The sequence below is a fragment of the Acinetobacter haemolyticus CIP 64.3 = MTCC 9819 genome, from assembly GCF_000369065.1.
GTDB classification, from domain to species: Bacteria; Pseudomonadota; Gammaproteobacteria; order Pseudomonadales; family Moraxellaceae; genus Acinetobacter; species Acinetobacter haemolyticus.
In genome coordinates this window covers 245,522-303,192 of sequence record NZ_KB849799.1, presented here as the reverse complement: position 1 = coordinate 303,192, position 57,671 = coordinate 245,522, and the positions used below count along the sequence as shown (strand labels likewise).

Sequence of the window (57,671 nt, the reverse complement as noted above, 5' to 3'; positions counted from 1 at the left end):
TAAGTTACTTCCTTTACATCCATGGCAAGCGCGTTATTTACAGGGCAAAGCTTGGTTTGAACGATTAAAGCAAACAGGGCAACTGATTGATTTGGGCTTGCGTGGTTGGCAATTCTCTCCAACCACTTCCATACGCACATTAGCGAGCTTCAATGCACCTTGGATGGTGAAGCCGTCACTTTCAGTGATGATTACCAATTCTATTCGAGTGAATTTGGCCAAAGAATGTCATCGTGGTGAATTGACACATCGTCTGTGGCATAGTGAGTTTGGGCAAAATATTCTTAAACAGTGTCCAAGTCTAAAAGCAGTCAATGATCCAGCTTGGATCGCTTTAAAAATCGATGATGAAGTGATCAATGAAAGTATTTGTATTTTCCGAGATCAACCATTCCATCCACAACAACAAGTCACTTGTATCGCATCTTTGTGCCAAGATCATCCGATTAAGCCTTTAAATCGTTTTAATGCCTTATTTGCAAAAATTGCGAAAGCCCATCCTGATGCTGAAGTTTCAGAGATTGCTTCAGATTGGTTTAATCGGTTCCTCGAAGTCAGTTTGCAGCCTTTGATGTATCTATACCATCGTTATGGTATGGCATTTGAGTCACATCAACAAAATGTATTATTAGAACTCGAAAACCATTTTCCTAAAACTTTATGGTTACGTGATAACCAAGGTTTTTATTATATTGAAGAATTTGCCACTGAAATTCTGCAAGCACTTCCTGAACTGAAAGAAAAAGCCTTTGCGGTAGGTCCGAAAGCTTTTGTTGATGAACGTTTTAGTTATTATTTCTTTGGCAATACTTTGTTCGGGATTATTAATGCCATCGGTGCAACAGGCTATATTACTGAAGATGAATTGTTAGCGCATCTAACTGGATTTGTAGAAGAGCAATTACAGCAATATCCTGAGAGTACCTTAATACAAGGACTACTGTTCAATTCAACGCTGCCTTATAAAGGCAACTTGCTGACACGTTTGCATGAATTAGACGAGTTGATCGCACCTGTAGAAAATCAATCTGTTTACGTGCAACTGCCAAATCCGCTGCGTATTTCACAGAAGGATGTCAGTTATGCTTGATTTTATTGGAGTTGGTCTAGGGCCTTTTAATTTAAGTCTTGCTAGTTTGCTACAAAACAAAAGCTCACTCAATTACGTGTTTTTTGAGCAAAAGGCGCAATTTGATTGGCATGCAGGTATGCAACTACCTAATACGGTATTACAAGTGCCATTTATGGCAGATTTGGTCTCGATGGTTGATCCAACCAGTCCATTTAGTTTTTTGAATTATCTGCGTCATCAGCAACGTTTGTATAAGTTTTACTTTTTAGAGCAGCCACATATTCCACGTTGTGAATACAACCATTATTGCCAATGGGTTGCAGAACAACTTGATTGTATCGAATACCAGTCGCAGGTTCTAAAGATTGAACCTCAAACGATAGGTTTTAAAGTAGTCGTTGAATCAAACGGTGTTCAGCAAAGTTATTTATGCCGTCATTTGGTGGTTGGTAGTGGCAATGTGCCTTATTTGCCTGAATGTTTGGCAAAAATTCAGAAAATCCGTCCACAACAATGTCTTCATTCAGCACAGTATATGACGCATGCCGATACAGATTTACATGGCGATGTGGTCGTACTTGGTTCTGGACAATCTGCAGCTGAAGTGTTTATCGACTTATTTGATGAACAGCAAGATACTGTCAATCATCAGTTTGATTTGCATTGGTTTACGCGTTCTCAGGGTTTCTTCCCGATGGAGTATGCGCCATTAGGTTTGGAACATTTTAGTCCAGATTATGCTCAGCATTTTTATGATTTGACTGTGCAGCAAAAGGAACATCAGTTAAAGCAACAAGCCTTGTTATACAAGGGAATTAGCGCAAAAACCATTCGTGAAATTTATCAGAAATTTTATCACCGCAGTATTGCAGGTCAAAGCTTACAGACACATTTACATAGTCAATGTGATTTGAAAGATGCAGAAGCATTGGATACACAAAAAATCCGACTGCATTTCCAGCATCGTGCTACAGCTCAGTCTTTTCATCTCGACTGTGATTTTCTTGTAGCCGCGACGGGTTATTTCACGCCTGATTTTGGTTTTATGCAGTTGCTCAAGCCATACATAGAGTTTGATCATAAACAGCGTTGGCAGATTACAGACGACTATCGTGTTGTACATCGGCTGAATGGTCATATTTTTGTTCAAAATCAGGAAATGCATAGTCATGGTGTCGGCACACCTGATTTAGGTCTTGGTGCTTATCGTGCAGCAACGATCATTAATCAATTGCTTGCTGAGCCTCTTTATGAATTAGGCAATCAAGCGCAGACATTCCAACACTTTAATCTCTCTCAAAATCCAAAAATTTGTATGGCAGATGACAAAGCACAATCAAACGAGTGCCTTTGCGAAAATTCTCCCAATAAAAACCATTCAATTTTCAAGAAAACAGAACAGAACGTGATGACGGCGCATCCTAATCGTCGTGGTGCAAACACTCGTACACAAACTGCTTCTGTACATTCAACATATGAGAAACTGATATGAACTTTGCAACTTTAAAAATTAATCAGCAGCAATGGCGTGCCGCAGGACAACGTCTTATTGAAATGGCGATTGCAGAGTTTCTATACGAAGAAATTATTGAAGTTAAAGCATTGTCAGCAGGGCGTTATCGTTTAGATTTAGGCAATCGTCAGTATGAGTTTCAAGGAAATCAATATCTACTCGGACACTGGAATATTCAGGAAGCTTCGGTACGCGATGTGACTCATAGTCAGGAAAATGATCAACCTGCTTGGAACTTACATGAGTTCATTGTCGCAATGTCTGACAGTTCTAATGTTAAGCCATTTACCAAAGCGTATTTGATCAAAGAAATGAATAATACTTGGCTTGCAGAAGCACATTTGTTCAATGAAACACGTTTGCCAAGTATAGCGGTTTTGACAGAGCCACATTACAAAGTTGAAGGCATGCTACGTGGTCATCCCTGGCTCATCATGAGTAAAGGGCGTATGGGTTTTGGTTATGATGATTATTTAAGCGCTGCACCAGAGCTTTCACCTGAAGTTAAAGTATTGTGGTTAGCCGTACATCGTGATTTGGCAGAGTATCGAAGTACTGAAGATTGGAGTGCCTGCGGTTTATATCAACATGAATTTGATGCCAATGAACTACAGCAATTCATCAATATTCTCCAAGAAAAAAATCTAGACCCGCAAAATTACTTTTTAATTCCAGTACACGCATGGCAATGGCATCAATGGCTCGTTCCGACTTATGCCAATGAGATTGTCGATCAGAAAATCATTGAGCTGAATATCAGCCAAGATAGCTATGTGCCGATGCAATCAATCCGCACATTATGCAATACGTCAAACCTACAACGCCATTACATTAAGTTGCCTGTCAGTATTTTTAATACCGCTGTTTATCGTGGATTACCCTCAAAGCGTAATCTAGCAGCTCCAGCAGTGACCGCATGGTTAAAAAGAATTCATCAACAAGATCAAGACTTACAAAATACAGGTGTGATTTTCTTAGGTGAAGTTGCGACTTTAACTATCCATCAGCCTTGTTTCGATCGCATTGATGGCGCACCGTATCAATTTAAAGAGCTGTTCGGTTGTTTATGGCGTGAAAGTGTTGATCGTTATGTTGATTCATCTCATCAAGTGTTATCTCAAGCAGCATTGTTACACCGTGATATTTCAGGTCAATCGATCTTGAGCGTGTTGATCCAGGCATCAGGTTTAAGCCCTTTGGCTTGGTTAGCACAATTTGCTCAAGTAAGTATGAGTCCATTATTACTTTGCTTATACCGCTATGGTTTGGCATTTTCACCACACGGTGAGAACACGATGTTGGTACATGAAAATGGAGTACCAAAAGCTATGGTATTAAAAGATTTCATTGATGACATTAATTTGGTGGATGAGGATTTCCCTGAGTTAGCTCAGTTACCACCTGAAGCGGCTTTGTTATTACGACATGAGGCGACCGATCTAAGTCATTTTATCTTCACTGGTCTGTTCATGGTTCATTACCGCTATATCTGTAATGTGTTCTTGCAAGACTATCCTGAATATTCTGAGCTTGATTTCTGGCAGACCATTTCCAACACAATTGTTGAATTTAACCACAAACATCCAGAACTGGCTGAACGTGCTGATAAATTCGCCATGCTGCGTCCTAACTACACCAAAATTTGCCTAAACCGTGTACGTCTATTTACCACAAGTTATAACGATGAAGCAGAGCGTCCTGTGCCTGTCTTTCTTGATCCCATTGCAAATCCAGTTAGCCCAGAAACATTGAAAACGTGGGCACAGCAACCTCGCCAAGCGAAAGTGGGCTAATTTTATTCGTCATTTTATAGGTTCGATATGAAAACAATCTCTCAGCAATTACCAGATTATTTTGAATACTTTGAAGATGGAACTCAGTACTACTTACGACAAGTGAAATATCCGCAGGATATTCCTTTATTGCACAAATGGATGCATGAACCACATGTGATTCCACAGTGGCAGCTAAATAAATCGGAACTGGAGTTACAAGTTTACTTCGACAAAATGCTTGCAGATGACCATCACCGTTTATTGATCGTCGGAATTGATGGCAAAGATGTGGGCTATACCGAAATTTATGAGGGTAAACGAGATCGTTTAGGCCGTTATTACGATGGTGATGACAATGATCTCGGTTGGCATTTGCTATTTGGTGACAAATCAGTGTTCGGTAAAGGTTTTTTACGCCCAACTATTCGTTTACTCAGCTTCTATATTTTTGAGCACTCTAAAGCGAAAAAAATTGTGGGTGAGCCAGATCATACCGTCAAACCTTATGCAGCAGTGGTGGCAGAGCTTTGTTATGAAAGCCAACGTTTAATACCGATGCCTGAAAAAACAGCGATGTTGTACTACTGCTTTAGAGAAACTTTTTATCACAAGTTTGGGGAATATTACCAAACATCACAACAACAGCTAGCAGATCGGCCAGCCAAAATCCTGAGTGTTACATGAGCTTATATATCAATGAAATGCATATCCTAGACATGCGCTTTGCAGCGCATGTCTCGGTAGCAGAATTTGAACAATGGTTAGCACGAATTCAGCACTATTTCGAACATCAGCGAAATTTTGTGTTGATCATGCAAACTGATGAAAATACAGAATTTCCGGAGGAATATAGAGCAATCCAAGGCAAGTGGTATAAACAATATAAACAAGATTTTTACCAATATTGCTTAGGTTTTGCGCGTATTGCTCAGGATGACGAAGATCGTATTCGATTGGATACACCAGCACTACACAAAGCTTGGCACGTCCCATATTTTGTCAGCGTAGATAAAACTGAAGCCATGCAATGGGCGATGCAGAGGTATTTATGAATCAAAATTCATTAAATATTCAGAAAGTTTCAGCCTTAAGCCTAAGTGTCGTGGTGGTTTTATACCTCGCGCATGCTTTACCACTGTATTTTTACAACGTGGCATTACCAGCGATTCTGCGCCATCAAGGTGTAGATTTACGTTGGATTGGCATGTTGTCGTTGCTTTATATTCCTTGGGCATTCAAATTCTTTTGGGCGCCTTTAATTGATCGTTTCTACTTAAAAAAACTAGGAAAGCGTAAGACTTGGTTGCTATTTACACAAATTGCACTGGTGCTAGGTGTTGTTGCTTTGGCATTAACACAGTTTGATTATGGCCTCGGTGTATTTGTCATTGTTGGTTTATGGATTTCAACTTTTGCAGCAACTCAAGATATTGCCATTGATGGCTATACCGTCGAAACCTTTTCAGAGTCTGAATATCGCTTAGGAAGCATGGCACAAAGCATCGGCGTTGCGCTCGGTAGTATGGTGGGTGGAGCAGCAACTTTATGGCTTTACCAGCTTTATGGCTGGCAAACTGCATTGATTTCCTTAGCCGCAATGACGGCACTGACTATGTTTGCGATTTTCCAAATCAAAGAAAAATCAATTTCTGAGAAAATCGCTAAACATCCACCAAGTCTGATTCGTGCGTTTAAACGTCCAGAAATGTTATGGGCTTTAGCTTTGATCGTGTGTTATCGCTTCGTTGAAGCACCTGCAATGGCAATGCTGAATCCGATGCTAATTGATCAAAAGTGGTCTTTGGCAGAGATTGGAGTGTTGATGTCTGTGATCGGTGCGGGTATTGGATTATTAGCTGCTGTATCTGCTGCATTTCTCTTGAAAAAAATAGCAGCTACACAATTACTGATCTGGGCAGGCTGGGCACGTACTTTGATTTATGCCTTGTTGGGTGCAGCTGTTCTACTCAGTTGGTTTGATCAATGGCACAGATTACTTGGTGTATTTGTAGTTGTCATTCTTGCAATTCGTTATATCGCGATGACGGCGTTATATGCACATTTCATGCAGACCAGCTCTAAAGATCAAGCAGGAACGGATTTTACGATTTTGGTCTGTTTTGAATTATTGGTTTATTTCATTGGTGGTGCGATGTCAGGTTTCTTAGCTAAAGCGTTTGGCTATGGAAATTTTTATTTAATTCTCGCCGCTGCATCCATTTTAAGCGTTTTACTCAGTCAAGTTTTGATTTCTAAAGCAAAACAATCGAAACAACTTATCTAGGGGCTACTTATGAAAGTTCATACACTTTCGACAACACTAACACTTCTAAGCTTGGCAGTAAGTGCCCAGCTTTATGCTCAAACAACTGAGATCGATACCACGATTCAAAATAATGTTGCAGCAGAAGTCCAAAAACCAACACAACTTGCGCCAATTGTTATGACAGCAACTCGTTCAGCACAAAGTATCGCTGAAATTGCAGGGACAGTTCAATCAATCGAACAGAAACAAATTGGACAACAAGCGGCGGCTGGACGAAAGTTGGCAGATATTCTAGCTCAACTGGTTCCATCACTCAGCCCGAGTAGCGGAACAACCACTAATTACGGTCAAACTATGCGTGGCCGTCAGGTGCTTGTCCTTATTGATGGGGTTGCCCAAACAGGTTCACGTGATGCCGCACGCCAACTAAATAGTATTAGCCCTGATTCAATTGAAAAAATTGAGGTGGTTTCAGGTGCAAGTAGTATCTACGGTTCCGGTGCAACAGGCGGTATTATTAATATCATCACAAAGAAAGGGACTGGTGATGGTGTAAATTTTGAATCAAAACTTGGTGTTACATCTGGCGATAATTTTAAAAATGATGCACTAGCTTATGAAGCTTATCAATCAGTTGGGTTTAATCAAGGTGATTGGAGTGGTTTCTTAGGGGCAGGCTATACCAAACGTGGTGAAATCCAAGACAGTCATGGTAATCGCATTGGACCAGAGATTGCACAAACGGATCGCCAAGATACAGAAACGGTTGATGTGAATGGTCGTTTAAGCTGGCAATTTACTGATACCCAAAAAATAAGTTTGGGGGCTCAGTATTATAATGACAAACAAGATTCAGAGTATGGTCCAGATTATGGTCCAGACTTCGCAGTTTTAAAAGGCAATCCACCGAGTTTAAAAGCACTCAAAGGTTTTGAAATCGATGATCAGCCATTCACCAAACGTTATGATGTAAATACGCAATATCAAAACACGGATTTACTTGGGCAAGAGCTGAATATAGAAGCATATTATCGCAATGAAAAAGCGCGCTTTTACCCGACGGTTTTAGCTAACTTTATTCCTGCTGGATATTATTTGGCTTACCAATCTGAGTCTGATATTGATGTTGCCGGTATTCGTGCTGCAATGACATCAAAGTTGAATGTTGCTGATCGTGATCTAAAACTGACTTATGGTATTGATTATGACCGTGAGAAAGATAAGCAAACAGCTGATTTATATAGTTTTACCCACAATGGTCTGAAATATCAAAATACAGGGCGGAGTTATGACTTTGGCCCAGATGCAACCATTAAAAACTTAGGTGCATTTGTTCAAGGAAATTATGATTTAACGGATGCATTGAATGTTCAAGCGGGCATTCGTTATCAACGTATTGAAAGCGACACCAGTGCATTTCAACCCACTGTTGCAGCTATTCAAGGTGATATCACCGGACAGCCGGTTGGAATGGTCGCTGCAGGTTCTGTTAAACACGACAAAACATTATTTAATTTAGGCGCTGTGTACAAATTAAATGACCAGCAACAAGTATTTGCAAACTTCTCTCAAGGTTTTAGCTTACCAGATATTCAACGTGTATTACGCGATGTTTCTGCTGGTTATGTAGTTCGATCAGGCAATGTTGATCCAATTACTGTCAATAGTTACGAATTGGGTTGGAGATTGCAAAATGACCTTGGTGCAAATCTTGGATTAACAACGTTCTACAATACTTCTGATAAAGTCATCCAGTTTAAAGCTGATCGTTCTGTAACTGTTGCAGATACAGACCAACGTATTTATGGTCTTGAAGCGAATGCAAGCATGCCAGTATTGGATCAATTTAGTGTCGGTGGGACATTATCTTATACTCGAGGTCAATTTAAAGACGCGAGTGGTTCTTGGCGAGAGCTGAACGCTTTTCAAATTTCCCCAATCAAAGGAACATTATTCGGTGAGTGGAATGATGGCAAGGGCAATAGTCTAAGAGTTCAGATGCTTGCCGTGAAAGGTACTGATAAAGCATATGAAGATTCCCTCGTTGCCAAATATGATGAAAATGTTCGCCCAAATGCGGCAACTAAAATCAAGGGGTATGCAGTCATGGATGTGATTGCCAATGCCAAAGCAGGTCCTGGAACTGTAGGTTTTGGTGTCTATAATGTTTGGAATGCAGACTATAAAACGGTATATGGCCAAGCGGCTGAAGCAGTTTATGGTCCAATTTCTAGTCTACCAGCTCAAGGTCGTACCTACGGTCTAAGCTATACACTTAAATACTAATCCAATCATAAAGGCATCTGATTAAGATGCCTTTTCTTTTGATGAATACTACCTATGCAACAAAATTTTAAATTATTGGCTTGGGCAACTCTAGCCAACGGTACTTGTTTTTCAATGATTTTACCTTTACTTGCCCCATTAATTCGTGAGCTTGGCTTAACAGAAGTACAGGGCGGAGTAATTGTTTCAGCGGGTGCAATTTGTATGGCGATTGCATCTATTCTGATTGCCCGAGGGGAAAAAATACAGACTCCTTATCAATTAATGAATTATGGTTTCTGGGGCATGACCATTACTTGGGCTATATTTACAGCGATTCTTTATTGGGGAATACAACAAACATTACCCGTAATGATAGTTTTTGCTTTGTTGGTGATTAGTCGAGCGAGTACTGGTGGTTTTATGGCTATGCCACAAATTGGTCTACAAAGTTATGTCATGCAACATGTCACAGAGGAACAACAACGCAGTCAAAAAATGGCAATGTATGGTGCGATGAATAGCTTAGGTATGATCGTCGGTCCATTTCTGACGTCCGTGTTATTGTTTGGTGGCATTCTATTGCCAATGTGGATTGCTGTTATTTTGTTAGTGATTTTTAGTTTGATTATCACAATGTATTTTAAACATGATGAGGGTAAACAAAACACAATATTGGATCAAAAACAGCCTGTAAAAATAGAGCATTCATTTTCATTAAAACCAGCTATGCCTTGGCTTATTTTAGGATTTACTACCTATATGGCTATCGTGACGCTCAATATGACTGCAGGATTCTATATTCAAGACCATTTTCATTTAAGCTCACAACAAAGTGCGATTTATTTTTCCCAATGTATGCTCATTGTTGGTTTTAGCTTAGTGATTACTCAGATCCTGATTGTAAAAGTACTTCATTTAAAACTAAAAGCTTTGGTATTGCTGGGTACGTTTAGCATGGTTAGTGGACTTATCCTATCTTTAAGTGCAATCCATATTTGGATGTTTCAAATAAGTTATTTATTTTATGGGGTCGGGGTGGCAAGCCTTTTGCCTGCATTTACCACAGGGGCGGCTCAATCTGTTCCGCAAACTGCTCAAGTCAAAATGGCAAGTATTTGTACAGCTACTCAAGCGATTGGTCTCATTGTGGCGCCTTTACTGAGCACTTTTCTATATCAGTTCGGCATTCAATTACCTTTTTATTTACTCTTAATATTGATGATTGCTGTGGCGATCTACTTGTTGATCATATCCTATTCAAATCAGAATACGATGATAAGCAATAAGGTTAACTCCTAAATCAAATATGCTTGAAAGACAGAGAATATTAAATTTTTATGATTGCAGTCTCGTAATCAATTCTTAGATGATTATTTTTAGTTGGACGTTTGATCTAGGCGTATGGATATTCATTCTGCAGTTTATTCACATTTTCTATCCAAGGGGACTTACTAAGACAGAAAAACATAAAAACCCATATATAAAAAATGTCAATCACAATACCTTTCATAATGCAAATTTTTTGACCAATACTATAGGTATTCGCTTTGTACACGACAAAAAAAGATAACTCATTGAAATAATGGCATAATACTTGTTTTCTGACGACGAATATGATGACACATTTCAATGAGTTACATCTCATCTTAAACAAATATCTAAAGTGGAACAAGTCACATGCAAAATGTTTTACACTGATTATGCTTGCATTAATTGTAAAACAGACATGTAATCTTTCTTCTGCATCTAAAGCCTTACCCATCAAGTGCTTACCACAATCATTTTATCGACGTATACAACGCTTCTTTGCAGATCAGTATTTCGATTATCGTCAAATTTCTCAGTTAATTTTCAATATATTTTCATTCGATAAAGTCCAATTAACTTTGGATAGAACTAATTGGAAATGGGGAAAACGAGATATTAATATCTTGATGTTAGCCATCGTCTATCGTGGAATAGCGATACCTATTGTTTGGACATTGCTCAATAAACGTGGAAATTCAGATACAAAAGAGCGTATTGCTTTGATTCAACGCTTTATCTCCATTTTTGGTAAAGATCGTATTGTGAATGTGTTTGCAGACAGAGAATTTATCGGTGAGAAATGGTTTACATGGTTAATTGAAAATGACATTAACTTCTGTATACGTGTTAAAAAAACTTTATTGTGACCAATCACTTAGCCAAGAATCATAAAATTAGTGATTTATTTCGTCATCTTCAAGTTGGTCAAACTGAATGTCGTAAACGACGTATTTGGGTTGGTCGAGTGAAACTGTATATTAGTGCGCTACGATTAGAAGATGGAGAGCTTTTACTTGTTGTTTCTCCTATGTTTAATGCTTCTGCTATTCGTGATTATGCATTACGCTGGGAAATCGAAACGTTATTTAGTTGTCTCAAAGGACGTGGATTCAATCTTGAAAATACTCGTTTAACAGACCCTAGACGAGTCAAGAAATTGATAGCAGTGCTAGCTATCGGTTTCTGTTGGTGCTATTTAACAGGTGAATGGCAACATGATCGGAAAAAAGCGATAAAAATAAAGAAGCATGGACGACTTTCAGTAAGTTTATTTCGCTACGGTTTGGACTATGTTCAAATGGCTATTCTACGTTTGATTGGTTTTGGAAAAAAAGAAGAATTTAAGAAAGTGCTAGCAATTTTAAGAAAGAAAAAGCCTGATAGGACAAGGATCCTATGAAATTTGTCGTGTACAGAGAGGTATTCGATAAATATTTTAAATGCATGGTTAAAATTTAATCATTTTTATTTCATTTATTTACAACTTGGATTATCACAAATTTTATTCGGTATGCTAAAAGATCGTGATAACAATCAAGGAGTAATAATGCTGATTTTTCATGATTATCCTGTCCATGGGGCGATCTTTGATATGGATGGCACAATGTTTGATACTGAGCGATTACGCTTTCAAACATTAAAACAAGCCTCTCAAGAACTCATTGGACAGGAATTCTCTGATGATTATTTGATGCAATGTCTAGGATTAAGTGCAAAAACAGCAGAACAACTCGCACAAAAAATTTATGGAACAGAAGTTCCTTATCAGACAATTCGTAAACGTGCAGACGAATTAGAGCTTGAGTTTGTACGAAATCAGGGGGTACCGATTAAAAAGGGATTGGTACAAGTGCTAGAACGACTGAGAAAGTCTGGACTTAGAATGGCTGTGGCAACATCAAGTCGCAGAGCGATCGCTGAAGAGTATTTGATTAATGCAAATGTATACAAGTTCTTTGATTTGCTTGTATGTGGCGATGAGGTAGAAAAAGGAAAGCCTCATCCTGAGATTTTTTTACAGGCAGCAGAAAAAATTAATTTAAAGCCTGAACAATGTTTAATGTTTGAAGACTCTGAAAATGGTATTCGTTCTGCATTTGATGCAGGAGGCATTACTGTTTTATTCAAAGATATTAAAGAACCGAATGATGCCATGCTGGCAAAAGCAAATTTCTATTATCCTGATATGTATGAATATTTGATTGCATTGGATCAACATATTCCTGAAATGCTTATGCCGCAGTTGCAAGAAGCATTTCCACAAAGTTTAAATCAGCTTACAGTCGGGATTCATGGTTTTGGTGCAATTGGCGGTGGTTACATTGCCCAAATATTATCGCATTGGGATGGTTTTACCCGTCCAAGACGTATTTTAGCATCGACTCGAAATCGTCTATATCGCGAAGCGGTAAATAGTTTTGGTAGTTATAGTATCCGCTATCCACAGTGTTCTTATGATGAACGAATTGAAAATCTAACAGTGATTGATGCTGATAATGAGCAGCAGATGTTAGAAATGTATATGCAGTCAAGTCTAATCGCATTGTGTTTACCTGAACAAGCAATTGAGTCTGAATCGAAGATTATTGCTAAAGGTTTGTTAGCACGTTTTATGTCACAAGACGTTCAGAATAATGAACCAATTACATTCCTCATTATTTTAAATAAAGTCTGTGCAAAATATCTGGTGCTTAAATATATTCGTGATGCGTTATTAGAAATCACCGATGAGGACATTGCCGAACATATCCTGAGCGAGCATTACTTCTGTGATACCGTTGTAAACAGGATGGTTTCAAAGTTGACCGATCAGGATTTATATCGTCAATTAAAAATCAAGCATCGTTTATACCAACAATACCAATCTGATTTGAATGATGAAACGATTGAGCTTTCGGACGAAACGGCGCTGAGTGAAAAACAAGAGCAGCAATTGACACAATGTTTAGAAGACATGCGGGAGCAATTTCAAGCAGGTCAGTTCTTGCAAAATATGGATTTGATTTTATTTCATGGAGAAGCTGATATGCCGATCTATGTCGAAAATCGAAGCCCATTACTTGTCAAAATGCGTCAAATGGTTTTAGTGGATCAAATTTCTGATATCCAGATCATTAAGAATCGCTTATGGAATGGTTGCCATGCCATCCTCGCTTGGAATGCAAGTTTAAATGGGCATGAAACGATTGGGATCGCGATGGCTGACCCACAGATGCAGGTTTTTGTTGAAGGGTTAGTGGATGAGGTTAAATTAGGTTTAACCAACTTAGTGCCAAATCAAGCGAAACAATTAGATCGTATGGCAAATAGTTTTCTCAACTCATGTCGTTATGCCTACAAAGATCCATGTGAGCGTGTAGCAAGAGATCCATTACGGAAATTAAGCTTTAATGAGCGTGTCTTTGGAAGTATTGAAACGCATATACAGCAACAGATTCCATATCAGAAGCTTGTTGAAGGTGCTGTGTTTGGCTATATCTATGCGATAAAATTTTTAGATTTAGATGAAATGAAGATTGTGCAGCATCTACAAAAGCACGTTAAACAGTTGGATATATCAGAAAGCCAATATAAAGATTTATTGGCTGATATTTACGATGGAATTACCGCATATTTAAAGAAGGATCAGGATGTACTAAATCTTAAGCATTTTTCTGAGATTCAAACAGAAACTGTTTAAAGTTTAGAGCAATCTATGCTTGAATAACACAACTTTAACTTTGTTCAAAATGTTGTGTTATTACAAGCATCAACGAAACTGATGGCAACTGCAAACCACGATTATCCTGAATGGCATCGTGGTCGCTGTAATTATGGCGTGTGGTATATCCAAATTAATCCCCCTGAGTTGATCCAATACTTAGACCAATTACAACAACATTTTGCGGATTTATTGATAACGCCTAATCTACGTCAATACCATATCACTTTGTTTGTTACTGGTTTTTTGACCGAGGAACCAGCACAGTACAATGATGATTTTGAAATTATTCAGCTCAATCAACAAATCAACATATTAGAAGCATTAGAATTAGATGATTTTGAGCTGGAACTGTCACATATTGATAGTTTTAGTAGCGCTTTATTTGTACAGATTCTGGACTCTCAAAATACATTAGATAAGATACGAAAGAGTTTGTATCAAGTTAAGGACGAAATTGCTGCGCCGATCTATTGCCCACATATCACCTTGGGGCTTTATCGCGAGGCTTGGTCAAGCGAATTAGTTCTAGAGCGTATTCAAGCCCTAACAATCCAAAAAATTAAAGTTCAGGTCAATCAGTTGACTTTCGGTTATTATAACGCTCAGATTTTACAAGGATTACTGTATCCTTATCATCAAGTCAAATTGGGTTGAATATGTTGCAATTAATTCTAGGTGGTGCGCGTTCAGGTAAAAGCCGTTTAGCTGAGAAAATTGCGACAGAAAGTGGTCTAGTGGTGGCCTATGTTGCAACGGCACAGCCTTTAGATGAGGAAATGCAACAGCGTATTCAGCATCATCAACAGCAACGACCGCAGCATTGGAAATTAAGTGAAGAGCCAATATTTCTGGCAGATCAGCTTTTACAAATAGATCAGGAGAATCAAATTATTTTGGTTGATTGTCTCACTTTGTGGTTAACTAATCTCTTGCTCGCTGAAGATTCGAACTTATATTTACAACAAATAGATCAGTTATTAAATGTGCTGCCCAAACTTAAATCACAAATTATTTTAGTGAGCAATGAAACAGGGCTTGGTGTAGTTCCAATGGGGGAAATCAGTCGTCGATTTGTCGATGAAGCAGGGCGCTTACATCAAGCTTTGGGGCAATTAGCAAACAAAGTGATGTTTTGTGTGGCTGGATTTCCTATGATTTTAAAAGATGAGCAATAAAATGTCAGAACAAGCTTGGTGGTTAGAAACAATTAAACATCCAGATTTAGCAACAAAATCACAAGCTGAGTATCGTCAGTCGCAATTGACTAAGCCAACAGGTGCATTAGGTCAGTTGGAGCAAATTGCGATTCAACTTGCGAGTTTACAAGGAACTATTCAACCTCGGATTCAGAAGCCGTGGATTACGATCTTTGCTGGTGATCATGGTGTAGTTGAAGAAAATATTTCTGCTTATCCTCAAGCTGTGACACGGCAAATGCTTCAAAACTTTGCTTCTGGTGGCGCTGCGATTAGCGTAATCGCCCAATATCATCAGGCACACTTGCAAGTGATTGATTGCGGTACGGTGGGCGATGTTTATGATTATGTTGGTGTTGAACGACATTGTATTCGAGCTGGTACGGCGAACTTCACTAAACACGCTGCAATGACTGAGCAAGAATGCATTGCCGCAATGGAATTGGGTAAACAAAGTATTGATTTGGCACAATCTCAAGCAGCAGATATCTTTATTGCTGGTGAGATGGGTATTGGAAATACCTGTTCCGCATCTGCAATGGCAAGTTTATTAATAAATGAAAGTGCTGAGCAATTAACCGGTGTCGGTACAGGAATTAACAATCAACAACTTCAGCACAAAATTGCAGTCATTCATCAAGCTATAAAACTTCATACACCAAATATTGGCAATAATGCTTTAAAAATACTTGCAGCGGTTGGTGGTCTAGAAATTGCCGCAATGACTGGCGCCTATCTTCGTTGTGCTCAGATCGGTATGCCAATTGTGGTTGATGGCTTTATTAGTTCTGTGGCGGCTTTATGTTCAGTGCGTATTCAACCTAGTGTGAGAGATTGGATGTTGTTTGGTCATCAATCTGCTGAGTATGGACATCAACGAATCCTAAAAGAACTCAATGCTCAACCCATTTTAAATATGAATTTACGATTAGGTGAAGGCAGTGGTGCCGGTGTAGCGTTGTCAATGATTCAACTTGCTTGTGTGCTACATAATCAGATGGCAACCTTTGCAGAAGCAGCCGTCTCAGGTGATAAAGTTGCAGATTGATCTATTGCGTCATGGTGAAACAACGCAAAGTCATACTTTACGTGGACACCTTGATGATGAATTGACCGAGCAGGGTTGGTTGCAGATGCAAACAACCGTTCAAGGTTATCTTGACGCTCAGCAGTATTGGGATGTCATCATTAGTTCCCCTCTGCAACGGTGCCGTCTTTTTGCTGAAAATTTAGCAAATCAATTACAACGCCCGCTATTGATCAATGAAAATATCAAAGAAATGTATTTTGGTGATTGGGAAGGTGTTTCAACTCAAAGGATTTATGAAACGACTCCTGAGTTACTGGCAAATTTTTGGCAATTCCCGACTCAATATCAAGCACCAAATGGTGAGCCTTTAGCGCGATTCCAACAACGACTTTTGATTGGTTTTAAACAAATTCATCAGCAAATGCAGGAGAGCAGTTGGGAAACAGCGCTGATTGTTACACACGGAGGGGTAATAAAGTTACTAACCTGTTTAGCAAGACAACATAACTTAGATGAGTTATTAAAAATGCCAGCAGAACTGGGAAAACTGTATCAGTTAGAGTTGCTTGACACTGATAGTGGGATTGGTTTTATGGAAAAGACACTTGCTCCTTAGCGTCTAAATACAACTGTATTTAAAATTTTTACTGAATGGTTTAATAGAACTGTCATTGCTCCTGTCTATGATACATGGCACTTCTTTATCTATAAGCAAATAATTCATGAATATATTATTTAAAAGCAGTGTGTTATGCGCAAGTGTATTATTGGCCGCATGTAATAATGATGATCATCAACAATCACAAACAACGCCTGAAAATAATACGCCATCAAAATATTATCAAACTAAAACACCTTATCAGCCTTTACAAGATCTAAAAAAATATGAGCCAACTCCACAAGGATTTGAACCAGTTTTTACTGAATTAGTTGCACGTCATGGTTCCCGAGGCTTGTCCAGTATCAAATATGATTTAGCACTTTATAATCTATGGAAACAGGCAAAGGCTGAAAATGCGCTGACTCCGTTAGGTGAAAAACTCGGTGCAGATCTAGAAAGCATGATGAAAGCAAATATTCTGTTAGGCTATGGTGTAGAAGGTATTCGCCAGTTTGGTTATGGCAATGAAAGTTTGACAGGGATATTAGAGCATAGGGGAATTGCTGATCGATTATTACAACGTCTACCGAGTTTATTTAAAGCAGCAGAAAACCAACAGTCATCTATTTTGGTGCAGAGCTCAGGTGTTGACCGTGCCGTGGATAGTGCTAAGTTTTTTACTGATGAACTTATTCAACAAAACCATAAACTTAAAGATAAAATTACACCAATTTCTTATACTAGCCTAGCCAGTGAAAGTGTGCCAACAGTTGAAGATGGTGGCGTAGATCGCTTCAAGCTTTATTTCCATAAGTTAACGGCAGATCAAGATTTGGCTCAATCTTTATCTGAGCAAGAAAAAGCCGTTTATGATGCGAGCCGGGCTTACCAGAAATTTGCCGAAGAAGATCATGATTTAGCTCAAAAATTGAAAGCGCTGGCAGGTGATATACGGGCTGAAACGGTTGCAATGCAAGTGCTTAAACCAATTTTCAAAACTGAGTTTATTCAAAAACTAGGGACGAATGAAACTTATACCTTTAGCAATAATGGTTCATATAGCGTAGTCGCACCGAAAGGTGAAACCATTACTGAAAAAGGTAAGGGTAAAAATAGCATTACTAGTGCTGTGGATGCAGCCGCTTATTTATATGAGCTTTATTCAATCATGGGAGGTATGCAGAGTGAACTCAAAGGTGTCGATTTTGATAAATATATGCCTGAAGATGCAGCAAAGTTCTATGCAGAATTTAATGATGCGAATGATTTCTATGAAAAAGGGCCAAGTTTTAGCGAGTCGAATCAAGTCACCAGTGCAATTGCACAGGGATTGACACAAGATCTGTTTAAGCAGGTCGACGCGGTTGTCGATAAACAACAATCACATCGTGCAGTTTTACGTTTTGCGCATGCTGAAATCATTATTCCTTTAGCAACGAGCTTGGAGTTGTTTAATAAGATGCAACCCTTAGCATTGCATCAAACTTATAATTATAACAATAGCCCATGGAGAGGTGAGATAGTTTCTCCAATGGCTGCGAATGTACAATGGGATATCTATCAAAATGCGCAAGGCAGCACTTTGGTAAAAATGTTTTACAATGAAAAAGAAACCTTATTTAAACCCGCTTGTGATTATGCAAGATACCGTACAAATAGCTTTTATTATGACTATTTGAAGCTTAAACAATGCTATCAAATTCAATAATCTAATTTAATAATTTTTTAGGATGGGAATAGAGTTGCTATTCCCATTTTTATTTCTTCATAATGGGTGAATAAAAGATATAGCTTGGCTGAGATTTCTAGCATGACACCTTTTTGGATTGCCTTGCAATTTTTAACTGTTTTACCGATTCAATTAAAAAATATGCCAACCGCAAAGCAAAATGCACAAGCCATTTTGTTTTATCCTTTCATTGGACTATTGATCGGTTTAGTTTTATTTGCATGTTCAATATTGCTATTCAAACTGCCAGCCTTATTGCTGGCAAGTATTATCCTCGTATTATGGATTTGGCTGACTGGCGGATTACATTTAGATGGATTAGCAGATACTGCAGATGCATGGGTCGGTGGTTTCGGTGATCCTGAACGTACACTTAAAATTATGAAAGATCCAGCATGCGGGCCTATCGGTGTTTTAAGTTTGATCATGCTTTGCTTGCTTAAATTTGTCGCTATTTATGTGTTATTAGAACAACAATTATCAGTATTTCTGATTGTAGTACCTGCAATTGGCAGAAGTTCAGCTTTATTTCTTTTTCTCACTACAAGCTATGTGCGAAAACAAGGTTTAGGGCATTCTATTGCTGATTTGATACCCAAAATAACGACATGGATAGTCTTTGTCATTACATTATCATTTCTTTGTGTGTTTGAGGGAGCTGGTATTTTCTGTTTAGCAATATTTTTACTACTGCTGTTTTATCTACGTGCGAAGTTCATTGAAAGAATTGGTGGGATTACTGGTGATACGATTGGTGCTTCGATTGAGTTATCAGAGGTATGTGTATTGATGAGTTTCTTGATAGCATTTTATTATCTGCCTTAGACTCAAGAAATTGAATCTCGATAGATATTGATCCTCTCATTGTTTGTGAGAGGATCAAAAAACATTATCTTTTTTTACGATAGGTACAGAAGCCTAGTATCACCAAAACAGCAATCAATGCAGCGATCAGGCCCAATAAAATATCACGAACAATTTTATCGATAGGCAGCCAATTCCACTTATGTAAATAAGCAAAGCTCTTACCTTCAAGCGCATCCTGTGCAGTAACTTTTGCAGCAATAACAGCACTACTTGGTTCTATATAGAGTCGCAATTGGTCCTTTAAATGAGTGTCAACTCTAACTACAGGTAGGCGTTTATTAATAAAGCCATATTCTCCGCCAAAACTTGTGACCCAAGTACTTTGTCCGATTTTCTCGATCGGTAGATTGAGATAATCAGCAACAAAAAATCTACTTTGCTCAAGCACGTCAATGGGTTTGGCTTTTTCAGCATCAATCCATTGGATCGCAGGCGTCTGATTTTTACTGTGTCCATGATGATCATGTTCTTTAACTGCAGTCATACTGCCTTGAAGGTCCTTTTTACCGATGAGTTGAATCATCCACGCAGCTCGTGTTTGCTCGCGACTATATGAAATAGGTACGAGGTGTAATCGTTGTATCGACTGAGCTGTTGCTAGTTGCCACGACGTTTGATCTAAATCTTGTGTCTTGAAAATAGGCTGAATATTTTTGATCTCAGGCTTCTTTTGCCAAAGATGGTAAAAACCACTGACCACCCAAAGTAAAATAAAGACACTCAGACTGATGCCCAAATAGCGATGTAGGAATCGAGTTGGTTTTTCACGTAAACGATGGTTTTTTCGATTATGAATTTTGAAAAATAATCCAATTCCCATACATGTGATGACGAGTATGCCAATCAGAGCAAACTGCATCAAAAGTGTTTGACCAAACCATTGTTGATTGTTCCATGTCCATGTGTGACCCAAACGGAAAATCCGTGCCATCCACATCTTTTGATCATTTGAAATCGTAGCAAGCCGTGAATGGCTAGGATCTACATAAGCACGTAAACCTTGATCAAAATCGACACGCCAAATTGGCAATAAGCGATTTACACTCGGATAATCATCACTAAACTCTGTAACCAGTTGCGCGAAAACAATACGTTCCTCTGTAAGACCTGTATACCAAACAGCCAAGCGTTTAGCATATTGTAGCTCTGCATTTTCAATACGATGACCCGAATGCACATCGTAGTATTCAGCCATATTTTGGTTTATGCCTAATACACGGTATGCCGTCTGATTGGCATTCACTTGAATCACTTGAAGAGCAGAAAATTGCTCAATCTGATTTTGCTCTAAGACCATTTTTGCTGGTAAAGCATTGTTTAAATCTAGTTGTTGTGGTGGAGGCATTCGTTTCAAAGGCTGCGGTTGTGTTGCACTCATAATTGGATGCAACACACCAGTTAAAGCCCAAAATAAAACCAAAATGCCCAACACCATCCCAAAGCTACGATGAAACTTGAGTAACTTTTTGAGTTGATTGGCATTCATGGCTTATTTTCCAAAATGATAGCGTAAACCTAACAAATAGGTACGCGGTGCCGCAGGCGTAAAGCTCGCTTGATTATTACTAAATGAGGTACTTTCAGCATAATGTACATCTGCAGCATTGATGATATGACCATAGATTTCATAAGCATTACGGCGATAGGTTGCACGTAGATTTAATACTGTATGCCCATCATATTTTTCGGTATTGGCATCATTGATCCAGTATGAGCCGACATAAACTCCTTCTGCTGATAACAACAACTCAGGAATGGGTTTAATTTGATATTCAACCGTACCGAAAGCTTTTGGAGAGCTCGGCATACGATTGCCATTATAATTTAAGCTCGCTGATGGCTGAAATTGCTTAAATTCATGTTTCGCCCAACTTCCAGATAGTTTCAAGCGTTGATCGTATTGATCAGAAATATTCCAAGTACCACCAATCTCGATCCCTTGATGTCTTGTTTTACCTGCATTACGGGGTTCGCGGGTGTTATCAGGTTTAGTATAATTAATGACTTCATCTTCTCCATCTAAGCGATAAAGCGTAATTTCACCATCTAAACGCTCATCGAAAAGTTTAAAGCGTATGCCAAGATCAATATTGTTAAATGTTGCTTCTGACAAATTTGGTGTAACCAGATTTGCACCGTATAAACTGCTTACTTCTGGTGGTACAAAACCTTGTGACCAGTTGCTATAGATGTCCAATAGGGGATGTGCATTCCAAATAAAGCCAAGTTGTGGGCTGGCTTTATGGAAGCGGCGTGTTTCGTTAGGTGCACCCGTAATATTTGATGGAGTTAAATTATTCTGATAGTCATATTTAATCCAGTCGTAGCGAGCGCCAGCAACTAGATTTAAGTTATCGAATGTTTGCCAATTTAGTTGGGTGTAAATGGCTTGATTGTCAACGTCTACATTGAAGTCACGTAGCAATTTTCTTGGTTGAAAACCAGTATAAATACGTGTTTCAGGATCACGAAATACTTCAATATCATTAGTTTTGGCTTTATTTGGCGTATGTTCTGCCATCGTACCAATTATCCATTTCAACTGATCGAAGCTTGTAGCATGCTGCAAATTTAAACCATACGATTTGAACTGATTATAAGTGGTTTGACCCGTGTAAGTCCCTGTAGGCACACCATTTCGCATATCAGTACGAATGCTATAACTTGGGTTCTGTTCAGTGGTGTTATCACGATAATACAGTGTAGCTTGAGTTTGATTGAGCTCATTCCACGCATGGCTAATCTGTGAAGACAGGCGAGTAGAGTCTACTTCACGATAGGTAAATGTCTGATAACTGTAGCCAGGACGCTCACTAAAATCCTTGCCGTTTAGACTTCCTGTCATGTCTGCTTTTAGGTGGTTATAGCTCGCGATATTTTTGATTTGTGTGGCATCAGAAATACCCCAGTCATGTCGAAGCGTGAGACTTTGCTTATTGCTTTCAGCATGATCTTGCCAACTATCGCCACGATCACTTGCGTATCCAGATAAACGTAGACCATGTTCACCAAATTCAGTCGCAAAGGTGTTTGATGCACCTAGATCCAGACGGTGATAACCTTCCGTACTTGAAAGTATACCGATCTCAGCAGTCGGCGTTAGACTTGGCGCTTTAGTTAAAAAGTTTATCGTACCGCCGATGGCATTACTTCCATATAAGCTACTCGCTGGACCACGTAAGATCTCAATTCGATCAATCCCTGCAAGATTAAGTTCATAAAGCGCATTGTGGTTAAATACACCGACGGGACGAACTGAAATACCATCTTCAAGATATTGATAAACTGCTGCAGTCGTGATTGGTTGTCGGATCGACATCATATGCTGTTCATTACCCAAGTCATTCATCAAAACGCCAGGGGTTTGGTTGACTAATTGCCCAATAAAAGTGGCATTTTTATCGGCTAATGTTTGGCTGTTAATTTGGCTAATTGCAGCAGGGGTATTGCTGATAGATTCCCCCTCACGACTTGCTGTAACAACGATAGTCGCTAAGGTTTTGGTGTCTTGTGTCGGGGCTTCGGCAATCGCCAATGAACTGTAAGTAGCAGATAGACACGCAGCCGTTAAGACTGACAAACGAAAAGAAGTTGTCATTTTGAAAACTCTATAAAAGCATTAAACGAGCCGCATCGCAGCAATGAACTGGATACGAATGTAAAAGTTTGCGATTTATAGAGCGAAAGGTGGTGCTTGTTTAATCGGGAATATATAGAAAATACGTGGGATGTGCAGATCTTTTGTCCACGCATGGCATAGGCAGCGTACACGACTAAACCAAGCCAATAAGAAAATAAGTATCAAGCCAAGCAATGGAATAATTGCGGCTGCATCTAAGCCATAGGTGCACAGTGGACAATGTTTCATGATCTGGCTAGCCAGTGCATAAACTTGTTGTGCATATTCACTGAGTTGCGAACCATGTTGAGCATGCTCAAGGTGATGTTTATGTTGCTCCATCGTATGGTGATGATGTTCACTATGATGGTTGCTGTGCACTTGTGCTGATAGCAGCGTGGCTTTTTGAATCTCTGTGACTTGGCAATGCGATGGCATTGCATAAAGTGCGGGTACGACGCCAGTATGTACCATGGTTGGTAATAAGATATGCCAGAGTAAACAAAGCAATGTTACCGCGCCGATCAAGGCACGCCACTTTTGCAAATGTTGACGAAAACTGGAGTTCATATCAACGAGACGTCGTAGGGGGAAATGTGGCAGCAGTATAAATAAAAAAATGTTACAGTTCAAAACATACTTGATTTATCAATAAAAAAAACAGGCCCATGAGAGCCTGTTTTACATCTATTTAAAGATTAACGATTTGGTAAAACATCTTTTAATGCTTCATGCATTTCTAATAATGCTTTTTCAGTGGTTTCCCAATCAATACAACCATCGGTTACAGATTTGCCGTATTCTAGGTCGCATAAATTTTCAGGAATATCCTGACGACCACCTTTTAAGTGACTTTCAACCATGATACCCACGATTGATTTGTTGCCATCAAGAATTTGCTCTGTGATGTTTTTCAAAACTAATGGTTGTAGGTATGGGTCTTTGTTTGAGTTGGCATGACTGGTGTCGATCATGATTTTGGTGCTGACTTTAGCTTTGGCTAAAGCTGCTTCCGCTTCTGCAACTGAGGTTGCATCATAGTTTGGTTTGCCATTACCGCCACGTAAAACTACATGTGCGTATGGATTACCTTTGGTATTGATGATCGCTACCTGACCACTTTCGTTTAAACCCAAGAAGCTGTGTCCATGCTTTACGGATTGCATTGCATTGGTTGCAACTGTTAAGCCACCATCTGTACCGTTTTTAAAACCGACAGGTGAAGATAAACCTGAAGACATTTCACGATGTGTTTGGCTTTCTGTAGTACGTGCACCAATCGCTGACCAAGAAATCAAGTCTTGATAGTATTGCGGTGAGTTAGGATCAAGTGCTTCAGTTGCACATGGTAAGCCTTTTTCATTCAATTCGAGCAGCAATCCACGACCAATATGTAGACCTTTTTCGATATTGAAAGAGTCATTCATATCAGGATCGTTAATTAAACCTTTCCAACCAACAGTCGTACGTGGTTTCTCAAAATACACACGCATGATGATGTAAAGTGTATCTTTTACTTTTTCGCTTAATACTTTTAAACGGTCAGCATACTCATGAGCAGCTTTAGGATCATGAATCGAACATGGTCCAATCACAACAAACAGGCGCTTGTCATTACCATCCAAAATATTACGAACGGTATTACGTCCTTTAAGTACAGTTTGAGAGGCGATTTCTGATAAAGGAAGATCGCGTTTGAGTTCTGCAGGCGTAATCAAAGTCTGAATGCTTTTAATGTTAACGTCGTCGATATCTGGCTGAGAAACTGGATTTGACTGTAGAGTATTCATTGCTGTCACAAATTCAATCGAAAGAAGAGGTTAATTTGTCTACGAATATAGCACGAAAAAGCGATTGATTAACTAGCGATTCAAACAAATTGTGTATAAACAATCGGCTATTTGGGGCTTAAACTATTGTCGTAGAATGAGTTGTGTGTTGATTCATGACCACTTGAGCTGTTTCAACAGGTTTCGGTTTTGCTTTCACAGGATTCACAATAAAGTTTAAACCGAGTGCGAAGAGAGTAATACCTAATATTTTTCTGATAAATCTTTCAGGCAATCGTGAGCTAATCAGTGTACCCACAACAATAGCAGGAATTGAGCCAACCAATAGCCACATCAGTAAGCTGAAATCAACATTGCCAGAAGACATGTGGCCTAGACCCGCAACAGCAGTTAATAAAACAGCATGCACGACATCCGAGCCGATAATGCGAATCATAGGTAAATTGGGGAACATGAGTACCAATGCCATGATACCAAAAGCACCTGCACCAACAGAGGAGAGGGTTACTAATACACCTAAAACAACCCCCATAATCAAAATATAGCGGCGTTTGTGTTGGAGAGCATGTTGTTCACTTTCCATGTCGGCTTGTTCACGATTTCTAAAGCGATCAAAAAATTTCTCAATCTGAGCACGAAAGATAATTGAAATACCTGTCAAAGTCAGCATCACACCTAATACCATCGTGAGTACCGATTTATAGTGGGTAGATTGACTCAGATGATGCTCAAGTACCCATGTTGTAGCGAAGGAAGCAGGGATACTACCCAATGCAAGCCATATGACAATCGGCCAGACAATATTAAGTTTTTTTGCATGAACCAAAGAACCGCAAAATTTAGAGATCGAGGCATACAGCAGATCAGTACCAATCGCAATATGAGGTTCAATTTTGAATAAGCTAATCAAGATTGGAGTCATCAAAGAACCACCGCCGACACCTGTGATTCCTACGCAGAAACCAACCAATACGCCAGCTAAAATAAATTCAATGGGACCAAACATTGCTGATATGCCTAACTTATACAGAAAACAGCATATCTTATGCTTGTTTTGTATAAGGTGTTGTGATGAAAAATGATTTGCTTATACAAAAAAAAGATAAAGAAGCTATCCTAGACTCAGCCTTTTAATGGTGGTTTGCTGACATCGTTGACCCATAAAATTAACAAGAAGGTAATAGGCGTGGCGAAGATCCACCAACTAATAAAACCTATAGAGCGGCCATATTTCCAACATAACAAAGCACCAGCGATGAACAAACTGAAGAAAGCAATAAGTCTCAAGATCAATCTAAATTGTTTGATGCGATGCTGATATGGGGATTTATTGATTCGTTTATCACTACATTCATAGAGGATGAACATACCGATCAAGATGAGAAATAAACCCATAACAATCATGTTGCCACCTTTGATTTAGCTAATTTTGTTTTGATCTTTTGTGTTGCTTTCATTTGAATAGGTTGGATATTGCGATATATAAATAAGGCAAACAATGCAAAAAAAATAAAAAATAGATCTATTCGTAAAAACAGCCAATAACTATTAAAATCAGAAATCAGTTGATTTTGAATAAGATAAATAAAGTCATAAATTGGCAAGCTGATCGCGAGTATGCCGAAAACAGCAATTTGAGATTTCCATAAATACTGTTTTTTTGTGAATAAAGCCAAGATAAAGCTGAAGAGCCAAACGCTAAAAAACGTATAGATTTCATAATTTGGCATGTTTCCTGAGATATGTACGAAACGATTTGCAAATAAATAGCTCAGCATAGCGATAGGTAAGCCGATAAAAGTTGCAATATTCAAACGGTCAACCAAGTAGTAACCAAAATGGAACTGATTTGACTTATTTTGAATCTGACGTTTTAAGCTCCATAACAACAAACCTGAAGCAATCATTAAACAGCCTAGAATTCCAGAAAGGAAAAAAGCCAGTCTAAGTATTGGTTGAGCGAAAGTCGCCATATGCAGGCTATAAACGCCAAAATTCAAAGTTGCAATAGGACTGTTATTTCTCGTATTCGTTAGAATTTTACCCGTATGGTTAAAACTGATTTGGGCTTGATCAAGCGTAATTGAGCGATCTTCAAGTTGCTTAAAGGTAATGATTGCTTGATCTGTATTGGGATTTTTTGCCTCAATGGTGGCTAGTGCTTGATCTCCCCATTGCTGGCGGACTTGTTTCAATAATTCAGCTACGGTTACCGCTTCTAATGGCTGAGGTGCTGCATTGGATTTCTGTGTTTCGGTAATGGTTCGAATTTCTGTAAAATATTGATAAGGATTATCTGGGTAGAGTTTTTTCATCCCTAAGGGGAGATACAGATAAAAGAATATCGCCAAACCTGTAAAGGTAATGGTCAGGAAAAAAGGTAGTGCTACAACCGAAGATACGTTATGGAAATCAAGCCATGAACGTTGTGACTTGAATGTTCTTAAAGTAAAAAAATCAGTAATTATTTTTTTGTGAGTAATAATCCCTGAAATTAAAACAATGAGCATTACAAAAGCCGCTAAACTTGCAATTAATCGCCCAATCAAAACAGGCATTCCATACAATTGATAATGGAAACGATAAAAAAACTCTCCGCCTTGCGTTGCTGAAAGCTGTAATTCTTGTCCTGTATTTGCATCTAAAGTACGACTTTCATAAGCACCGTCGGCTTTTTCCCAATAAATTTTATTTACGGGTTGTTCCTGATTGGCGACGCTGAAAAACCATGATTTCGCATCGGAAGCATTTTTTTCCAAATACTGCGTTGCAGTTTGAATAGCTGTGTCTTGATTAATTTGATATTCAGCCAGTTGTGGTTGCATCCACAAGTTTATATGGTGGCGATAGTAGGAACTCGTTCCCATTAAAAAAATGGCAAACAATAACCATCCGAAAATTAATCCAGTCCATGCGTGCAACCATGCCATTGATTGGCGAACACCTTTATTTCCCATTAACTTAGACCTACTGATAAGCCAAACAATACGGCCAATAAAATTGAGCTAATCAAAGTAAGTTTAATTAAAGAATTGGTACAGAAGCCGATGAGGACGAAACAAACATAAAATAGGATAGAGATAAACGCTGCCAAAAAGATAGATTCTGCTTTGGCGAATAATAAGGATGTAAATAATTCGGTAAGACTTAAACTCAGATACAGCGTACACAAATAGCCCAGTACAAATACCAAAGCGAAACGATAGAAAATACTTATTCGATAGACGAATGAAAGGGAAGCTGACTTGGCCATAAGTATACTTGTAAAGCAAAAGGGAGAGATAAAGAATCACATGTGAAAATGATTCTTGTTTATATTAATGTTTCATGTATGCACACGCAATCTGTAATTCATCGCAATTCTAGATAATTTTTTTGCTATAAAATGGTTTATTAGATTGAGATCATTTTCACCAATCGTGAACAAATTACAGTATTTACAGTGATTCGATGTAAAATCATTCTGTTAGAATCTTTTAAACTTTTGAATGGGGCGCAGGTCTTGTTAAAGCAAAAACTAAAAATTGGCATCGTTGTCGGGGAAGTTTCAGGAGATACGCTAGGGGTAAAACTCATGCGGAGTTTTCGCGAACAAGGAATTGATGCTGAATTTGAGGGGATTGGCGGTCCACAAATGATCGCAGAGGGTTTTCATAGCTATTATCCTATGGAAATTTTATCTGTTATGGGGATTGTAGAAGTTTTAAAAGATCTGAAAAAGTTGTTTGCAGTACGCGATGGTTTGGTTGAACGTTGGACAGAGCATCCAGTTGATATTTTTATTGGTATTGACGCGCCTGATTTCAATTTGCGTTTATCGAAAACGATCAAGGAAAAGAATCTACCGATCAAAACAGTACAATACGTAAGCCCATCAGTATGGGCATGGCGTCAGGGTCGTGTTCATGGCATCAAACGTAGTATTAACCTTGTATTATGTCTATTTCCTTTTGAAAAAACATTCTATGAAAATTATGAGGTTGCGGCTGCATTCGTTGGACATCCGCTCGCCAAGCAATTGCCATTAAAAAATCCAATTATTGAAGCAAAACATCAACTCGGCTTATCTGCGGATAAAATACATATTGCTTTATTACCTGGTAGTCGTCGTGGTGAAATTGAACGTTTACTACCTTTACTCACTGGTGCTGCCGAGATTTTACATCGTAAATATCCTGAGTTAGAGTTTTTGATCCCAGCGATTAATGAAGCACGTAAGCATCAAATTGAACAGGGTATTTTAAATCTAGACATCACACTCAAGTCGAAAATTCATATCCTGGAAAACATTAATTCAGAATCAAAAATTGGCCGTATGGTGATGAGTGCCAGTGACATTGTGGCACTTGCATCGGGTACAGCAACGCTGGAAGCCATGCTATTACATCGACCGATGGTAACTTTTTATAAGTTGAATTGGTTAACGTATCTTATTGCAAAATTTTTGGTCAAAATTCCATATTATTCATTACCTAATATTATTGCAGGTAAGAAAGTGATTGAGGAACTTATTCAAGCAGATGCCACGCCACAAAATTTAGCTGCTGAAATTGAAAGATTGATGGATCATGAAACAGCGCACATTCAAATGATGCAGCATTTGAGTATGCATAAACGATTGATTTCTGGAGATACTGAAGATCCAGTTCAAGCGATTTTGCATTGTCTGGAAACAGAGTCGAATTAAAAAAAGGTGGCTTATAAATGCCACCTTTTTACTTATGCACGTAGAATTAACTCATAACCAGTGTATTTACGAATATTGATGACACCAATGTCCAATAATAAATACTGACCTTTAATACCCTGTAATACACCACGGATTTTTGGGGTTTTATCTAAATTCAAGGATTTAATTTTTTCAGGATAATGTTCAACAGGGTAAATGAATTCATGTGGCAATTCATTGTCTAAGAACTCTAAACCCTCATCAAACTCAAGATTTTGACTGAACTCCTCACGAATGCTTTGAATTTTTGGAGCAAACTCCTCGATGATTTGATCACGTTGTTCAACCAAGTTCAGTGGTTCTGCTTCACCTTTAAGGAGTTTTCGCCAGTCAGTCTTGTCTGCAATCTGTGTCCCGAACATGGTTTCCAAATGCCCAGACAATCGACGTGAACCCACTTTCATGATCGGCAGTGCTTGAGTCGCACCTTGGTCTAACCATCGTGTGGGCATATTTACGATACGTGTAATCCCAATTTTGAGCGCACTTGAATTTGCTAAATACACGATATGAGGCTGGAAGCAGACCTGATGTGCAAAATCATCTTCACGGCAAGTACCGAGGTGATAATGACAGGTTTCAGGCTTCATAATACATAAGTCACATTGAGCTTTGGTCTTAAAGCATTTAAAACAATGTCCTTGTGAATATGACTTTGGTGTTTTCGCACCACAAGATGTACAGAAAATATTTCCTGTCCATTCGATCTGTAATTCTTGACCTAGATTAAACGGTAGATCAGTTTCTGAACGATCTAATATAAATTTATATTCAACATTTGCCTTGCGCGTTGATTGATCAGTTACACTATGCGCTGTGAGTGCTGCATGCATTTTATGACAAATGCCTTGTAGTTCCATGAATAAACTCTCATCTTTCTCAATCAAGGGTTGCAGTTATGGCTGAACAAAATGTCATCACTTCTATGCTAGACGATTTATCTCAGGAACAGCCCATACATACTGCACTTTGTATCGGTCAACAGATTGACCAAAATGCTTCAATTCAATGGCATCATTTTAACGTAACTGACTTTTTAAATCTGCCTTTTACTCAGCGTTATGATTTAGGTTTTGTATTATTTGACACCGAAGAAATGCAAAATATTACAGAAACACAAAAAGCACAGTTATTGGTAAGGTTACGTGACCTTATGGCAAAACGAATTGTGGTTGTGAGTAAAATTGATGACGAAAAGTTATTACGTTCACTTGGTTTCACTCAATTAATTGATAAAACAACACATGAAAGCAATTTTGCTTTGTGGCAGTTTAATATTTTGACCTATAAGCATGTGCCAGATTGGTTCAATTCCAAGTTTTGGGCAAACCCAGAAAACTGGGATAAATTCCGTTGGTAAATATCATGAACTGTTGAACTATTTGATCGCTATCATCTGATTGAGTGTCTGTTCAAGTTCTTGCAAAATTTAACAATTCAATTTTGTTCTATACTTTCAAAGCAGCGTATGCTTTTTGGATAAATATTCCAAAGGAACATATGCGTCATGACAGATTTAAGCAATATTGTTGAAATGTTAGCAAAACAAGCTTTAGGCGGTCAGCAACAATCGAGTAGTGGGCTAGGTGGTATTCTTGGTTCTGTATTAGGACAAATGGGTGGACAACAGGGCAACTCCAATCAACAAGGCGGTTTGGGCGGAATACTTGGTTCTGTGCTGGGTCAATTGAATGGTGGTAATCAACAAAGTAGCGCCAAAGGTGGAAATTCAGCCCAAACTTTGCTTATAGCCGTTTTGCCCCTAATTTTGGCTTGGATTCAAAAACAAGGCGGTTTGCAAGGTGCGTTGGACAAATTAAAAAATGCAGGTTTGGCGAACCAAGTACAAAGTTGGGTTGATCCTAATCAGCCAAATAATACAGATATACCAACTCAAAACATGCAAAGTTTATTTGATGACCAAGATGTTGAGCAAGTTGCACAGCAAACTCAGGCGCCTAAACAAGCCATTTATGGCGCAATTGCATCGGTTTTACCGCAGGTGATCGACTCTTTAACGCCACAAGGGAGTGGTACTAATCCACAAGAAGCGAATAATGATATTCAAAATGTTTTGAATCTAGTGAGTGGTTTTTTGAAGAAGTAACAGTATTAGTAAGTAAAAAAGGGCATAAAGCCCTTTTTTACTGATTAGGAAACAATCTTCATATTAGAAGTTATATTCCATACCTAGACCGATAACAGTTTTCTTATCATCTTTCACTAACCAATCACGTTTTTGCTGACCAACTACGCCATAGAAACGTGCTTCTTTATTAATTTGATAATCAGCACCTAGACCATAAAGATCTTGTTTACGATCATCACGACCATTCGACTCTGTCGTAGCAGAAATATACTGTGCTTTTAACTTAATCGGAGTAGAAGGGATTTTGTATGCTGCTGTTACACCATATGCATCTTCTTGTAGGCCTTTATAAGAGGTTACATCAGAACCACTGGTTGTCGTCACAGTATCGTCTGTAGGTTGAGCAGTTTGCCATAAAGCGCCCAAAACAAAACCATCAAAACCTAATTTCGTGAAATCAAGTGAACCTGTTACACGGATAGCATCTGTATAGATACCAGATAATCCATATGCGCCATATTTAGAAGCGATGCCATAGTTTCCTGCTACTGCAGCAGCTAAACCATAATCTTTGTTGTCGTAAGTGATCGAAGCAGAAACACCGTCTCCAAAACCATCACGACTGCCTTTGTAACCATTAGCTGCATTTTCTTTAGTAGAAGACTCTTCACCTTGTTGGAACATGATGTTGAAAGCCAAACCACCTAATAATTTTTTATCTGTTTCAAAGCCAATCACATTTTTTAAACGATCTTCACCAGCTAAAATAGCAGTCATATCGAGTTCATTGTGATCGTTATAAATATCTTGGTTATTACCAGCTGCTGTTTTAAAATAAGAGTCGTATTGACCAACTTTTAATGTACCTACGCCTTCTGATTTAATACCGATAAAGCGATTACGGTTCGTGAAAGATTGGCTTTGGTCACCATCAGCATCAATTTGCCATTCGATTAAGTAAACAGCAGAAAGGTTTTCAGTTAATTTTTCTTCGCCTTTTACACCAATTCGAGATGCATTTGAGTTTACTTTTGTTACGCTTTCGTCTTTAAAGCCATTCTTATCAATTTGATCGAGCGTCACATTGAGCTTACCATACAATGTTGGTGCTGCTTGCGCTGCATTCATGGCTAATGTTGCTACAGTAGCAGCAAGAAGCAATTTTTTCATTGAGATTTCTCCAAAACACTTTTTTGTAAATGGCTGTTGCCTTAGTTACTGTTATAAGTTTGCTTATGTACAAAAAGTTACATAGCTCACTAACTTGTATGCAGTATCGGTAAACTTTGTGACAAAGAAGTGAAGGAAAAATGACAGTTTTATGACGGTTAAGTTCGGATTAAAACTAGATTTATTGTTGATTTTTATACAAATAGTCAAAAATTAAAAACGGAGCAGAAGCTCCGTTTTTAATGATTTCAAAACTTAAAGAGCAGCTTTGATCTTTTCAGCCAGCATTTTAATCTTTTCTTGATCACCCATTTGAGCTGCATGGCGACCAAGCTCATGGATTGAACTTGGAATCAGATGAAAATGTATATGCGGTACAGTTTGACCAGCAGCAGCACCGTTTAGTTGCATTAATACAATGCCTTTTACGTCTAGCGCCTTTTCCATCGCTTGAGCAATTTTCTGCACGATTTGAATCGTATAAGCAGCGGCATCGGCAGGAAGGTCTAGCAGGGTAACGGCTGGGGTCTTTGGAATCACTAAAGTGTGACCATCGGCTTGAGGCATGATATCCATAAAAGCAAGAACTTGTTCATCTTCATAAACTTTTATCGCTGGTAATTCACCACGCAGGATTCTTGCAAAAATATTTTGGTCATCGTATGCCATGATTAATCCTTTAAAATAATTCTCATGGAGCGAATCGATAATTTTTATCGACATTAGCCTAGAGAATATGCTTATTTACAATTCAATTCTTTTTGACGCGCTTTAATTTCATCTAAGCGTTGTTGTTCTTTTTCAGAAAACTTAGGCTTAGTTGTGTGGCAGTTTTCATTACCGTATTTTGCTTTTGCATCAGCATCTTTGAAGCAGAAGCCTTTAGAGGCATAGATAAGGTTATAGTTATCTTGTAACTTTTTACATTCTTGCTCTGAAGCGGAAGCTTGCATACTGAAACTTGTCAGTGCGGCGAAACTTGCAAAAACTGCAACTGTAAACTTCTTCATGAGGTATTCCTCTCGTTATGAATAAGCACTAAGTTGAACCTAGTGCATGTACTAATATAAGGTTTATTGATGAAATTTCAATAAAACTATATTATTTGAGTGTAATTTTACTCCATAATTTATTCTTAATTATAGTAAAAATTGTTTTATATCAATATCTTTTGAGAAATTTTGACATAGTAGACTCTTTGGTTTTTTTAGACAGATTTGTCTGATCTGTTTTCTGGTTTTTTAAATTTAATTCAAGCGATTTTGCATTTTTAGTTAAAGTTTTGATGTTATAACTCATAAATTTTAGTCATAAGACATTCACGGAATAGTTTGTTAGATTATGTGACTTTTATAGTAATCAATGGAATTATGAAGACATTTTTAATTGCGTTTACACTGGGGTTAGGGCTTGTTGGCTGTGTATCTTCGAATTATGAAAGTATAAATAAAGCTCCAGTTGTTCCTAAGAACGAAGCTTACAATACCTTTAAAATGCCTGAGCATGGGGTTATTACGGATCAGGATGTACATAACTTACCTGAACATGCAGATCTGAATACGAAATACACGATAAGTTTCTGAGTAAAAAAATTAGTTAGAGATTTTACATAACAAAGTCCTTGAACTTTAGGGTTCAAGGTCAGAGAAATACTAAATTTAGTTACCTAGACCAACGGATTATGAGTCCGCTGCTCTATGCAACGATAGAGTAAAGCATCAGTTTTTTGTAATGACTTTGTTTTTACTGTTTGGTAAATTATGTGAATTAAATAATAAGAGTTTTATAGAATGAAATACTTAATACTCGCAATAATTTCAATTTTAATGTCAGTCACTACTTTTGCCAGAGAAACGAATTCAATGCGTTCGGCCTATGAGCTTGTTAGCATTGGAGATAGTGAAAGTGATTTACTTAGAAAAATGGGGAAGTCTTATCCAAGATATTTCAAACATAGAGATGGTCGGTCTTTCTGTAATGCAACAGAATATGTTTATGAGATTGATATGCAGGTTTATACGGTTTGGGTATGTAATGGAAAGATATTTAAAATTGATGTGAATAATAAATAATTTTGCTAATAAAAAACCATGACAAAAATTAAGTTATGGTTTTTTATACGATGTATAACCTTTGTTATAAATTTACATTTAATCAATCTTCATAAAATAAATCATTTCATTTGCTTGAATTGGCTGTTCAGAAAAAGGGATGATTGCAATACAGTTTGCGGTAAGAAATGGTTGGATTTGATACGAATTCTGCTGTTCAATCATTTCTAAGGAATATTCGCCATCATCGTGTAGTTGATATTTGCCCCATAACAATTTCTTTTGACTGGAATCTGTTTCAATTTTTTGTTTGGTGAAACCCTTTATAAATGTTTTGTTGAAAAAATCGACGTCATTTTTATTTAAGATATACTTCACCATGAAATGCATGAGTAAGGCAATGTCTTGCATATCACCTGGTAGATTAATGATCGTCGCTTTATCTTCGGTGACAACGGTTTTAGAGCCTCTCGGATTACCTTGATCATCAAAGAGCGGTACGATTTCACGCACTTGAGGAGTTCTAGGCATACTTCTAATAATGCCCATTTCAGCAGCAGGGATAGAGCGTGTTTGAAAATTTGAGGGCATACTGCCAGGATCAAAAGTCGTAAATCTACCGATCGAAAATACAGAACCACCAATATTCTTATGTGTACATAGAATCATGACATCAAAATTAGGAATATGTTCTTCAAAAAAAAGATTATAACTTTCCCAATCTGTTGTTAATGTTTCATCTAAAGTAAGGTCTTTTTCTTTCTTAAGGCTATTGAACGCTGAATCATAACGCTGTGGTTTAAGCAGTTTTATCTCGACATGATCGTAACCCCACGTTTTTAAAACGTCTTTAACGTACAAGCTTTCTTCACAAAGTGAATGCTTCTCATCAAAACTATGCATACTCACAACTAGAATTCGTGGATTTCTATAAATTGTGAGTTCTTTAATTCCAGCACGTCTGAGTGCAATCAATTTTTCTGGTGAGACTTTTTCATTTTTGGCTAAGATTAGATCACCTCGTTTAATTACACTGCCTTGCTGGATGATGCCTTGCATTGTTAAGACAGGTGCTATAATTTTTTTATTATCATAATCAGAAATATCTAAACGATCATCGTCTTCTGCAATAACAGCATCAACAGATTCAGGTAATTTCGTATATTGTGGAATCCTGAGTAGATTTTTACCACTCAGATCTAGTTTATATGGGTTCACTGAACGATAGAGTTGTGATCCCCAGCAGTACAGGTTATCGATTAATACTGGCCGTTGTTTACTTGCAGCTTGAGTTAATTCTGAACTAATAGCCCAACCAGTGTAAGCAGATAGGTTATGTGTTGGATAGTCCTGTAAAGCATAAATATCAGCTGCATTTACTTGATTAAGCGCCATTTGTAAGTCTATAGTATCCTTTAGTTCCCCTAGAGGAAGCTGCATAAAAAGGCGATAATAAATTGTAGTCAGATCATATGGAAGATCTTCAGGTACAGGAAATTTATTAAGCATGAATGTAAACCCAAGATACATCTAAAATTAGTAGCTGTGATTAGCTGTTAAGGTAAATACTGCAACTAAACCCAATATGAATTATGTTATATTTAACATGAAATTTAATATATTTAAGTGAAAAAATTCCAAAATAAATTATTCAAATATTTTGAAGTTAAGAGAAATAATAAACTAAAAAATATAAAATTAATTGCTTAAATATATTGGTTTTTTGTGATTAATAAATAGTTTATTATTCTATTTTTCTGAATTACGTTAAAAAAACCGCTCAAAATAGCTGTTTTTTTAACGTAATAATTAAATGGAATTTTTAAGTTATAGATTTATTCCAATGTAATTTTACTCCATGATTCATACATTTTCACGGCAGCCGAAAAGTCACTATTAGGCTCAGCCGTTAAACTTGCCGCTTGGATTAGACTTTGTGTCAAAGAGAGGATTGGTGCAGGTAGTTTTGCATCATGAACTAAATCTAAAGCAATTCCAGTATCTTTCGCTAGCAATGGTAGAGCAAAGGTCACAGGAAATTCACGGCTTAACACACGTTGCGGAAAAATATTTTCTGTGACAAGACTTTTACCACTCGATGCATTGATACAATTTAATGCTGCATCGAGATTTACACCATGTGCTTTTAGAGTAGAAAAGCCTTCTGCGACTGACCATAAATTCACGGCGAGCAGCATATTATTAATTGCTTTTACTGCAAAACCAGCGCCAGAATCGCCCACATGTTGAATCAACTTACCTAATGCCGCCATCGCTGGGTATGCACGTTCAAATGCATTAACATCGCCACCCACCATAAAAGTTAAAGTGGCATTTTCAGCACCAATCGTTTGACCACTTACAGGAGCATCAAGAAAATCGATATTTTGAGGCTTTAACTTTTCAGCTAACCGCTGAGCAGCCTCTGGCACTCCACTGGTACAGTCGATCCAAATCGCACCTGATTTAATTTCAACACTGTCAATTAATGTTTCAACATCTTGGCTCGTGGGCAAACAAGAAAAAATAATATCTGCTTGTACAGCTTCGGATAGTTCAACTGCTGTGGTTCCGTATTCTGTTGCATGTTGTTTAGCTTTGCTGAAATTTCGATTCCAAACCAAGACTGTATCGAAATGTTTGGGTAAATGTGCCGCCATGCGATAGCCCATAGCGCCTAAACCGATAAATGCAACAGATTGAATCATTGTCTACCTTCTTATTAGAGTTGATCGTTCTGATAGCCAATTTGTAAGTGTTGGCCAGAACTCAATTGAACTATTTTGACTAGACATTAAACCTAAATGTCCGCCCGGTATCAAGGTAAACGTCACATCTTGGCTACTTGTCAGTTGTGTCAAAGGAAAAGCGGCATCTGCTGTAACCAATTGATCACTTTTCCCTGCACCGACCAAAAGTGAGCAATGAATATTTTTCAATTCAATGGTTTTGTTCTTTAAGGTTATTGCGCCGTTCTTCAAAGGATTTTGCATCCAGACATTAAATAGCATGTCTTGGTTAATACCACCCGGATAATCGATCATGTTGTTTAAAAAATGGCTCAGTGTTGCATCTTCTTGGACAAGTTTAAGGTTATCCAAGTTTTTTAATAATTGGATGTTGCCATCAATCCAGCCTTTAGGATCAAGGAGTTTAAATCCAAGGGAGTTTAAAAAACCCGGAGAATGGATCATTACTTTTGGTAAGCGGTTATAAATGTAATCTTTAATTTTTTCATTTCGTGAGGTCACATAAGCGAGTGTTTTATAAAGTTTGCCGATATAACCAGATGCATAACTATCAATTGGGCTACCAAGCACCACGAGATTTTTAACAGCATTAGGTTGATGTCGTGCAGTATAAAGCGTGACAAAGATACCAGCCATACTCCAACCATGTAGTGAAATTTTTTCAGATTTAGAATGCTTTTGAATTGCTTCAATACAACGTGGAATAAACTTATCAAGAAAGGAAAGAAAATTAATTTGATAATTTTTATAGGTGAGCTTACCCCAATCAATCAGATAGACATCAAAACCAGCCTCTTGGAAGTGTTTGACTAAAGAGCGATAAGGATAGAGGTCATAGATATCCATATTGATGGCGAGTGGAGCAACAAAAACCAGGGGCTCTTTGTAGCGTTTATTCTCAGATGCATAAAAACGTACACGGGTTTGTTTAAATTGAGCGATGACTTGATAGGGTGTTGATTGGGACAGCACGAGTTTGTCAGATTCAAATACGCGCATAGCGAGATGTTTAAAATTTATTTTTTGCTGTTCCACAAGCGATTTCATCTATGAAAGTCTCATCATGAGTCAAGATTGCACGAAGTCTAAGCGATAATTTCATCTTATGCCTTGACCTTAAATACATTAGGCGATCAAAATGTTGGCATATTTAGACAGGATTTGATAACCCTTTATAAAAATTATTACTTTTTTATAAAGGAAGATTGAGACCATTGATCATAAGGCATACAAAACGATGAATCCAAGCGATGATTTAGAATACCAACTTGAAACACTGGCCATTCGTACTGGGCATGATCGTACCTTTGAAGGTGAACACAGTGAACCTATCTTTTTAACGTCATCGTTTGTCTGCGAGAGTGCTGCCGATGCTGCTGCCAAGTTTTCTGGGCAAATCGCGGGGAATACATATTCACGGTATACCAATCCGACTGTACAGGCATTTGAGAAGCGTTTAGCGGTGCTTGATGGTGCAGAACGTGCTGTAGCGACCAGTTCAGGTATGGCGGCAGTGCATGCGATCTGTATGGCGTATCTGAAAGCAGGCGATCATGTGATTTGCTCACGCGCTGTATTTGGTTCAATCATCGCTTTGTTTGAAAAATACGTTGCTAAATTCGCAGTTGAAGTGACTTTTGTTGATTTGGGCGATCTTGAGGAATGGAAACAAGCGATTCGTCCAAATACGCGTTTATTATTTATAGAAACACCATCGAATCCATTGGCGCAAGTGGGTGATATGCAGGCAATTGCGGATATTGCACATGCACATGGTGCTTTGTTTGCAGTAGATAACTGTTTCTGTACACCAGTATTACAGCAACCAATTAAGTTTGGTGCAGATTTAGTTTTATACTCAGCAACGAAGTATATCGATGGTCAAGGTCGTGCTTTGGGTGGTGCAGTAGTTGGAAAGCATGACCTGCTTGAAGAGATTAATGGGGTTATTCGTACCCTAGGTAACTCAATGAGTCCATTCAATGCTTGGATTTTCTTAAAAGGCTTAGAAACGCTGAGCATTCGAATGAAAGCCCATTGTGAAAATGCGCAGAAATTGGCTGAGTGGTTACAACAGCATGATAAAGTGGAAAAAGTTTATTATGCGGGTTTACCAAATCATCCAGGCCATGAGCTTGCCAAGAAACAGCAAAAAGGTTTTGGTGGCGTGGTATCGTTTGTAGTGAAAGGTGAGCGTCAAGCTGCTTGGACGGTGATTGATAATACTCGTTTCTTGTCCATTACCAGTAATCTAGGTGACGTTAAGTCAACAATTACCCATCCAGCAACCACCTCACATGGTAGAATGTCGGCTGAAGCTAAACAAGCCGCAGGAATTGAAGAAGGCTTAATTCGTGTGTCTGTCGGTTTAGAGGACATTAATGATATTATTCGTGATTTATCACGCGGTTTAGATTTAATTTAACGAGAGAAACTTATGAACATTAATATGCTCATGCAGCAAGCTCAACGCATGCAAAAGGATATGGAATCGAACCTTAAAAAAGCCAAAGAAGAGCTTGCGAACACCGAAGTTCATGCTGAAGCGGGTGGTGGTTTAGTTAAAGTAACGATGACTTGTCGTAATGTGGTGAAACGTATCGAGATTAGTCCAGATCTTTTACAAGATGAAGCCGATATGATTGAAGATCTAATTGCAGCGGCAATGAATGATGCGGCGCGTCAAGCTGAAGCGATTTCTGAAGAGAAGTTGCAAGGTGCAAATTCTGGTATGGGCTTACCGCCAGGTCTATCTGGTTTATTTTAAATCCCTCCCAGCCTCCCTTTCTTGCGATACTCTAATCGCATTTTGGGGAGGGGCTGCTTTCTTTATTAAAGAGGGATTGGCGGAGATTCTGAGAGTTAATTTGTGTTTAGTGAAAGATTTGAACAATTAGTTCAAGCATTGCGTATCCTACCGAGTGTTGGTCCAAAGTCTGCGCAGCGCATGGCATTACATTTATTGATGAAAAACCGTGAAGGAGCATTTGCTTTGTCACATGCTTTGCATGAGGCTTCTAGTCATATTCATGAATGTCATATTTGTCATTCTCTAACAGAAAATGAAATTTGTGATATTTGTGCATCGACTGAGCGTGATGAGCAGTTACTTTGTGTGGTTGAGTCGCCTGCAGATGTGATGGCGATTGAACAAAGTGGTAGTTTTAGAGGTAAATATCATGTCTTGGGTGGACACTTATCACCTTTAGACGGAATTGGCCCTGAAGAAATTGGAATTCCTTATTTGATTCAGCGTTTGAGTGAAGGTAAGGTCCAAGAGGTTATTTTGGCAACCAATGCAACAGTAGAAGGCCAAGCGACAGCGCATTATCTCGTTGAAGCAACCAAGCATTTACCGATTCATATGACACGGATCGCACAAGGTGTACCACAAGGCGGTGAGTTGGAATATGTCGATAGCCATACTTTGAGTCAGGCTGTGCACAACCGAATGCGGATGAAATAATAGTAAAATAACCATTTATAGATATTTATTTTAAATTCATGCTGTTAATTTAAACAAATAATTAACTTTTACATTTTGTCTAACATTATTCTAGATCTATTTAGCGCAATGTATGGCACTATTAGCAGGCGAAAAGGATTTTCGTTTTTTTGATTATAGGGAAGAGGAGTAATTTCATGTGCAAGTGGAATACTGATTGAGTTTTGCGTTTATTTTGTTTGAGTAATCACTGTGTTTTTGCAGTTTGATTGCAAATGGTTCTTTTTATTGTATTTGAGCAAATATGTTTCAGTTTATCCAGCAGCAAGAAGATTTAGCTGTTCTCCTCCACAAAATGGAACATTGTTCCACCTATGCACTTGATACTGAGTTTATTAAGGTTGATACCTTATATCCAAAACTCGGGGTGTGCCAAATTAATCTAGACGGTCAGGTTGCATTGCTTGATGGTACGGTATTAGATCTCACACATTTTTGGGACAAAGTATTCAATGCACAGCAGAATATCTTTCATGCGTGTAGTGAAGATATTGATTTAATTTATCATTATGCTGATCAAAAACCATTACATAATATTTTTGATACACAAGTCGCAATGGCTTTTCTTGGGAATGGTTTGCAGGTTAGCTATCAAAACGCCCTCAAGACTTATTTAGATATTGAGATAGAGAAAGATCAAACACGCTCAGATTGGTTGGCACGTCCGCTAACACCGCAACAAATCAGTTATGCTGCGAATGATGTACTTTATTTACCTAGACTTGCTGAAGCATTAAAACGCGATTTGCAGAGCAAAGGGATATATCACTATGTGTTGGAAGACTGTCAGAATCTCACCAAAGAAATTGGAACAGATACTCCACTCGCCGAGCTGTATACCGATATCGGTAATTATCGCCATTCACGCCGTGAGTTAATGCAATTACAACAATTAAGCATCTGGCGTGAGCAAATTACCAAAGCGATGAATCAACCGCGTAGTTTTATTCTTAAAAACGCAACGATGATTGATTTGGTAGAGAAAAATCCGCGCAATACATTTCAACTTGCTCAAGTCAAAGATATTCGGCCTAATGTTGTGCGTGAGCACGGCAAAATGATTTTAGAACTTTTGAAGTTTTTGCCGCCAGAAGATGAGTGGCCGCTTAGAATTGCACGTCCGATTAAGAATAATTCAAAAGAGTTAGCCCCGAAAGTTGATCAGTTGATTGATGGTATTGTTAATCAAACATCTATACCTAAAGAGGTGTTGTTACGAAAGAAATGGCTTCATGCGATTTATGAGCATGTCGTATTTGGTTTGGACGAACAAGTTTTACCAGATTATTTATTAGGCTGGCGTTATGAGCTTTTAACTAAGCCTCTGATCGCACTTTTGCATCAAGATAGTGAATATTTAGCAATGCAAATGAAAGTCACTCGGTAAAAATACGGTTGCTAAAAAATACGACTCTAGCGTTAACATTCCTTAATGTACCTGTGGTTTTTTTCATGTATCCTGTTTAGTGTCTATTGAGGTCTAATTGGCTTGATAGTCACTAAAATTGACAAAAGTTGTGAGTAAACATGCACTGCGATATTTATAGATCGAGCAAAAAAGACGAAATGTATATGTATATTGCTCGTCCGAACTCTTCTGAGAATAATGAGTCTGAGAACCCTTTTGACGGTATTCCAGAAACTGTTTTACAAGCATTTGGAAAAGCCACTTTTGTTATGCGTTTAGAACTTCATGCTGAGCGTAAACTTGCACGTGCAAATGTGTTGCATGTTATGGATTCGTTAGAAACCAAAGGCTTTTTTATTCAAATGCCACCAGAAGGATTAATCAATCCGAATGCGGTAGAACCTGAGGGCTTACGAGGTGCTTGAGACATTAACAGCGGTATGGGCAAATATTCTTTCAGTACTGGATCAGTTTCCTGAGGAAAATGTTGCGATCATAGTCTATGTTACTGGAACAATCATTGCCTTGTGGTGTTGGTATCGTTTAATGACGCGTTTACCGAGTCCCATTGGTGGCATCTTGTGGATTATCGCTTTTGCAGTCCTTGCAACACCAACAATTTCTGAAGGTCCGAATTCTGGAATCGCACCTGCAATTTTTGGATTGATTTTTGGTGTATTAACCAAAGAACATGTGTTGGTGTGGGCCAATTTATCCTTGATCCTCTTTGTCATAGGGATTGGTTTATCGATTGGTTTTTGCTGGTCAAAATATACCGCCAATAAAAAGGCTGCTCGTTCAGTTTAAATATTTACACAAAGTTAGATACAGAAAAATAAGGTTTTTTAAATGTCTGCTGATAATCAACACTTTACTGGTACAGATCAATATATTGCAACTGATAGCCTAAAGCTTGCTGTAAAAGCGGCGCGTGCTCTACAAAAACCATTATTGGTAAAAGGTGAGCCGGGTACAGGTAAAACGTTACTGGCTGAACAGGTTGCCGAAAGTCTTGGGTTAAAACTGATCACTTGGCATATCAAATCAACAACCAAAGCACAGCAAGGTTTGTATGAATATGATGCTGTTTCGCGTTTACGTGATAGCCAGCTAGGTGATGACCGTGTCTATGACATTAAAAACTATATTAAGCCTGGTAAATTGTGGGAAGCATTTACGAGCGATGAGCGCTGTGTATTATTAATTGATGAGATTGATAAAGCAGATATTGAATTTCCAAATGACTTATTACATGAGCTCGACAAAATGTCGTTCTATGTGTATGAGACAGGTGAGACGATTACTGCAACTCAGCGTCCAATCGTGATTATTACTTCAAATAATGAAAAAGAACTTCCAGATGCGTTCTTGCGCCGTTGTTTCTTCCATTATATTGAGTTCCCTGATGAAGCAACGATGCGTGACATCATTGCAGTTCATTTCCCAAGTATTTCGAACACTTTGGTGAGTGAGGCTTTACAGATCTTCTTCAAATTACGTCAAGTACCAAGTTTGAAAAAGCCACCCTCAACGTCTGAATTAATTGATTGGTTAAGCTTATTGATGGCAGATGATATGCCAGAAGATGTGTTGCGTAATCATGATAAATCAAAAGCGATTCCACCGTTGTATGGTGCGTTAATCAAGAATGAACAAGATGTACAGTTGCTAGAACGTTTAGCCTTTATGTCACGTCGTTAAGAGTGCTCGTATATGTTTGTACGACTGTTCTACACTTTACGCAAATATGGCGTACCTGTTACGACACGTGAACTGATTGATCTGAATCAAGCGGTGGCTTCAGGTCTAGTTTTTGCAGATCAAGAAGAGTTTTATCAATTGGCTAAAACGATTTTAGTCAAAGATGAACGTTTCTTCGATAAGTTTGATCGTGCCATGAAAGATTATTTTGATGGTATTGAAACCTTTGACTTAGATGAGCTACTCAAACACGTTCATAAATTGCCAAAAGACTGGTTTGATCTTGAGCTACTAGAAAAGCATTTAACTCCAGAGCAACGTGCTGAATTGCAAAAGGCGGGTTCTCTGGAAGAACTGATGAAAATGTTGGAAGAGCGATTGCGCGAACAACATAAAAAACATCAGGGCGGCAACCGGATGATTGGTACCGGTGGAACTTCACCTTTTGGTGCTTTTGGTGATCATCCTGAAGGTGTTCGTATCGGTGGTCCAGGGCGTAAACGTTCAGCGGTAAAAGTATGGGAACAACGTAAATACCAAAATCTTGACGACGATCAGGTTTTAGGAACACGCCAGATGCAAATCGCCTTACGTCGTTTGCGGAAATTCGCGCGTCAAGGGGCTGCCGAAGAGCTAGATGTTGATAGCACGATTCGTGAAACTGCCAAACAAGGTATCTTAGATGTACAACTTGTTCCAGAGCGCCGTAATCGAATCAAAGTATTAATGCTATTTGATGTAGGCGGTTCTATGGATGCCTATATCGCTGAGTGTGAAAAACTATTTAGTGCTGCTAAGTCAGAGTTCAAGACTTTAGAATATTTTTATTTCCATAATTGTCTTTATGATTATGTATGGAAAGACAATCATCGTCGTAGTTCTACACGTATGAACACATGGGACTTATTGCATACATACGGACGTGATTATCGGGTTATCATTGTGGGCGATGCTAGTATGGCGCCTTACGAACTCAAGTCTGCTGGTGGTTCAGTTGAATATATGAATGACGAGGCTGGGGAAGTGTGGTTAAGACGTTTACGTCAGCACTTTGATAAAACAGCTTGGCTCAATCCTGAAGTGGAGGGTTATTGGCATTACACCCAAACTATTCAGTGGATTAAAGAAACATTTGAAGATCATATGTATCCAATGACTTTGAAAGGGATCGAGGATATGACCCGTTATTTGTCTCGTTAAAATTTAAATAAATCCGATATAAAACCGTTTCTTTGATCTGAAGCGGTTTTTTCTTATTAAATAAGCTTCAAGAGAGCTAGAAACTGGTCAAAGCGTTGCTTTGCTTTTCTTGGCTCAGGTAAAATAAACCGTTTTGCAATTAGCACTTTTGGAGACGCCTAAGTGGAGCGACCAACGATCAGCCCTGAACATTTACAAGAAGCGGCTGAAAACTTAGTAAACATAAGAGATTTTATCCGTTTTGGTGTCACAGCACTTCGCCAATACGACGCGCACTTAGGTCAAGGCACAGAAGATTATTTCGCTGAAAGTTCGGCATTGGTTTTGCAAACACTTTCTCTTGAGTGGAAGGCTGATGCGGAAATCCTAGATGCGAAGCTATTACCAAGTGAAAAAGCAGAATTTCTAAGCTTATTGGAACGTCGTATTAATGAGCGTGTCCCAACTTCATACTTATTAAATCTTGCATATTTCTTTAATAAACCATTTTATGTTGATGAACGTGTCTTAATCCCACGTTCACCGATTGCTGAGTTAATTGAACAGCGTTTTGCACCATATTGTTTAGATGAAAATGGTCAAATGCTTGAAGCGTTAAACAGCCTACCAGAAAATCCTAAACCGAAAACACCACAACGTATCTTGGATATGTGCACGGGTTCAGGCTGTATTGCAATTGCATTGGCGTATGCATATCCAGAATCAGAGGTTGATGCTACAGATATTTCTAAAGAAGCTTTAGAAGTTGCTTCGATCAATACAGAACATCACAATAAACAGTATCAAGTTGCACTACTTGAATCTGATCTATTTTCAAAAATACCTGCTGAAAATCAATATGACTTGATCGTAAGTAATCCGCCTTATGTAGATGCTGAAGATATGGCAGATTTACCTGAAGAATTCTTACATGAGCCAGAACTTGCGCTTGCTGCGGGACAAGATGGTTTGGACTTGGTGCGTAAAATGTTGGCTCAAGCTGCTGATTATTTAACTGAAGATGGTCTGATCGTTATCGAAGTGGGTAATTCAGAATGGGCGATGCGTCAAAATTTCAATACGGTTGACTTTCACTGGCTAACTTTCCAAAAAGGTGGTTCTGGTATTTTCGCTTTGACTGCTGAACAATGCCGTCGTTATAAAGAAATATTTCAGCAATCCATTCAGAATTAAGGGGATAGAACATGGCTGGGAATAGTATTGGTCAACTTTTTCAAGTCACGACATGTGGAGAGTCTCATGGCGTCGGTTTGATGGCAATTGTTGATGGCGTGCCGCCGGGTCTTGAACTTTGTGAAGCTGATTTGCAGAAAGATTTGGATCGCCGCAAGCCTGGTACATCTAAATTTGCAACTCAACGTAAAGAGCCAGATGAAGTCGAGATTATTTCTGGTGTTTTCGAAGGGAAAACAACTGGAACTTCGATTGGTTTATTGATTCGTAATACAGATCAAAAATCTAAAGACTACGGCAATATTGCTCAAACTTTCCGTCCTGGTCATGCTGATTATACCTATACACAAAAGTACGGATTCCGTGATTATCGTGGTGGCGGACGTTCAAGTGCACGTGAAACTGCGATGCGCGTTGCAGCGGGTGCGATTGCAAAAAAGTATCTAGCTGAAAAATTTGGGATTGATATTCGTGGACATGTCACTCAAATTGGTAACGAAGTTGCAGAGAAATTAGATTGGAACGAAGTACCTAACAATCCATTTTTCTGTGGTGATGTTGATGCGGTGCCGCGTTTTGAAAAGTTGGTTACTTCTCTTCGCGAGCAAGGAACAAGTTGTGGTGCAAAACTAGAGATCATTGCTGAAAATGTTCCCGTTGGTTGGGGGGAGCCTGTATTTGATCGTTTAGATGCTGATATTGCACATGCAATGATGAGTATTAACGCGGTTAAAGGGGTTGAGATCGGTGATGGCTTTGCTGTAGCGGGGCAATTTGGTCATGAAACTCGTGATGAACTCACCACAGATGGTTTCCTTGCTAATCATGCTGGCGGAATTTTAGGTGGGATTTCGAGTGGTCAAACTATTCGTGTTGCAATTGCATTGAAACCAACAGCTAGTATTACAACACCAGGTAAGACAATTACGATTAACCGTGAAAATACCGATGTCTTAACTAAAGGTCGTCATGACCCTTGTGTGGGCGTACGTGCAACACCAATTGCAGAAGCGATGTTGGCGATCGTATTAATGGATCATTTTTTAAGACATCGTGCACAAAATGCAGATGTCGTACCTCCATTTAAACCAATCGAAGCATAATCATATTTAGTCACACTTTTAATTTATTATAAGTGTGACTTTTATTTAATGTAATATTCAATTAATTTACTGAATAATAATCTTCTGTATATTATAAAGCTTCAGAAATCATATTTTCAGAAGAGGCGATGTGATATTGATTTCTACCATTACTTTTCGCAATATAAAGGGCATGGTCGGCACGAGAAATAAATTCTGAAAGACTATCACCTAAACTTGGTACCATCGTCGCAACACCAACACTTATCGTTACATGTTTAGAAATTTGGCTTTTAGGATGATTGATGCCAATATTACTCACCAGCTCCATTAACCGTTTAACTTGGATGAGTGCTTGATCTTGATCTGTCATTGAAAATAGTAACAAGAATTCTTCCCCACCATAACGCGCTGCTAGATCACCACTGCGTGAAGTTATTGACCCCAATAAAATAGCGATACGTCTTAAGCATTGATCACCTTGAATATGACCAAGTGTGTCGTTATAGAGTTTAAAGAAATCAATATCAATCATCATAATCGTGATGGGCATTTCATGGCGCATGGCTCGTTTCCATTCATTTTCAAGTACTTCATCGAGATAACGACGATTCGCCAAACCCGTTAGAGCATCTTGTTGTGAAAGAATTGAGAGTTGTTGTGCCTGTCGCATGAGCTCTAATCGGTTAAGTTCGATCATGCAGTTTTGCAAGTAATTTTCACGGTGCTGTCGATCCGTCGCATACGCTAACGCCATCCCCAAAAAACTACTAAATGTGTATGTTCTATGTAAAAAAGTCCAATCAATAGAACCACTTAACCAGGTGCTTGCTGCAATACCAATTAAACCTCCCATCCATCCTGCAAACATTGCTGTATAAAAACGCATACCAACAAAGCCATAAATAATGACAACCGCATACATCATTGCAGCATGGAATAAAATGTTATGTTGACCTTGTGCAAGGACGTTAATGAGGGTGAAAGTAATGGCTACAGCACCCATTGATCCTATACAAACGTAATGATCGAACCACCGATTCATGATCGGAACAAAAGACAATAACCATGCGAGAAGGATAATAATCCCAACCCAGCCATAGTAAGCAATCCACTCAAGACGCATATCTGGTGGTAGGACTTGATAAATACCAAAGCTCAGAAATAAATATAGGCCCAAGATGATTGGCGCACGATAACGGAATTCGTGTGCGGCCTCATTTCTATACTGATCTCGGTAGATCGCTTCTAACTCTTTAGGAAACCAAACTAAATTTAGTCCGCGAGAAATTAGCAAGTCGATTTGATCTTGTCCCAATATATTGGAAGCTTTCAACTTCATCTTATCGCTTACCACTCCCTAATGTTTTTATGTAAGTCATCTAATATTGGAATTGTTTTTTACTACGTTACACTGAATTAAATAAAATGTGTATTAGATAATCAAAAAATCCCATTTTTTTGTGATAATCATCTTTTTATTGTTCAAAACTTATGCTGATTAAAGGTTTATATCGCTTTTTTTGTTGATAATATATGGATTAAATGAGGATGATATTCAATAAATAACTCAGTAGTACAAACCGAGGAATGGTAATTGTATATTTGCTGCAATAAGATACAATCTAGAAAAAGCAGCAATCATGGAATATGATTGGATTAAGTCATACGAAATAGGATGCATCGCAATGACTGCTATGAATCAATACGAAAAAAAATTGGAAATTACGGCTCATTCGGAGTGGTCACAACGGTTCTGGGATGAACTTTTGCCAGCAAAAGAACGAGTTAGCAAACACCCTTTATTCTTGGATATGGCAAGTGGTTCATTAAGCTTGGAGTGTTTTCGCTCAGCCTTATTGAATTTTTATCCTTTAGTCGCTCATTTTCCTTCTTATATGGCTGGAACACTAGCCAAAGCTACTGCGTTTTCCTTATCTGGTGTAACCGAAACACGAGATTGGCTGATTCAAAATATTAAAGTTGAGGAGCGCCATCTTACTTGGTATCAGGATTGGGCAGGTGGTTTTGGACTTACGATCGACATGCTAAATAATGTTCGGCCCCCAGCAGCGATGAATGCAGTTAATCATTTCTTATGGGATGTGAATTACCGAGGTAGCTTAGCTGAGAGTATCGCAGCCACAAATCTTGCAATCGAGTGGGCGACAGGGGACTGGAGTATACAAGTTTACAAGGGGGTGCAAAGTTATACTCAAAACCCAGAAGTAACGATTAATAAACGGTCATTGGCTTGGTTGAGAGCACATGCGCATTATGATGATCTGCATCCGTATGAAGCGATGGAACTTATCAAACGGTTATGTGATCAAGATCCTGTGATGCAGAAAAAAGCATTTTTGGCTGCACAAGAAGGTTTAGCGTATTATGAACTTGCATTGGATGAGTGTTACAAAATTCAGCAAGCGAATCGATAATACAAAGAATAAAACTGCGATCTAGCTTGGGGACGGATCGCAGTTTTTTTATAATTTTTTTACATTTGTTGGTTAGGTTTTAGGATTCATTTTTTCATCAAAATTTTCAAGATGAGGAAATTCTAGAGGGCTAAGATTATCCAGATTTTGAAGGTATTGTTCCAAGTTGGTTAAAATGTCTTGTCGGCTTTCATTGCTAATATATGGAACATGATATGCAATAAATGGCGGTATAACTTCAAAACCAACATAAGCCAAAGAACCACGTTGAATTGAAGATAAATATTGTTCGATTGGACCATGAATTGAGTTCTCACCAAACATATGATCTCGTCCACCAAGACTAAAACAAAGCATTGCTTTTTTGCCAATCATACCACCATGATTATAAAAACGTTTACCGCCATAAAATAGTCCTGAGATAAATACTCGATCTATCCAACCTTTGAGGATCGCCGGTACAGATGTCCAATATAAAGGAAAAGTAAAAATCACAAGATCAGCACGTTTAACTTTTTCAATTTCAGCGGCAATATCAGGCGAAAGAGTATTGCTTTTTAAAGCATTACGTTGCTCGAGGGCATAATTTAGATATTCAGTTTCATCAAAATCAATAAAATCATCAGCTGATGCAACAGGATTAAAGTTCATTTCATATAAATCAGATACTTCAACCGTATGCCCAAGTTGTTCAAAAGTCTGTTGAACCGTAGTTTTCATGGCCGTTGTAAATGATCTTTTTTCAGGATGCGCGTGAACAATTAGTACATTCATTGGAAAATAAACCTTTAATCTTGGATTTTTTACGAACTTACTATGCCGTAAAGCTAAATCGTGGCATAGTTCATAAACCGCCAATTTTTACCAATTTACGCCAAAATATTAGCTGTATAGGATCTAAAAATATGAATCCTGAACTTCCTGGTAGTTATGTGAATTTATTAGTTGATGTACTTAAAAAACGGGGCATTGCACCCGAACAACTATTATCTGGAACAGGTATTTCAATTGATAAACTCAATGCACCTTTTTGGTATGTGGATTTTAATATTTTCAATTACTTGTTAGAACGAGCTGCACAGATTACCGATGAACCAGCAATCAGTGTATATCTTGCAAAAGAAATGAAAATTTCTTGTTATGGACATATCGGAGTCGCTGCAACAGCTTCAGAAGATCTTGGTTCAGCGATTAAAGTTTTGGAGCAATTTATCGGATTGCATTGTACAGTATTTAAGCCCAAACTTCAGGCGAATGATGGAAAAGCATACTTGTATTTTAATCAACCTTTACAACAGTTTAGGTTTAACAGACATGCGATTATATTCTTGGTTTTTGGTTTTGCTCAGATAGTAGAAAATTTAGCTCAACAGCGGTTAGATATCCGTTTTGAATTCCAGCAAGATAAGCCAGATTTCTACAAAAAAATATTTAATATTAATCAGTTAAATGGTGAGTTTAACGCAAAAAATGACTGCTTAATTTTAAATAAAAAATTTTTATCTTTGCCACTAAAGACAGCTGATGGATTGGTTTCTAGGTTAACAATTCAGCAATGTAAACAGGATATTCAAAAGCTATTTTTAAAAAGGAAAAATGTAGATAGTACGGCAAAAAATGTGAAAGAAGCACTATATGATGAAGCACTTGGATTTCTATCACTTAAACAGGTTGCTGAAAGATTACATTTGTCAGAGAGAACATTACAGCGCCAACTCACGAAAGAACAAACTTCATTTCAGTTGTTAGTTGCTGAGGTTCGTAGAAAACAAGCAGAATTTTTATTAAAACAACAACATCTATCTATTGAACAAATTGCAGAACGATTAGGATACGCAGATATTTCTCATTTTTCACGTGCATTTAAAAAATGGACGAACGTTACGCCCAAGTTTTATAGAGAGGTTGAGCGACACAAAACAGCATTGGTTTTGTAGTATATATTAGTAATCTGTATAATAAATAAATTGTTATATATCAATGTATTAAGTTGATTGATTGCGCATAATGTATATTATGTTAAATTCAGTACACGAGTCATTAAGTTCATAAACTTGTTCCCGTAACTATAATTCAGTTACTTACAGTACAAATTAAAACAGACTTTTTTTAGTTATGTTTATATCTTAAATACTTCACAAAGTTTACAAACAGCTCATGCTTTTCATTAAAACAATTCAGCTTTCAAAAAAGAAGTTTATTCAAAATCGCATCGTCTTGCTGTTTGATACCACTACCACTTCGCCATGTCTTTATCCGCTACTCTATTCCTTAACGGCTTTAAGATTTCAAAGTTTTGCTACGCAACAATCTGATATGCTCGCAATAAAGCTTTGGTATGAATTCTGGTTTTTAAAATATTCAACTTTGTTCTGTGAGTCATTTTTTTCTTCTGGATACACTCCTGAAGTCTATGTGTATGAAATAGATAATTTTATTGTTTTTCTAGAAAATAATAAAAAATTAGAAATGAATTTGATTCGACTTAGATCAAATACTGATGTCAACTATAAGACTATTACACAACGTCTGAGGTCTGTAATTAAGTTCTTTGTTTTTCTCTTAGATGAGTATTGGAATATTAGAAATCAGGATCTTACGATTAAAGAAATAACGAACCATAGGAAAAAAATAGATAGATTCTTATTGAATAAAAAAAAGATATTTGGAAAGTTTTCTCAACGAAGCTTAACTGTAAAAAACACTATAAATCATAGTTTTAAAAGCTTAAGCAATGAGATGGTTGCTAGTCTTTATGAAGTAATTCGGCCAGATCAAAAAAACAAAACTAATCCTAACAATCCCTTTTCAACTCAACCACATCAGCTTCGTAATTTCTTAATCATACATCTCATGCTGAATTACGGATTGAGAGTTGGTGAGCTAATGTTATTGACAGAAAAATCAATCAAAAAATCAATTAATTCGTAAGCGTCCGCTGAACCCCATGCCTATTTTTTAATTTGAGTTGGATTTCCAGCGATGTGGCAGTAATTCTTCTATTTGGGTCGCTTTATGCGTCGGCAGCCTTTTCAGCACATCACTTAAATAGGCATACGGATCCAAGCCATTCAGCTTTGCTGACTGGATTAAAGTCATGATATTCGCCGCTCGCTGGCCGCTGCGCAGCGAGCCAGCAAACAGCCAGTTCTTGCGCCCTAAGGCCCAAGGTCGCATTTGATTGTCGGGTAGTCAGACGCAGTTACCTACGTCCAACCCCCTAAGAACCGTGCATGCGAGTTTCCCAGCACACGGCTCAAGCCTCTGCTAAGGCGCCATTCGGCACCCGGTTATACATCGTTGACATTGGCAAACTGAACACTCCTCGGACAATACAGATGGTAAATCTCAAGATTAGCAACTGCATCCGTTCCACCATGACTTAGCTTCACAATATGACGGCTGTGCCATGGTGTATCTTTGGTGACTGGTTTAAGACAGGCGCAGCAGCGACCACCTTGTTTTAGCCACACCCGATACAGCTTGGCTCGCCCCTTTGCGGAGACCAGCATTCTTTTACCCCATCGGGATTCGAAGTACTCATCCCATGCGGGGTCATGAGGGTTAGCAGCAGCCTTGATCTTGATATGTCGCACAATTGGCGTGTCCGAGGCAGACACTAATGTGTATTGTCGCTTCCGACCATCGGCGGACTGTTCATCACATGAGAACACCCATCGACGCGCTCCTTGTACTTTGAAATACCGATCTTTGACCCATCGGAGTGTCTTGCGAGGGTGGCGACGTACAGCCCATCGCCAGAGCATTTCCCACACTGCGTTGTCTACCTGGTTGAAAACCTTCTTGGCAACGACATGACTGTGATAGTTGGCCCAACCCCTTAGAATCGGGTTGAGCAAACCGATCAAAGTGGCCTGTCGTGTCGCTTTGTTTGCATTGATTAATGCTCGCAGCTTGTCAAGATGAGCGCTGATGTTTGCCTTTGACGGCTTGATCAGTAGCTTGCCGTTGTACTTACGTACGTTCCAGCCAAGAAAATCGAACCCGTTCCCTATGTGCGTGATTTTGGTCTTTTCCTGAGAGAGCACGAGACCGCGCTGCGCCAGAAATTCAACCACGGCAGGACGAACTTCATTTTCGAGCCACTCTTTAGAATACCCCGTGATGATGAAATCATCCGCATACCGTACCAGTTGCAGCTTTTTGCCTGTCCATTTGGCGTTAGAGAACCTCTTCGCCAGCATCGTTTCCAGTCCGTCCAAGGTCATGTTGGCCAGCACCGGGGAGATAATACCTCCTTGCGGTGTTCCGGAAAGACTGGGAAACAGCTTGGTTTGGTAGACGTAACCGGCTTTGAGCCATTTCCGTAGAATCACCTTGTCCATTGGGAGGTTGGCGATCATCCAGTCATGGCTGATATTGTCGAAACAGCCTTGAATGTCACCCTCTAGCACCCACTCCGCACTTACTTTTCTTGACAGCACACCAAAGCACTGTGCTGCAGCATCCGCGGTTGAGCGTTGCGGTCTGAACCCATAAGAGTTCCGATCAGCGATGGTCTCCGCGATGGGTTCCAAAGCCAGCAGATGGAGCGCCTGCATGGCCCGGCATTTCATCGTGGGTATCCCAAGAGGTCTCATCTTGCCATTTTTCTTCGGAATAAGGACTCTCCGAAGCGGAAGGGGCGTGTAACCTCGCCTCTTCAACGACATCATCGCACCGGTCTTGGCCTTGGGTGTATTCCAAGTCACCTTGTCGACCCCAGCCGTGTTTTTGCCTTTGTTTTCAGACACTCGTTTGACGGCCAATGCTTTGCCACTAAACGAGTGAGTCAGCAGCCATTGCAAAGCTTTCGCCTTGTTATGCCTGCCGTCTTGTACCGCCTTCACAATACGCGCTTGCAGCCCTCTGACATGACGCTGTACAGCAATCCAATCGATGCTGTCCCACGATGTGCTGGAAGGTGCACACGCTGATACTGCTGCATTCATTTGCTCTCCCTCCATTAAAAGGGTTCTACACACTCTCTTGTGATGAGAGACCATAAGGACGTCAGCCCGCTTTCGCGTGGGGTAATGTTTCAACCTCTATCCAACCCATTACAGACTGGCATTCGCTTTTTCCTCGTTCCTTCGCCCGCATCACCATGGGCAGTTTTTGCAAACTGCTTTCCCAATGGGAGTAATACGGGATTTCCACGTTCCGCTTACTGAAGTACATCGGCTTAGGTGCCTGCTATCGACCGGGAGGCGTATGGGTCACGAATGCGTAGTCGAAAGACGCAATTCCCACCTCCATTACCGTTTTGGTTCGAGCGTATCAGCCATTTCCGCTCGTTCAACTTAACGATCGTTACGCAGATTCACATGTGTTCACCATACCGATTATCTAGCCCTTGTCCGGCTATGGCTGCCAGAAGGGTACGCCTCTCACGATTGATACCCCGCACCTTGCGGTGCCTCGTTACATTGTCGAAGGCGCTCTTTATTCAGCCTTCTAGATTCACCCGGTGACACGGGTGGTTCCCGCAGGGGGGAACAACTTCATTAAGCGACTTCGTGTCGCACCTCTACCCAATTGTTGCATATCGGTAGATTGCCATCATCCAGATAGCGGCTTAAGGCTGGCCAACGCTTCAGAGTGTAATTGATAGCCTTGGCGGTGGGAGAACTCGATGGCACTGTCAGATGATGTTGGTTGAGCCATTCATATAGTTGTTGCATCACTGGTTGACTATGCTGTTGTCGGTATTCGCGGCGGTCTTCCGCTGTACCATCGGTCTTTTTCCTGAGTTCTGCTTCTATCGCATACAGTTTCTGAATCAGCACTAAGGCCTGTTCAGCAACCTGACTTTTCCCAGTTACATGCAGTTCATGGAATTTACGACGTGCATGGGCCATGCACCCCACCTCAATCACCTGGCCTGATTTAAAACGTGCTTTATAACCACTGTAATCATCACAGACTAGATAGCCCTGCCAGCCTTTCAAGAACTCTTCAGCATGCTGGCCTGAACGACTATCCTGAAAGTCATAGATCACCGCCTGAACTGGATTATACTGTGTGGTGGCATAGGCCCAGACATAACCTTTCTTCGGTTTTTTATTATTCTCACCCATCCGCATGATGGTGACCGGTGTTTCATCTGCATGCAGCACCCGCTGTTGCAGCACCACCTCTTTTAAGGCATTGGCCAGAGGTTCCAGTTCTACACCGCAGCGACCTATCCAGTCAGATAAAGTTGATCTAGAAAGTTCGATTCCCGCCCGCTGATAGATCAGACGTTGACGGTACAGCGGCAAATGATCGGCATACTTCGATACCAGCACATGGCTGAGCAATTCAGGTGAAGCAATGCCTTTATCAATCACATAGGCGGGCATCGCTTGCTGAGTCAGAGTGTCACACTGATCACAGACCCATTTACCACGCACATGCTGTTCCTTATAGAACTGTGCCGGTCTGAAATGCAGTTTTTCACTGACATCTTCGCCGATACGACGGAGTTGGCAGCCACAAGCACATTGGGTTGATGCAGGTTCATGCTCAATACGGATGGTGTGTAGATGATCTGGCAGTGGTCGACGTTTAGGTTTATTGGTTTTGGCTTTCTGTGTCGCTGCATTGGTTTTATCTGCATTTAGCCGTTCCAGTTCTAGATCAACCGCGGCAATATCTTCTTCAACCGCTTCATCCCACAGATGGATTTGTTTTGCCGTTAAGTGTTCATTCTTTTGGGCGAATTTGTGCTTTTTAAACAGCGCCAGTTCATGCTCGTATTTTTGATTGAGAATAGAAAGATGTTGAACTTTAGAATCTAATTGCTGATTGGTGACTTCAAGATGTTGAACTCTGGCATCTAATTGCTGGTTTGATTGTGCTAGAGACTGATGCTGCATCGCCAACTGTCTGGTGAATTCCAGCAGTTGTTCATGGGTCAGTTGGCTTAAGTCAGGCAGCGTATTCATGACCACAGTATGCCTGAGGTCATGAAGAGAATGAAATAGAACGTTTGGAGGATGGCAGAATGGTCGAGCTTGGTTTAGAGCATATTCACCACTTGCTGCAATCCAATTCTCTGCCAGGGCAAACCTTGGATTAATGCCTGTAACTGTTCCGGGCTGAGGGCCACGGTTTCACCTTGGTGAACTTGGTGAACTTGAGCCCAGTGAAATTTACCCTGTTCCAAACGCCGGGCACACAGCCAGATGCCCAGTCCATCATGTACCAACACTTTCATACGATGACCACGTTTATTACAGAACAGGTAGGCGCAATGCGGTTTGATGTAGCCAAAGGCTCTCACCACCTGAGCCATGACAGTATCCATTCCTGCTCGCATATCCATGGGCTGGGTAGAGAGCCAAATTTCATTGATACGGATCATGTTGCCAGTGCCTTGAGTAATTCTGCCAAGGCAGGTATTTCTGATGTCTGCCATTTCAAGCCAATTTCTGCTTTTGAGTGGGGTAAAGTAATTTGAACTTTTAACATGTCAGTAGGAGTAGGATCTAATGGTGCAGAGCAAGATAAGGCAATAAATGCAGGTTTATTCGGTAGTGGTGAGCGATCACTCCCTGGCTTAGCATCAATTAAGCGAATCCATTTGGATACAAGATTTGTATTCAATCCATGTTGCAAAGCGACTGAAGCAATTGAAACGTCCGGTGCTTTACA

At 39.0% G+C, this 57,671-nt stretch carries 54 protein-coding genes and 2 pseudogenes (1 of these 56 cut by a window edge); 34 read left to right on the top strand and 22 right to left on the bottom strand.

The features are described from left to right. The 16 genes from acbA to F927_RS01415 form a co-directional block, all read left to right on the top strand. A protein-coding gene (gene acbA / locus F927_RS01495; RefSeq protein WP_005080855.1) for an acinetoferrin biosynthesis protein AcbA crosses the window boundary here: on the top strand, positions 1-1,090 show its 3' portion. 695 nt of this gene lie to the left of the window's left edge; the window shows 1,090 of its 1,785 coding nt (coding positions 696-1,785); the start codon falls outside the window, past its left edge; the stop codon is at positions 1,088-1,090. Beyond that, positions 1,083-2,564 (top strand): acinetoferrin biosynthesis monooxygenase AcbB, encoded by a 1,482-nt coding sequence (acbB, locus tag F927_RS01490; protein ID WP_005080852.1) that lies wholly within the window; start codon positions 1,083-1,085, stop codon positions 2,562-2,564. The genes acbA and acbB overlap by 8 nt, the downstream gene beginning before the upstream one ends. Beyond that, positions 2,561-4,378: an acinetoferrin biosynthesis protein AcbC gene (gene acbC / locus F927_RS01485; RefSeq protein ID WP_005080851.1), complete on the top strand. Its 1,818-nt coding sequence runs from the start codon at positions 2,561-2,563 to the stop codon at positions 4,376-4,378. Before acbB ends, acbC begins: the two co-directional genes overlap by 4 nt. Positions 4,379-4,405: 27 nt before the next feature. Next, positions 4,406-5,044 (top strand): acinetoferrin biosynthesis acetyltransferase AcbD, encoded by a 639-nt coding sequence (gene acbD / locus F927_RS01480; protein WP_005080847.1) that lies wholly within the window; start codon positions 4,406-4,408, stop codon positions 5,042-5,044. Continuing rightward, positions 5,041-5,412, top strand: coding sequence for a protein ActB (gene actB, locus F927_RS01475; protein ID WP_005080846.1), 372 nt, complete (start codon positions 5,041-5,043; stop codon positions 5,410-5,412). Before acbD ends, actB begins: the two co-directional genes overlap by 4 nt. Continuing rightward, entirely contained in the window at positions 5,409-6,644 is a 1,236-nt protein-coding gene (actC, locus tag F927_RS01470; RefSeq protein WP_005080844.1) for a putative ferric acinetoferrin MFS transporter permease subunit ActC, read from the top strand. The genes actB and actC overlap by 4 nt, the downstream gene beginning before the upstream one ends. A gap of 9 nt (positions 6,645-6,653) precedes the next feature. Further along, the gene (gene actA / locus F927_RS01465; protein WP_005080842.1) at positions 6,654-8,912 is read left to right on the top strand and encodes a putative TonB-dependent ferric acinetoferrin receptor ActA; all 2,259 of its coding nucleotides are present in this window, start codon (positions 6,654-6,656) and stop codon (positions 8,910-8,912) included. Positions 8,913-8,966: 54 nt separating this feature from the next. Further along, positions 8,967-10,193 carry a putative acinetoferrin export transporter ActD gene (gene actD / locus F927_RS01460; protein WP_005080839.1) on the top strand — a complete coding sequence of 409 codons (1,227 nt, stop codon included), beginning with the start codon at positions 8,967-8,969 and terminating at the stop codon, positions 10,191-10,193. A gap of 317 nt (positions 10,194-10,510) precedes the next feature. Further along, positions 10,511-11,601 (top strand): IS4-like element ISAba33 family transposase gene (locus tag F927_RS17015; protein WP_107010211.1). Its coding sequence is split into 2 segments (ribosomal slippage): positions 10,511-11,051 and positions 11,051-11,601, totalling 1,092 coding nucleotides; the frame shifts between segments, so codons are not numbered across the junction. Between the two features lie 147 nt (positions 11,602-11,748). Next, entirely contained in the window at positions 11,749-13,881 is a 2,133-nt protein-coding gene (mtlD, locus tag F927_RS01445; RefSeq protein WP_005080837.1) for a bifunctional mannitol-1-phosphate dehydrogenase/phosphatase, read from the top strand. Positions 13,882-13,962: 81 nt separating this feature from the next. Next, positions 13,963-14,559: a 2'-5' RNA ligase family protein gene (locus F927_RS01440; RefSeq protein ID WP_005080835.1), complete on the top strand. Its 597-nt coding sequence runs from the start codon at positions 13,963-13,965 to the stop codon at positions 14,557-14,559. 2 nt (positions 14,560-14,561) lie between these two features. After that, positions 14,562-15,080 carry a bifunctional adenosylcobinamide kinase/adenosylcobinamide-phosphate guanylyltransferase gene (gene cobU, locus F927_RS01435; RefSeq protein WP_005080833.1) on the top strand — a complete coding sequence of 173 codons (519 nt, stop codon included), beginning with the start codon at positions 14,562-14,564 and terminating at the stop codon, positions 15,078-15,080. Between the two features lies 1 nt (position 15,081). Further along, a complete protein-coding gene (gene cobT, locus F927_RS01430; protein ID WP_005080831.1) occupies positions 15,082-16,149 on the top strand; it encodes a nicotinate-nucleotide--dimethylbenzimidazole phosphoribosyltransferase in 1,068 nt (355 codons plus the stop codon). Continuing rightward, the gene (locus tag F927_RS01425; protein ID WP_005080829.1) at positions 16,139-16,747 is read left to right on the top strand and encodes a histidine phosphatase family protein; all 609 of its coding nucleotides are present in this window, start codon (positions 16,139-16,141) and stop codon (positions 16,745-16,747) included. The genes cobT and F927_RS01425 overlap by 11 nt, the downstream gene beginning before the upstream one ends. A 106-nt stretch (positions 16,748-16,853) precedes the next feature. Continuing rightward, positions 16,854-18,440, top strand: a complete 1,587-nt coding sequence (locus F927_RS01420; protein WP_005080826.1) for a histidine-type phosphatase — start codon at positions 16,854-16,856, stop codon at positions 18,438-18,440. Between the two features lie 102 nt (positions 18,441-18,542). Beyond that, entirely contained in the window at positions 18,543-19,286 is a 744-nt protein-coding gene (locus F927_RS01415) for an adenosylcobinamide-GDP ribazoletransferase (RefSeq protein WP_005080823.1), read from the top strand. A gap of 64 nt (positions 19,287-19,350) precedes the next feature. On the opposite strand, the gene F927_RS01410 is transcribed toward F927_RS01415, so the two are convergent. From F927_RS01410 to F927_RS16735, 8 genes are all read right to left on the bottom strand, one after another. Then, positions 19,351-20,814 carry a PepSY domain-containing protein gene (locus F927_RS01410; RefSeq protein WP_005080822.1) on the bottom strand — a complete coding sequence of 488 codons (1,464 nt, stop codon included), beginning with the start codon at positions 20,812-20,814 and terminating at the stop codon, positions 19,351-19,353. Between the two features lie 3 nt (positions 20,815-20,817). Further along, positions 20,818-22,926, bottom strand: coding sequence for a TonB-dependent receptor (locus F927_RS01405; RefSeq protein ID WP_005080820.1), 2,109 nt, complete (start codon positions 22,924-22,926; stop codon positions 20,818-20,820). A gap of 75 nt (positions 22,927-23,001) precedes the next feature. Continuing rightward, positions 23,002-23,517 carry a hypothetical protein gene (locus tag F927_RS01400; protein WP_005080818.1) on the bottom strand — a complete coding sequence of 172 codons (516 nt, stop codon included), beginning with the start codon at positions 23,515-23,517 and terminating at the stop codon, positions 23,002-23,004. A gap of 128 nt (positions 23,518-23,645) precedes the next feature. Then, complete coding sequence (locus tag F927_RS01395; protein ID WP_004639065.1) at positions 23,646-24,737, bottom strand: 3-deoxy-7-phosphoheptulonate synthase; 1,092 nt, start codon at positions 24,735-24,737, stop codon at positions 23,646-23,648. Positions 24,738-24,855: 118 nt separating this feature from the next. Continuing rightward, on the bottom strand, positions 24,856-25,743 hold the full coding sequence (locus tag F927_RS01390; RefSeq protein WP_004639066.1) for a sulfite exporter TauE/SafE family protein: 888 nt from the start codon (positions 25,741-25,743) through the stop codon (positions 24,856-24,858). Positions 25,744-25,859: 116 nt separating this feature from the next. Continuing rightward, positions 25,860-26,141 carry a hypothetical protein gene (locus F927_RS01385; RefSeq protein ID WP_005080816.1) on the bottom strand — a complete coding sequence of 94 codons (282 nt, stop codon included), beginning with the start codon at positions 26,139-26,141 and terminating at the stop codon, positions 25,860-25,862. After that, on the bottom strand, positions 26,138-27,694 hold the full coding sequence (locus tag F927_RS01380) for a PepSY-associated TM helix domain-containing protein (protein WP_004639072.1): 1,557 nt from the start codon (positions 27,692-27,694) through the stop codon (positions 26,138-26,140). The genes F927_RS01385 and F927_RS01380 overlap by 4 nt, the downstream gene beginning before the upstream one ends. Then, positions 27,694-27,990 carry a hypothetical protein gene (locus tag F927_RS16735; protein WP_080592148.1) on the bottom strand — a complete coding sequence of 99 codons (297 nt, stop codon included), beginning with the start codon at positions 27,988-27,990 and terminating at the stop codon, positions 27,694-27,696. The genes F927_RS01380 and F927_RS16735 overlap by 1 nt, the downstream gene beginning before the upstream one ends. A 249-nt stretch (positions 27,991-28,239) precedes the next feature. Between F927_RS16735 and lpxB the strand changes: the two genes are divergently transcribed. Beyond that, the gene (gene lpxB, locus F927_RS01375) at positions 28,240-29,424 is read left to right on the top strand and encodes a lipid-A-disaccharide synthase (protein ID WP_017394737.1); all 1,185 of its coding nucleotides are present in this window, start codon (positions 28,240-28,242) and stop codon (positions 29,422-29,424) included. Between the two features lie 32 nt (positions 29,425-29,456). Here the strand turns inward: lpxB and F927_RS01370 are convergent, their stop codons facing one another. Continuing rightward, on the bottom strand, positions 29,457-30,326 hold the full coding sequence (locus F927_RS01370) for a DUF2797 domain-containing protein (RefSeq protein WP_005080812.1): 870 nt from the start codon (positions 30,324-30,326) through the stop codon (positions 29,457-29,459). A 38-nt stretch (positions 30,327-30,364) separates the two neighbouring features. On the opposite strand from F927_RS01370, the gene F927_RS01365 reads away from it, so the two are divergent. Both F927_RS01365 and F927_RS01360 read left to right on the top strand, forming a co-directional pair. Next, positions 30,365-30,826, top strand: coding sequence for a DUF6231 family protein (locus F927_RS01365; RefSeq protein WP_005080811.1), 462 nt, complete (start codon positions 30,365-30,367; stop codon positions 30,824-30,826). Positions 30,827-30,973: 147 nt separating this feature from the next. After that, positions 30,974-31,573 (top strand): YidB family protein, encoded by a 600-nt coding sequence (locus F927_RS01360; RefSeq protein ID WP_004639083.1) that lies wholly within the window; start codon positions 30,974-30,976, stop codon positions 31,571-31,573. A 63-nt stretch (positions 31,574-31,636) separates the two neighbouring features. Here F927_RS01360 and F927_RS01355 read toward each other — a convergent pair whose 3' ends face one another. From F927_RS01355 to F927_RS01345, 3 genes are all read right to left on the bottom strand, one after another. Further along, positions 31,637-32,725, bottom strand: coding sequence for a porin (locus F927_RS01355; protein WP_005080809.1), 1,089 nt, complete (start codon positions 32,723-32,725; stop codon positions 31,637-31,639). A gap of 255 nt (positions 32,726-32,980) precedes the next feature. Further along, a complete protein-coding gene (locus F927_RS01350) occupies positions 32,981-33,394 on the bottom strand; it encodes an HIT family protein (RefSeq protein ID WP_004639088.1) in 414 nt (137 codons plus the stop codon). A 71-nt stretch (positions 33,395-33,465) separates the two neighbouring features. Continuing rightward, positions 33,466-33,735, bottom strand: a complete 270-nt coding sequence (locus F927_RS01345; protein ID WP_004639089.1) for a YARHG domain-containing protein — start codon at positions 33,733-33,735, stop codon at positions 33,466-33,468. 360 nt (positions 33,736-34,095) lie between these two features. Here F927_RS01345 and F927_RS17325 point away from each other — a divergent pair, with 360 nt between their 5' ends. Together F927_RS17325 and F927_RS01335 are read left to right on the top strand one after the other, a co-directional pair. Next, entirely contained in the window at positions 34,096-34,308 is a 213-nt protein-coding gene (locus F927_RS17325) for a hypothetical protein (RefSeq protein ID WP_017394736.1), read from the top strand. A gap of 207 nt (positions 34,309-34,515) precedes the next feature. Then, on the top strand, positions 34,516-34,797 hold the full coding sequence (locus F927_RS01335; protein ID WP_004639095.1) for a hypothetical protein: 282 nt from the start codon (positions 34,516-34,518) through the stop codon (positions 34,795-34,797). Positions 34,798-34,875: 78 nt separating this feature from the next. On the opposite strand, the gene F927_RS01330 is transcribed toward F927_RS01335, so the two are convergent. From F927_RS01330 to F927_RS01320, 3 genes are all read right to left on the bottom strand, one after another. Continuing rightward, positions 34,876-36,285 carry a molybdopterin-binding domain-containing protein gene (locus tag F927_RS01330; RefSeq protein WP_005080804.1) on the bottom strand — a complete coding sequence of 470 codons (1,410 nt, stop codon included), beginning with the start codon at positions 36,283-36,285 and terminating at the stop codon, positions 34,876-34,878. A gap of 326 nt (positions 36,286-36,611) precedes the next feature. Further along, positions 36,612-37,484, bottom strand: coding sequence for an NAD(P)-dependent oxidoreductase (locus F927_RS01325; RefSeq protein WP_005080803.1), 873 nt, complete (start codon positions 37,482-37,484; stop codon positions 36,612-36,614). A 3-nt stretch (positions 37,485-37,487) separates the two neighbouring features. Beyond that, positions 37,488-38,573 carry an alpha/beta fold hydrolase gene (locus F927_RS01320; RefSeq protein ID WP_005080801.1) on the bottom strand — a complete coding sequence of 362 codons (1,086 nt, stop codon included), beginning with the start codon at positions 38,571-38,573 and terminating at the stop codon, positions 37,488-37,490. Positions 38,574-38,763: 190 nt separating this feature from the next. On the opposite strand from F927_RS01320, the gene F927_RS01315 reads away from it, so the two are divergent. The 10 genes from F927_RS01315 (at position 38,764) to aroC (ending at position 47,616) form a co-directional block, all read left to right on the top strand. Next, on the top strand, positions 38,764-39,951 hold the full coding sequence (locus F927_RS01315; protein ID WP_005080799.1) for an O-succinylhomoserine sulfhydrylase: 1,188 nt from the start codon (positions 38,764-38,766) through the stop codon (positions 39,949-39,951). 12 nt (positions 39,952-39,963) lie between these two features. Further along, positions 39,964-40,293 carry a YbaB/EbfC family nucleoid-associated protein gene (locus F927_RS01310; protein WP_004662103.1) on the top strand — a complete coding sequence of 110 codons (330 nt, stop codon included), beginning with the start codon at positions 39,964-39,966 and terminating at the stop codon, positions 40,291-40,293. A gap of 102 nt (positions 40,294-40,395) precedes the next feature. Then, on the top strand, positions 40,396-40,992 hold the full coding sequence (gene recR / locus F927_RS01305) for a recombination mediator RecR (protein ID WP_004639103.1): 597 nt from the start codon (positions 40,396-40,398) through the stop codon (positions 40,990-40,992). A 283-nt stretch (positions 40,993-41,275) separates the two neighbouring features. Then, on the top strand, positions 41,276-42,418 hold the full coding sequence (locus F927_RS01300; protein ID WP_004639105.1) for a ribonuclease D: 1,143 nt from the start codon (positions 41,276-41,278) through the stop codon (positions 42,416-42,418). A gap of 140 nt (positions 42,419-42,558) precedes the next feature. Beyond that, positions 42,559-42,864 carry a YcgL domain-containing protein gene (locus F927_RS01295; RefSeq protein WP_005080797.1) on the top strand — a complete coding sequence of 102 codons (306 nt, stop codon included), beginning with the start codon at positions 42,559-42,561 and terminating at the stop codon, positions 42,862-42,864. After that, positions 42,857-43,246, top strand: a complete 390-nt coding sequence (locus F927_RS01290) for a hypothetical protein (RefSeq protein WP_004639110.1) — start codon at positions 42,857-42,859, stop codon at positions 43,244-43,246. Before F927_RS01295 ends, F927_RS01290 begins: the two co-directional genes overlap by 8 nt. Before the next feature lie 42 nt (positions 43,247-43,288). Further along, a complete protein-coding gene (locus tag F927_RS01285) occupies positions 43,289-44,140 on the top strand; it encodes an AAA family ATPase (RefSeq protein ID WP_004639112.1) in 852 nt (283 codons plus the stop codon). Between the two features lie 12 nt (positions 44,141-44,152). Then, positions 44,153-45,340, top strand: coding sequence for a vWA domain-containing protein (locus F927_RS01280; RefSeq protein ID WP_005080795.1), 1,188 nt, complete (start codon positions 44,153-44,155; stop codon positions 45,338-45,340). Between the two features lie 162 nt (positions 45,341-45,502). Further along, a complete protein-coding gene (gene prmB, locus F927_RS01275; RefSeq protein ID WP_005080793.1) occupies positions 45,503-46,513 on the top strand; it encodes a 50S ribosomal protein L3 N(5)-glutamine methyltransferase in 1,011 nt (336 codons plus the stop codon). 11 nt (positions 46,514-46,524) lie between these two features. Then, positions 46,525-47,616 carry a chorismate synthase gene (aroC, locus tag F927_RS01270; RefSeq protein ID WP_005080790.1) on the top strand — a complete coding sequence of 364 codons (1,092 nt, stop codon included), beginning with the start codon at positions 46,525-46,527 and terminating at the stop codon, positions 47,614-47,616. Positions 47,617-47,707: 91 nt separating this feature from the next. On the opposite strand, the gene F927_RS01265 is transcribed toward aroC, so the two are convergent. Continuing rightward, positions 47,708-48,937, bottom strand: a complete 1,230-nt coding sequence (locus tag F927_RS01265) for a GGDEF domain-containing protein (RefSeq protein ID WP_005080788.1) — start codon at positions 48,935-48,937, stop codon at positions 47,708-47,710. Between the two features lie 346 nt (positions 48,938-49,283). Between F927_RS01265 and F927_RS01260 the strand changes: the two genes are divergently transcribed. Then, complete coding sequence (locus tag F927_RS01260) at positions 49,284-50,033, top strand: iron-containing redox enzyme family protein (protein ID WP_005080786.1); 750 nt, start codon at positions 49,284-49,286, stop codon at positions 50,031-50,033. Positions 50,034-50,105: 72 nt separating this feature from the next. Here F927_RS01260 and F927_RS01255 read toward each other — a convergent pair whose 3' ends face one another. After that, positions 50,106-50,807, bottom strand: coding sequence for an NAD(P)H-dependent oxidoreductase (locus F927_RS01255; RefSeq protein ID WP_005080784.1), 702 nt, complete (start codon positions 50,805-50,807; stop codon positions 50,106-50,108). Positions 50,808-50,938: 131 nt separating this feature from the next. Between F927_RS01255 and F927_RS01250 the strand changes: the two genes are divergently transcribed. Beyond that, positions 50,939-51,970: an AraC family transcriptional regulator gene (locus F927_RS01250; protein WP_005080782.1), complete on the top strand. Its 1,032-nt coding sequence runs from the start codon at positions 50,939-50,941 to the stop codon at positions 51,968-51,970. A gap of 220 nt (positions 51,971-52,190) precedes the next feature. After that, positions 52,191-52,964: a hypothetical protein gene (locus F927_RS01245; protein WP_005080780.1), complete on the top strand. Its 774-nt coding sequence runs from the start codon at positions 52,191-52,193 to the stop codon at positions 52,962-52,964. Between the two features lie 27 nt (positions 52,965-52,991). Here the strand turns inward: F927_RS01245 and F927_RS01240 are convergent. The 5 genes and pseudogenes from F927_RS01240 to F927_RS17010 all read right to left on the bottom strand — a co-directional run. Then, positions 52,992-53,219 (bottom strand): annotated as a pseudogene (locus tag F927_RS01240) (transposase domain-containing protein); the annotation flags it as partial. A gap of 104 nt (positions 53,220-53,323) precedes the next feature. Next, a complete protein-coding gene (gene ltrA, locus F927_RS01235) occupies positions 53,324-54,985 on the bottom strand; it encodes a group II intron reverse transcriptase/maturase (RefSeq protein WP_005080778.1) in 1,662 nt (553 codons plus the stop codon). 576 nt (positions 54,986-55,561) lie between these two features. Continuing rightward, a pseudogene (tnpC, locus tag F927_RS01230) lies at positions 55,562-56,962 on the bottom strand (IS66 family transposase); the annotation flags it as partial. A gap of 74 nt (positions 56,963-57,036) precedes the next feature. Then, positions 57,037-57,381 (bottom strand): IS66 family insertion sequence element accessory protein TnpB, encoded by a 345-nt coding sequence (tnpB, locus tag F927_RS01225; RefSeq protein WP_005080771.1) that lies wholly within the window; start codon positions 57,379-57,381, stop codon positions 57,037-57,039. Beyond that, a partial coding sequence (locus F927_RS17010; RefSeq protein WP_005080775.1) for a hypothetical protein occupies positions 57,378-57,671 on the bottom strand: 294 nt, incomplete at its 5' end. The genes F927_RS17010 and tnpB, both read right to left, overlap by 4 nt.

Bases quoted from the DNA above. Each gene is read 5' to 3' on its own strand.
- F927_RS01255 (WP_005080784.1), bottom strand. From the start codon at position 50,807: ATGAATGTACTAATTGTTCACGCGCATCCTGAAAAAAGATCATTTACA.
- F927_RS01265 (WP_005080788.1), bottom strand. From the start codon at position 48,937: ATGAAGTTGAAAGCTTCCAATATATTGGGACAAGATCAAATCGACTTG.
- F927_RS01440 (WP_005080835.1), top strand. From the start codon at position 13,963: ATGGCAACTGCAAACCACGATTATCCTGAATGGCATCGTGGTCGCTGT.
- F927_RS01385 (WP_005080816.1), bottom strand. From the start codon at position 26,141: ATGATTGTTATGGGTTTATTTCTCATCTTGATCGGTATGTTCATCCTC.
- F927_RS01335 (WP_004639095.1), top strand. From the start codon at position 34,516: ATGAAATACTTAATACTCGCAATAATTTCAATTTTAATGTCAGTCACT.
- F927_RS16735 (WP_080592148.1), bottom strand. From the start codon at position 27,990: ATGGCCAAGTCAGCTTCCCTTTCATTCGTCTATCGAATAAGTATTTTC.
- F927_RS17325 (WP_017394736.1), top strand. From the start codon at position 34,096: ATGAAGACATTTTTAATTGCGTTTACACTGGGGTTAGGGCTTGTTGGC.
- F927_RS01330 (WP_005080804.1), bottom strand. From the start codon at position 36,285: ATGCTTAATAAATTTCCTGTACCTGAAGATCTTCCATATGATCTGACT.
- F927_RS01250 (WP_005080782.1), top strand. From the start codon at position 50,939: ATGAATCCTGAACTTCCTGGTAGTTATGTGAATTTATTAGTTGATGTA.
- actA (WP_005080842.1), top strand. From the start codon at position 6,654: ATGAAAGTTCATACACTTTCGACAACACTAACACTTCTAAGCTTGGCA.
- ltrA (WP_005080778.1), bottom strand. From the start codon at position 54,985: ATGAATGCAGCAGTATCAGCGTGTGCACCTTCCAGCACATCGTGGGAC.
- F927_RS01280 (WP_005080795.1), top strand. From the start codon at position 44,153: ATGTTTGTACGACTGTTCTACACTTTACGCAAATATGGCGTACCTGTT.
- acbC (WP_005080851.1), top strand. From the start codon at position 2,561: ATGAACTTTGCAACTTTAAAAATTAATCAGCAGCAATGGCGTGCCGCA.
- F927_RS01245 (WP_005080780.1), top strand. From the start codon at position 52,191: ATGCTTTTCATTAAAACAATTCAGCTTTCAAAAAAGAAGTTTATTCAA.
- F927_RS01420 (WP_005080826.1), top strand. From the start codon at position 16,854: ATGAATATATTATTTAAAAGCAGTGTGTTATGCGCAAGTGTATTATTG.
- F927_RS01395 (WP_004639065.1), bottom strand. From the start codon at position 24,737: ATGAATACTCTACAGTCAAATCCAGTTTCTCAGCCAGATATCGACGAC.
- acbD (WP_005080847.1), top strand. From the start codon at position 4,406: ATGAAAACAATCTCTCAGCAATTACCAGATTATTTTGAATACTTTGAA.
- cobT (WP_005080831.1), top strand. From the start codon at position 15,082: ATGTCAGAACAAGCTTGGTGGTTAGAAACAATTAAACATCCAGATTTA.
- actD (WP_005080839.1), top strand. From the start codon at position 8,967: ATGCAACAAAATTTTAAATTATTGGCTTGGGCAACTCTAGCCAACGGT.
- F927_RS01295 (WP_005080797.1), top strand. From the start codon at position 42,559: ATGCACTGCGATATTTATAGATCGAGCAAAAAAGACGAAATGTATATG.
- cobU (WP_005080833.1), top strand. From the start codon at position 14,562: ATGTTGCAATTAATTCTAGGTGGTGCGCGTTCAGGTAAAAGCCGTTTA.
- F927_RS01405 (WP_005080820.1), bottom strand. From the start codon at position 22,926: ATGACAACTTCTTTTCGTTTGTCAGTCTTAACGGCTGCGTGTCTATCT.
- F927_RS01365 (WP_005080811.1), top strand. From the start codon at position 30,365: ATGGCTGAACAAAATGTCATCACTTCTATGCTAGACGATTTATCTCAG.
- F927_RS01400 (WP_005080818.1), bottom strand. From the start codon at position 23,517: ATGAACTCCAGTTTTCGTCAACATTTGCAAAAGTGGCGTGCCTTGATC.
- F927_RS01380 (WP_004639072.1), bottom strand. From the start codon at position 27,694: ATGGGAAATAAAGGTGTTCGCCAATCAATGGCATGGTTGCACGCATGG.
- F927_RS01310 (WP_004662103.1), top strand. From the start codon at position 39,964: ATGAACATTAATATGCTCATGCAGCAAGCTCAACGCATGCAAAAGGAT.
- actC (WP_005080844.1), top strand. From the start codon at position 5,409: ATGAATCAAAATTCATTAAATATTCAGAAAGTTTCAGCCTTAAGCCTA.
- tnpB (WP_005080771.1), bottom strand. From the start codon at position 57,381: ATGATCCGTATCAATGAAATTTGGCTCTCTACCCAGCCCATGGATATG.
- F927_RS01325 (WP_005080803.1), bottom strand. From the start codon at position 37,484: ATGATTCAATCTGTTGCATTTATCGGTTTAGGCGCTATGGGCTATCGC.
- F927_RS01350 (WP_004639088.1), bottom strand. From the start codon at position 33,394: ATGGCATACGATGACCAAAATATTTTTGCAAGAATCCTGCGTGGTGAA.
- acbB (WP_005080852.1), top strand. From the start codon at position 1,083: ATGCTTGATTTTATTGGAGTTGGTCTAGGGCCTTTTAATTTAAGTCTT.
- F927_RS01260 (WP_005080786.1), top strand. From the start codon at position 49,284: ATGACTGCTATGAATCAATACGAAAAAAAATTGGAAATTACGGCTCAT.
- F927_RS01345 (WP_004639089.1), bottom strand. From the start codon at position 33,735: ATGAAGAAGTTTACAGTTGCAGTTTTTGCAAGTTTCGCCGCACTGACA.
- F927_RS01355 (WP_005080809.1), bottom strand. From the start codon at position 32,725: ATGAAAAAATTGCTTCTTGCTGCTACTGTAGCAACATTAGCCATGAAT.
- actB (WP_005080846.1), top strand. From the start codon at position 5,041: ATGAGCTTATATATCAATGAAATGCATATCCTAGACATGCGCTTTGCA.
- F927_RS01360 (WP_004639083.1), top strand. From the start codon at position 30,974: ATGACAGATTTAAGCAATATTGTTGAAATGTTAGCAAAACAAGCTTTA.
- F927_RS01390 (WP_004639066.1), bottom strand. From the start codon at position 25,743: ATGTTTGGTCCCATTGAATTTATTTTAGCTGGCGTATTGGTTGGTTTC.
- mtlD (WP_005080837.1), top strand. From the start codon at position 11,749: ATGCTGATTTTTCATGATTATCCTGTCCATGGGGCGATCTTTGATATG.
- F927_RS01320 (WP_005080801.1), bottom strand. From the start codon at position 38,573: ATGAAATCGCTTGTGGAACAGCAAAAAATAAATTTTAAACATCTCGCT.
- F927_RS01315 (WP_005080799.1), top strand. From the start codon at position 38,764: ATGAATCCAAGCGATGATTTAGAATACCAACTTGAAACACTGGCCATT.
- F927_RS01285 (WP_004639112.1), top strand. From the start codon at position 43,289: ATGTCTGCTGATAATCAACACTTTACTGGTACAGATCAATATATTGCA.
- F927_RS01370 (WP_005080812.1), bottom strand. From the start codon at position 30,326: ATGGAACTACAAGGCATTTGTCATAAAATGCATGCAGCACTCACAGCG.
- F927_RS01415 (WP_005080823.1), top strand. From the start codon at position 18,543: ATGACACCTTTTTGGATTGCCTTGCAATTTTTAACTGTTTTACCGATT.
- aroC (WP_005080790.1), top strand. From the start codon at position 46,525: ATGGCTGGGAATAGTATTGGTCAACTTTTTCAAGTCACGACATGTGGA.
- F927_RS01300 (WP_004639105.1), top strand. From the start codon at position 41,276: ATGTTTCAGTTTATCCAGCAGCAAGAAGATTTAGCTGTTCTCCTCCAC.
- F927_RS01410 (WP_005080822.1), bottom strand. From the start codon at position 20,814: ATGAATGCCAATCAACTCAAAAAGTTACTCAAGTTTCATCGTAGCTTT.